The sequence below is a fragment of the Sphingobium sp. genome (assembly GCF_049304695.1).
GTDB lineage: Bacteria > Pseudomonadota > Alphaproteobacteria > Sphingomonadales > Sphingomonadaceae > Sphingobium.
Genome location: NZ_JBAQOK010000077.1, coordinates 1 through 57671 on the forward strand (window position 1 = coordinate 1; position 57671 = coordinate 57671).

General features: G+C 62.8%; 55 protein-coding genes, 1 tRNA gene and 1 pseudogene (1 of these 57 running past the window's edge). 22 read left to right on the forward strand and 35 right to left on the reverse strand.

All coding sequences use genetic code 11. The features are described from left to right. Window positions 1–825 (forward strand): IS5 family transposase (locus tag WA070_RS13085; RefSeq protein ID WP_422634370.1); only part of this gene is annotated, 825 nt, incomplete at its 5' end. Window positions 826–1641: 816 nt separating this feature from the next. On the opposite strand, the gene WA070_RS13090 is transcribed toward WA070_RS13085, so the two are convergent. Continuing rightward, on the reverse strand, window positions 1642–2394 hold the full coding sequence (locus tag WA070_RS13090) for a sulfite exporter TauE/SafE family protein (protein WP_422634371.1): 753 nt from the start codon (window positions 2392–2394) through the stop codon (window positions 1642–1644). A 179-nt stretch (window positions 2395–2573) separates the two neighbouring features. Here WA070_RS13090 and purS point away from each other — a divergent pair, with 179 nt between their 5' ends. Together purS and purQ are read left to right on the forward strand one after the other, a co-directional pair. Then, complete coding sequence (gene purS, locus WA070_RS13095; RefSeq protein ID WP_422634372.1) at window positions 2574–2807, forward strand: phosphoribosylformylglycinamidine synthase subunit PurS; 234 nt, start codon at window positions 2574–2576, stop codon at window positions 2805–2807. A gap of 3 nt (window positions 2808–2810) precedes the next feature. Continuing rightward, window positions 2811–3485: a phosphoribosylformylglycinamidine synthase subunit PurQ gene (purQ, locus tag WA070_RS13100; protein WP_422634373.1), complete on the forward strand. Its 675-nt coding sequence runs from the start codon at window positions 2811–2813 to the stop codon at window positions 3483–3485. A 312-nt stretch (window positions 3486–3797) separates the two neighbouring features. Here purQ and WA070_RS13105 read toward each other — a convergent pair whose 3' ends face one another. From WA070_RS13105 to wecB, 6 genes are all read right to left on the reverse strand, one after another. After that, window positions 3798–5912, reverse strand: coding sequence for a GumC family protein (locus WA070_RS13105; protein WP_422634374.1), 2115 nt, complete (start codon window positions 5910–5912; stop codon window positions 3798–3800). Continuing rightward, entirely contained in the window at window positions 5912–6613 is a 702-nt protein-coding gene (locus WA070_RS13110; RefSeq protein ID WP_422634375.1) for a polysaccharide biosynthesis/export family protein, read from the reverse strand. Before WA070_RS13110 ends, WA070_RS13105 begins: the two co-directional genes overlap by 1 nt. Window positions 6614–6736: 123 nt before the next feature. Next, window positions 6737–8032, reverse strand: coding sequence for a UDP-N-acetyl-D-mannosamine dehydrogenase (gene wecC, locus WA070_RS13115; RefSeq protein WP_422634376.1), 1296 nt, complete (start codon window positions 8030–8032; stop codon window positions 6737–6739). A 119-nt stretch (window positions 8033–8151) separates the two neighbouring features. Beyond that, complete coding sequence (locus WA070_RS13120) at window positions 8152–8388, reverse strand: hypothetical protein (protein ID WP_422634377.1); 237 nt, start codon at window positions 8386–8388, stop codon at window positions 8152–8154. A gap of 202 nt (window positions 8389–8590) precedes the next feature. Next, window positions 8591–8923 carry a hypothetical protein gene (locus tag WA070_RS13125; protein WP_422634378.1) on the reverse strand — a complete coding sequence of 111 codons (333 nt, stop codon included), beginning with the start codon at window positions 8921–8923 and terminating at the stop codon, window positions 8591–8593. A gap of 15 nt (window positions 8924–8938) precedes the next feature. After that, complete coding sequence (gene wecB / locus WA070_RS13130) at window positions 8939–10048, reverse strand: non-hydrolyzing UDP-N-acetylglucosamine 2-epimerase (RefSeq protein ID WP_422634379.1); 1110 nt, start codon at window positions 10046–10048, stop codon at window positions 8939–8941. A gap of 155 nt (window positions 10049–10203) precedes the next feature. On the opposite strand from wecB, the gene WA070_RS13135 reads away from it, so the two are divergent. Next, on the forward strand, window positions 10204–10344 hold the full coding sequence (locus WA070_RS13135) for a hypothetical protein (protein WP_422634380.1): 141 nt from the start codon (window positions 10204–10206) through the stop codon (window positions 10342–10344). Here the strand turns inward: WA070_RS13135 and WA070_RS13140 are convergent. Continuing rightward, window positions 10341–11192: an ABC transporter permease gene (locus tag WA070_RS13140; RefSeq protein ID WP_422634381.1), complete on the reverse strand. Its 852-nt coding sequence runs from the start codon at window positions 11190–11192 to the stop codon at window positions 10341–10343. The two genes, WA070_RS13135 and WA070_RS13140, sit on opposite strands and share 4 nt — an antisense overlap. Window positions 11193–11307: 115 nt before the next feature. Here WA070_RS13140 and WA070_RS13145 point away from each other — a divergent pair, with 115 nt between their 5' ends. Beyond that, entirely contained in the window at window positions 11308–12030 is a 723-nt protein-coding gene (locus WA070_RS13145; RefSeq protein WP_422634382.1) for a GcrA family cell cycle regulator, read from the forward strand. A gap of 127 nt (window positions 12031–12157) precedes the next feature. Here WA070_RS13145 and WA070_RS13150 read toward each other — a convergent pair whose 3' ends face one another. Beyond that, window positions 12158–12997, reverse strand: a complete 840-nt coding sequence (locus tag WA070_RS13150; RefSeq protein ID WP_422634383.1) for an outer membrane protein — start codon at window positions 12995–12997, stop codon at window positions 12158–12160. A gap of 177 nt (window positions 12998–13174) precedes the next feature. Here WA070_RS13150 and parE point away from each other — a divergent pair, with 177 nt between their 5' ends. Together parE and WA070_RS13160 are read left to right on the forward strand one after the other, a co-directional pair. Then, window positions 13175–15151: a DNA topoisomerase IV subunit B gene (parE, locus tag WA070_RS13155; RefSeq protein WP_422634384.1), complete on the forward strand. Its 1977-nt coding sequence runs from the start codon at window positions 13175–13177 to the stop codon at window positions 15149–15151. A 9-nt stretch (window positions 15152–15160) separates the two neighbouring features. After that, the gene (locus WA070_RS13160; RefSeq protein WP_422634385.1) at window positions 15161–16450 is read left to right on the forward strand and encodes a serine hydrolase; all 1290 of its coding nucleotides are present in this window, start codon (window positions 15161–15163) and stop codon (window positions 16448–16450) included. A gap of 6 nt (window positions 16451–16456) precedes the next feature. Here WA070_RS13160 and WA070_RS13165 read toward each other — a convergent pair whose 3' ends face one another. After that, on the reverse strand, window positions 16457–18754 hold the full coding sequence (locus tag WA070_RS13165; RefSeq protein ID WP_422634386.1) for a TonB-dependent siderophore receptor: 2298 nt from the start codon (window positions 18752–18754) through the stop codon (window positions 16457–16459). Window positions 18755–18850: 96 nt separating this feature from the next. Between WA070_RS13165 and WA070_RS13170 the strand changes: the two genes are divergently transcribed. The 4 genes from WA070_RS13170 to trmB are packed head-to-tail and all read left to right on the forward strand — an operon-like array spanning window position 18851 to window position 21828. Continuing rightward, on the forward strand, window positions 18851–19171 hold the full coding sequence (locus tag WA070_RS13170) for a hypothetical protein (protein ID WP_422634387.1): 321 nt from the start codon (window positions 18851–18853) through the stop codon (window positions 19169–19171). Next, entirely contained in the window at window positions 19168–20772 is a 1605-nt protein-coding gene (locus tag WA070_RS13175; RefSeq protein ID WP_422634388.1) for a PepSY-associated TM helix domain-containing protein, read from the forward strand. Before WA070_RS13170 ends, WA070_RS13175 begins: the two co-directional genes overlap by 4 nt. After that, window positions 20762–21079 (forward strand): DUF3325 domain-containing protein, encoded by a 318-nt coding sequence (locus tag WA070_RS13180; RefSeq protein ID WP_422634389.1) that lies wholly within the window; start codon window positions 20762–20764, stop codon window positions 21077–21079. Before WA070_RS13175 ends, WA070_RS13180 begins: the two co-directional genes overlap by 11 nt. Window positions 21080–21132: 53 nt before the next feature. Continuing rightward, entirely contained in the window at window positions 21133–21828 is a 696-nt protein-coding gene (gene trmB, locus WA070_RS13185) for a tRNA (guanine(46)-N(7))-methyltransferase TrmB (RefSeq protein ID WP_422634390.1), read from the forward strand. Window positions 21829–21851: 23 nt separating this feature from the next. Here trmB and WA070_RS13190 read toward each other — a convergent pair whose 3' ends face one another. Further along, on the reverse strand, window positions 21852–22226 hold the full coding sequence (locus tag WA070_RS13190) for a hypothetical protein (protein WP_422634391.1): 375 nt from the start codon (window positions 22224–22226) through the stop codon (window positions 21852–21854). A gap of 124 nt (window positions 22227–22350) precedes the next feature. On the opposite strand from WA070_RS13190, the gene WA070_RS13195 reads away from it, so the two are divergent. From WA070_RS13195 to WA070_RS13215, 5 genes are all read left to right on the forward strand, one after another. Further along, window positions 22351–22839 (forward strand): helix-turn-helix domain-containing protein, encoded by a 489-nt coding sequence (locus WA070_RS13195; protein ID WP_422634392.1) that lies wholly within the window; start codon window positions 22351–22353, stop codon window positions 22837–22839. A 164-nt stretch (window positions 22840–23003) separates the two neighbouring features. Beyond that, window positions 23004–24212, forward strand: a complete 1209-nt coding sequence (locus WA070_RS13200) for an MFS transporter (protein ID WP_422634393.1) — start codon at window positions 23004–23006, stop codon at window positions 24210–24212. A 40-nt stretch (window positions 24213–24252) separates the two neighbouring features. Continuing rightward, on the forward strand, window positions 24253–25407 hold the full coding sequence (locus WA070_RS13205; protein WP_422634394.1) for an aspartyl/asparaginyl beta-hydroxylase domain-containing protein: 1155 nt from the start codon (window positions 24253–24255) through the stop codon (window positions 25405–25407). An 87-nt stretch (window positions 25408–25494) separates the two neighbouring features. Beyond that, the gene (locus WA070_RS13210) at window positions 25495–26124 is read left to right on the forward strand and encodes a YitT family protein (RefSeq protein ID WP_422634395.1); all 630 of its coding nucleotides are present in this window, start codon (window positions 25495–25497) and stop codon (window positions 26122–26124) included. A 245-nt stretch (window positions 26125–26369) separates the two neighbouring features. Further along, window positions 26370–28154, forward strand: a complete 1785-nt coding sequence (locus tag WA070_RS13215; protein WP_422634396.1) for a cation:proton antiporter — start codon at window positions 26370–26372, stop codon at window positions 28152–28154. Between the two features lie 114 nt (window positions 28155–28268). On the opposite strand, the gene WA070_RS13220 is transcribed toward WA070_RS13215, so the two are convergent. From WA070_RS13220 to uvrC, 10 genes are all read right to left on the reverse strand, one after another. After that, the gene (locus tag WA070_RS13220; protein ID WP_422634397.1) at window positions 28269–29060 is read right to left on the reverse strand and encodes a LysR family transcriptional regulator; all 792 of its coding nucleotides are present in this window, start codon (window positions 29058–29060) and stop codon (window positions 28269–28271) included. Continuing rightward, a complete protein-coding gene (gene apaG, locus WA070_RS13225; RefSeq protein WP_422634398.1) occupies window positions 29057–29455 on the reverse strand; it encodes a Co2+/Mg2+ efflux protein ApaG in 399 nt (132 codons plus the stop codon). The genes WA070_RS13220 and apaG overlap by 4 nt, the downstream gene beginning before the upstream one ends. A 33-nt stretch (window positions 29456–29488) precedes the next feature. Then, window positions 29489–30697: a trans-sulfuration enzyme family protein gene (locus tag WA070_RS13230; RefSeq protein WP_422634399.1), complete on the reverse strand. Its 1209-nt coding sequence runs from the start codon at window positions 30695–30697 to the stop codon at window positions 29489–29491. After that, window positions 30694–31692 carry a threonine dehydratase gene (locus WA070_RS13235; protein ID WP_422634400.1) on the reverse strand — a complete coding sequence of 333 codons (999 nt, stop codon included), beginning with the start codon at window positions 31690–31692 and terminating at the stop codon, window positions 30694–30696. The genes WA070_RS13230 and WA070_RS13235 overlap by 4 nt, the downstream gene beginning before the upstream one ends. 42 nt (window positions 31693–31734) lie before the next feature. After that, complete coding sequence (locus WA070_RS13240) at window positions 31735–32172, reverse strand: hypothetical protein (RefSeq protein ID WP_422634401.1); 438 nt, start codon at window positions 32170–32172, stop codon at window positions 31735–31737. A 59-nt stretch (window positions 32173–32231) separates the two neighbouring features. Then, on the reverse strand, window positions 32232–33275 hold the full coding sequence (gene leuB, locus WA070_RS13245; RefSeq protein ID WP_422634402.1) for a 3-isopropylmalate dehydrogenase: 1044 nt from the start codon (window positions 33273–33275) through the stop codon (window positions 32232–32234). A 50-nt stretch (window positions 33276–33325) separates the two neighbouring features. Further along, complete coding sequence (recO, locus tag WA070_RS13250; RefSeq protein ID WP_422634403.1) at window positions 33326–34060, reverse strand: DNA repair protein RecO; 735 nt, start codon at window positions 34058–34060, stop codon at window positions 33326–33328. A gap of 49 nt (window positions 34061–34109) precedes the next feature. Next, window positions 34110–35636 (reverse strand): methyl-accepting chemotaxis protein, encoded by a 1527-nt coding sequence (locus tag WA070_RS13255; protein WP_422634404.1) that lies wholly within the window; start codon window positions 35634–35636, stop codon window positions 34110–34112. Further along, window positions 35633–35941: a hypothetical protein gene (locus WA070_RS13260; RefSeq protein ID WP_422634405.1), complete on the reverse strand. Its 309-nt coding sequence runs from the start codon at window positions 35939–35941 to the stop codon at window positions 35633–35635. The genes WA070_RS13255 and WA070_RS13260 overlap by 4 nt, the downstream gene beginning before the upstream one ends. A gap of 144 nt (window positions 35942–36085) precedes the next feature. Continuing rightward, a complete protein-coding gene (uvrC, locus tag WA070_RS13265; RefSeq protein WP_422634406.1) occupies window positions 36086–37999 on the reverse strand; it encodes an excinuclease ABC subunit UvrC in 1914 nt (637 codons plus the stop codon). A gap of 121 nt (window positions 38000–38120) precedes the next feature. On the opposite strand from uvrC, the pseudogene WA070_RS13270 reads away from it, so the two are divergent. After that, window positions 38121–39175, forward strand: a pseudogene (locus tag WA070_RS13270) (NAD(P)-dependent alcohol dehydrogenase). 321 nt (window positions 39176–39496) lie between these two features. Here the strand turns inward: WA070_RS13270 and WA070_RS13275 are convergent. The 8 genes from WA070_RS13275 to WA070_RS13310 form a co-directional block, all read right to left on the reverse strand. Continuing rightward, entirely contained in the window at window positions 39497–40111 is a 615-nt protein-coding gene (locus tag WA070_RS13275) for a F0F1 ATP synthase subunit B (protein ID WP_422634407.1), read from the reverse strand. After that, window positions 40104–40598: an ATPase gene (locus WA070_RS13280; protein WP_422634408.1), complete on the reverse strand. Its 495-nt coding sequence runs from the start codon at window positions 40596–40598 to the stop codon at window positions 40104–40106. The genes WA070_RS13275 and WA070_RS13280 overlap by 8 nt, the downstream gene beginning before the upstream one ends. A gap of 101 nt (window positions 40599–40699) precedes the next feature. Continuing rightward, entirely contained in the window at window positions 40700–40927 is a 228-nt protein-coding gene (locus tag WA070_RS13285) for a F0F1 ATP synthase subunit C (protein ID WP_006961951.1), read from the reverse strand. Between the two features lie 53 nt (window positions 40928–40980). Continuing rightward, complete coding sequence (locus WA070_RS13290; protein WP_422634409.1) at window positions 40981–41766, reverse strand: F0F1 ATP synthase subunit A; 786 nt, start codon at window positions 41764–41766, stop codon at window positions 40981–40983. A 48-nt stretch (window positions 41767–41814) separates the two neighbouring features. After that, window positions 41815–42138 (reverse strand): AtpZ/AtpI family protein, encoded by a 324-nt coding sequence (locus WA070_RS13295; RefSeq protein WP_422634410.1) that lies wholly within the window; start codon window positions 42136–42138, stop codon window positions 41815–41817. A gap of 173 nt (window positions 42139–42311) precedes the next feature. After that, window positions 42312–42710 carry a YdbL family protein gene (locus tag WA070_RS13300; RefSeq protein WP_422634411.1) on the reverse strand — a complete coding sequence of 133 codons (399 nt, stop codon included), beginning with the start codon at window positions 42708–42710 and terminating at the stop codon, window positions 42312–42314. After that, a complete protein-coding gene (locus WA070_RS13305) occupies window positions 42707–42895 on the reverse strand; it encodes a YnbE family lipoprotein (RefSeq protein ID WP_422634412.1) in 189 nt (62 codons plus the stop codon). The genes WA070_RS13300 and WA070_RS13305 overlap by 4 nt, the downstream gene beginning before the upstream one ends. Continuing rightward, on the reverse strand, window positions 42892–46119 hold the full coding sequence (locus WA070_RS13310; RefSeq protein WP_422634413.1) for an intermembrane phospholipid transport protein YdbH family protein: 3228 nt from the start codon (window positions 46117–46119) through the stop codon (window positions 42892–42894). Before WA070_RS13310 ends, WA070_RS13305 begins: the two co-directional genes overlap by 4 nt. A 150-nt stretch (window positions 46120–46269) precedes the next feature. Between WA070_RS13310 and radC the strand changes: the two genes are divergently transcribed. After that, on the forward strand, window positions 46270–46965 hold the full coding sequence (gene radC, locus WA070_RS13315; protein WP_422634414.1) for a RadC family protein: 696 nt from the start codon (window positions 46270–46272) through the stop codon (window positions 46963–46965). A gap of 105 nt (window positions 46966–47070) precedes the next feature. On the opposite strand, the gene WA070_RS13320 is transcribed toward radC, so the two are convergent. Both WA070_RS13320 and WA070_RS13325 read right to left on the reverse strand, forming a co-directional pair. Beyond that, window positions 47071–48597, reverse strand: coding sequence for a DEAD/DEAH box helicase (locus tag WA070_RS13320; protein WP_422634415.1), 1527 nt, complete (start codon window positions 48595–48597; stop codon window positions 47071–47073). A 133-nt stretch (window positions 48598–48730) separates the two neighbouring features. Next, window positions 48731–49177, reverse strand: coding sequence for a hypothetical protein (locus tag WA070_RS13325; RefSeq protein WP_422634416.1), 447 nt, complete (start codon window positions 49175–49177; stop codon window positions 48731–48733). Between the two features lie 77 nt (window positions 49178–49254). Here WA070_RS13325 and WA070_RS13330 point away from each other — a divergent pair, with 77 nt between their 5' ends. The 3 genes from WA070_RS13330 to WA070_RS13340 all read left to right on the forward strand — a co-directional run bounded on the left by WA070_RS13330 (window position 49255) and on the right by WA070_RS13340 (window position 52000). Next, a complete protein-coding gene (locus WA070_RS13330) occupies window positions 49255–50694 on the forward strand; it encodes an FAD-binding oxidoreductase (protein ID WP_422634417.1) in 1440 nt (479 codons plus the stop codon). 138 nt (window positions 50695–50832) lie between these two features. Then, window positions 50833–51633 carry a SapC family protein gene (locus tag WA070_RS13335; RefSeq protein ID WP_422634418.1) on the forward strand — a complete coding sequence of 267 codons (801 nt, stop codon included), beginning with the start codon at window positions 50833–50835 and terminating at the stop codon, window positions 51631–51633. A 292-nt stretch (window positions 51634–51925) separates the two neighbouring features. After that, window positions 51926–52000 (forward strand) — tRNA-Glu (locus WA070_RS13340). Between the two features lie 20 nt (window positions 52001–52020). Here WA070_RS13340 and WA070_RS13345 read toward each other — a convergent pair. The 4 genes from WA070_RS13345 to WA070_RS13360 all read right to left on the reverse strand — a co-directional run bounded on the left by WA070_RS13345 (window position 52021) and on the right by WA070_RS13360 (window position 56915). After that, window positions 52021–52209, reverse strand: coding sequence for a hypothetical protein (locus WA070_RS13345; protein ID WP_422634419.1), 189 nt, complete (start codon window positions 52207–52209; stop codon window positions 52021–52023). Window positions 52210–52215: 6 nt separating this feature from the next. Continuing rightward, the gene (locus tag WA070_RS13350; RefSeq protein WP_422634420.1) at window positions 52216–52971 is read right to left on the reverse strand and encodes a FadR/GntR family transcriptional regulator; all 756 of its coding nucleotides are present in this window, start codon (window positions 52969–52971) and stop codon (window positions 52216–52218) included. A gap of 174 nt (window positions 52972–53145) precedes the next feature. Then, window positions 53146–55842: a glycoside hydrolase family 2 TIM barrel-domain containing protein gene (locus WA070_RS13355; RefSeq protein WP_422634421.1), complete on the reverse strand. Its 2697-nt coding sequence runs from the start codon at window positions 55840–55842 to the stop codon at window positions 53146–53148. Between the two features lie 161 nt (window positions 55843–56003). Continuing rightward, window positions 56004–56915 (reverse strand): LysR family transcriptional regulator, encoded by a 912-nt coding sequence (locus WA070_RS13360; RefSeq protein ID WP_422634422.1) that lies wholly within the window; start codon window positions 56913–56915, stop codon window positions 56004–56006. Window positions 56916–57019: 104 nt separating this feature from the next. Between WA070_RS13360 and WA070_RS13365 the strand changes: the two genes are divergently transcribed. Beyond that, a protein-coding gene (locus WA070_RS13365; RefSeq protein WP_422634423.1) for a TonB-dependent receptor crosses the window boundary here: on the forward strand, window positions 57020–57671 show its beginning. The gene runs 1640 nt beyond the window's last position; 652 of the gene's 2292 nt are visible here — the first part of the coding sequence; it begins with the start codon at window positions 57020–57022; its stop codon lies off the right edge, out of view.

A 57671-nucleotide genomic window follows, 5' to 3' on the forward strand; every position in this document is an offset into this window, starting at 1 on the left:
CGGCAGTATGCCAGAGCCGAACTGCTTTTGCCAAGTGATCTGACTGACGCGGAATGGGCGATTTTGGAACCGCTGCTCCCACCGCGTTCGAAGCTCGGTCGTCCGCCAGTTTGGGATTACCGGCAGATTGTCGAGGCGATCCTTTATCTGCTTCGGGGCGGACTGCCGTGGCGGATGCTGCCGCCAGGGCTATTTCCGCCCATGACCACTGTACAGCATTATTTCTACCGATGGAGCGCAATGGGTGTGTGGAAATCGATCAACCACGCCCTGCTGCTAATGGCACGTGAAGCGATGGGTCGGGAAGCTTCTCCCAGCGCGGGTGTCATCGATAGCCAAAGTGTGAAAACGACAGAAAGTGGCGGCCCACGGGGCTTTGACGCGGGCAAGAAGATCAAGGGTCGCAAACGGCACATCGTCACAGACACGCAGGGCCTGCTGGTCGGTGCCATCGTTCACACCGCCGATATCCAGGATCGCGACGGTGCGCCTGACGTCCTTGCCAGCATCCGCCAAACCTTCCCGTGGTTGCGTCACGTCTTCGCCGATGGGGGATATGCCGGGGACAAACTGCGCACCGCGCTCACCAAAATCGGCACATGGACCTTGGACATAATTAAGCGCTCCGACGCCGCCAAGGGCTTCAAGCTTCTGCCACGCCGCTGGGTAGTCGAGCGGACAATCGCATGGCTGAACCGCAACCGCCGCCTCGCCAAGGACTTCGAGCGAACCATCGAAAGCGCCACCACCTGGCTTTTCATCGCATCCGTCAACCAAATCATCCGCAGAATCGCACGCGACTGTAATCAAACCGCTTCTTTATGAGTCAGCCTCTCAGAGCGGCTGCCGAGCGGGAAAAGAAAGCAACATTGTCGAGCAGATGGGAACCCTTGCCCTACCCTGCTCCCAAAGCGCGCGAAGATGCAATGCGCCAACGAACAATATTCAATCGGATTCCGATAACGATCGGCATGATTGAGATGCTATGGTAAAACGGAAGTATTGCATTATCAGTCTAAGGCAGATTTACCATGGGAGAGAGCAGCGTAATCCGAGATCTGGGTAGAACTTCGTTCATCGTGGTGGATGATGCGATCTGCTTTTACGAGCCTTGGCTAGGTAGCGCAGTTCGGATCATACCGCCCTACGGGACCGAAGTCGAAGTTTTGGAGCAGGATGGTAATTGGGTTCGTATCAAATGGGTCGGGAAGGAGGCATGGTCTGTAAGAGGACACCTCGACCATGAAGTGGCTGTTAGAAAGATAAATTTGATCGATCAAAGTATTCTCCGGCGACGAAATTCGACAGTAAGTAGTGGAATAGTTGTCACTTCCGGTGTGGAATACGGCCCAAGGGGTGGGAGGTTTACACGCACAAATTCTGGATTTCGTCGGTATTTCTAAGCTCCTACTATGTTCATTTTTGAGAAGCGTTAATCAGGTCCATCGCATCAATGGATGGTCCTTGTATCCTATGCAGGATGATCGTTCGGGCGCTCTATGGTCGTTAGGTGTCTCCAGCCATCGTCATCCCGGACTTGATCCGGGATCCCGCTTCTCTCGCCGCGATGTAAGTCAGGCAGCGAGACCCCGGATCAAGTCCGGGGTGACGATGGAGGTGAGATCGGCCTTATTCTTTCCCTTACCCCAGCATCGCATCCGCCACCAATTTCGCGCCCAGCAGCACCATTAGCGCGTAGATGAGTGTGTAGAAGCGCGCTGGGTCCACCCGCCGGACCAGCGCTACGCCTGCGAAGGTGGAGACGATCGCGACCGGGACCAGCATGGCCGTCGCCATCAGGTTGGCGTGGGTGAATTGGCCGAGCGCGGCATAGGCGGGGAGTTTCATCCAGTTCATCGCGGCGAAGGCGAGTGCGGTGGTGCCGACCAGCATGTCGCGGGGCAGGCGTTTGGGGAGTACCCACATCTGGAACGGGGGTGATCCGGCATGGGCGATCTGGCTGGTGAAGCCGCTGGCGATGCCGAATATCATGCCGACCCAGCCGGGCGAATCCGATGGCAGGAGCGCTGTCTTGTTTCGTTCCAGCCACAATCTTTGCAGGCCGAACAGGATGGAGATGGCGCCCAATACGCCCAGCACGGCCGTTTCGGAGACCTGCGCGGCGAACAGCCAGCCGAGCGTGATGCCAATCGCTGCGCCGGGCAGGATGACCTTGAGGATGCCCGCGTCCCAGTCGCGGCGATAGACCCAGACGCTGACCGCGTCCTGAAGGATCAATATGGGCAGCATGATCGCCGCGCCGCGCACCGGATCGACCCCGATCGCCATGATTGGCATGGCAAGTGCGCCGACGCCCGCAAAGCCGCCCTTCGCCAGCCCCGCAAGGATGACGGCGATGATGGCGCAGGCATAATAGAGATGGTCGGGGTTCATGGCTTTTGCGCTTAGGCAATCTGCGTCATGGATGCCAAATGATTTGGGGTATTTCGCGGGCGGCGGGGCGGCATAATGGCTTGCCTCCGTGCCGCGCCAGGATTAGGGGAGCGGCATTGTCGGCCCCCTGCCCCGTCGGGCAGCGCCGCACGGTCTTACGCCCAAGGAGTTCGCGTCCCATGAAAGCCCGCATCTTCGTCACCCTCAAAGGTGGTGTGCTCGATCCGCAGGGCCGCGCGATCCATCATGCGCTCGACGGACTGGGCTTTGGCGGCGTCAACGAAGTGCGCGCGGGCAAGCTGATCGAACTGGACCTGGCCGATGGCACCAGCGACGAGGATATCGACGCGATGTGCCGCAAGCTGCTGGCCAATACGGTGATCGAAAATTACCGCATCGAAAAGGTCGCCTGAGCCATGAAGAGCGCCGTCATCGTCTTTCCGGGCAGCAATTGCGACCGCGACCTGGCTGTGGCGTTCGAGGCCGCGACCGGTGCGAAGCCCGTTATGGTGTGGCACCGCGACAGCGAATTGCCTGACGACATCGACCTGATCGGCGTGCCGGGCGGGTTTTCGTACGGCGATTATCTGCGGTCGGGCGCGATGGCTGCACGATCGCCAGTGATGCAGGCCGTGGCGCGGGCCGCCGATCGTGGCGCCTATGTGCTGGGCATCTGCAACGGATTTCAGGTGCTGACCGAGGCGGGGTTGCTGCCCGGCGCGCTGCTGCGCAATGCAGGTGGGCATTTCGTGTGCCGCGACGTGGCCTTGACGGTGGAGAATGCGCAGAGTGCGTTCACCAGTCGCTATGACTCTGGCGAGCGGATTTCCTATCCTGTGGCGCATCATGACGGCAATTATTTCGCCGACACCGATACGCTGGACCGGATCGAGGGCGAAGGCCGGGTGGCGTTGCGCTATGCCGAGGACGTGAACGGATCGGCGCGGAACATCGCGGGCATATTGAACGACAAGGGCAATGTGCTGGGCATGATGCCGCATCCTGAGCGCGTGATCGAGGCGGCGCATGGCGCGACCGATGGCAAGCGGCTGTTCGATGGGCTGGTCGAAGGTTTGATGGCGCGGGCCTGAGAGCTTGAGTTGGGCTGACCCTAACAGCCATATTTAAAATCTCATCGTTATTAGGAGCGTTGCGACGCACTGGTTAAGCGTGACGATTAACCACCTCCGTTCGCTTCGAGCGAAGTCTAGAAGCAAGTAGCGCTGCGCTTGGTTTCTCGACTTCGCTCGAAACGAACGGGGGTGGGGGCAAGCTCAAGAGGCTTCGACTTCATCTTTGGTGACGTTTATCCTGAGCACCTGCCGTGGCAGACAGTCGAAGGGCCAGCCCCAACGGGATTGGGGAGCCGGTGGGATACTTACCCTCTCTACCGTCGCCGTTCGCTACCCTGCCCTATGATAGTCATAATCGACCGAGCGGCCTTGCTGCTTGGTCAGGATCGCGCCGACGATGGCGACGCCGGAGCGGCGGAGGCGGTCGACGGCGGTGCGCAGGCCGCCATGGTGGTTGCGGCCCCATTCCACGACCATCAGGCTGGCCTGCACCTTCGCCCCAAGCGCGGGCGTGTCGTCCAGGCCCAGGATCGGCGGCGCGTCGATCAACAACGTGTCATAGTCTTCGCGCAGATCGGCCAGCATGGCGTCGAAGGCGTTGGTTGAGAGAAGTTCGGCGGGATTGGGGGGGACTGCGCCGCAGGGGAGCAGCGCCACGCCCGGCACGCCGCTATCGATGATGACGTCACGCGCGCGCGCCTGTCCGGTCAGCACTTCGGATATGCCGCGACCGGCAGGCTGGCGGAACAGGCGGTGCTGGACCGGGCGGCGCATGTCGCCGTCGATCACCAGCACGCGCTTGTCGAGGCTGGCGAGCGCGAGGGCCAGCGCATGGACGGTCAGGGACTTGCCCTCCCCCTCCTGCGCGCTCGTCACCAGCAGCGATCGGGGCAGGCCATCGGCGGATGCGAGCAGCAGCGACGCGGCGATGGGAGCGAATATTTCGGGCGGCTGGGGCGCGTCGCCCGTTACGGGGACGGCGCCGATGAGTGGCAGGCCCACCCGTTCCGCCAGCGTGTCGGCCGATGTGACTGCATCATCGAACATATGGCGCGCGGCGACGAGCAGCAGGCCGATCGCGATGCCGCCCAGCGCGGCGATCAACAGCGTGACCCCGATATGGGGGGAAAAGGGATTGGCAGGCACGGCGGCCTTGTCCAGCGGCTGGATGCGACCCGCCTGAAAGCCGGCCTGCGACGCCATGTCGCGATAGCGTTGCAGCAGGCTGTCGTGCAGCATGCGGTAGGTATCGACGGAGCGTTGCATGATGCCGCGCTGGACATCGCGGCCCTGCTCCGTCTGCGCCTCCTGTTCCAGATCGGCGATTTCCGATGCGATCTGTTTTTCGCCGCGCACGGCAACCTCATATTGGTCGCGCAGGGAGGCGCGGATGGTGTTGGCGAGGCTTTGCGCCTGATCGTCCAGCACGGCGAGGCGGGCGCGGGCTTCGCGCATTTCGGGATGGCCATCCTTGCGGAATTGCCGTTCTTCTACGATCTGCGCCCGTGCCTGCGCGCGTTCGGTCATCAGCGTCTGCATCGCGCCGTTGCCCAGCACTTCGGGCAAAGTTTCGGCGCTGGCGCTGCGCGCGCTTTCCCAGCGTTTTTGCGCAGCGATGCGGTCGGCCAGCGCCTGGGCGCGGAAGGCGTTGAGTTGGGTCAGGCGCGTGGCGATGCTGCCGTCGGGCGGGGCGATGGTGGGTTTGGTTTTTGCTTTGCCGTCAAGCTGCGGATCCACGGCAGCGCCGGATCGGGCGACGTAGACGGACAGGTCGCGCTCCGCACGGGCAAGGTCGCCGCGTGCGCCGTCCAGTTCGCCCAGCAGGAAGCGGCGCGCCTGCACGCCTGATTCAAAGCCGCGTTTCAGGTCTGCGCGGATCAGATTGTCGGCATAGCTGTTGGCCACGCGAGCGGACAGGACCGGGTCGGCGCTGACGAAGCTGATACGCAGGACGCGGGACTTGCCGGGCAGTTCGACTTCCAGATTGTCGCGCAACAGGCCGACCGTCTGTTCATATTCGATCTGGCGCTGGGTCAGGGCACCCTTCCCCTCCGTCGGGCGCCTGCGGCCCATGCCGTCGAAGAAGGTGGCGTTGCCGACGAGCGCGAGGTCGTGGATGACCTGCTGCGCCAGCGCCCGGCTGCGCAATACTTCCAGTTCGGTCTGCATCAGCGATTCGGTATCTTCGGCGCTGGGTCGTCCACTGGCCCCCGCCCCGGCTGCGCCGGCCGGAATATCCTGCACCTCGACCGATGCGGTGGCGCGATAGTCGGGGGTGGACATGAGGATGACGAGCAGCCCCGCCATCAGGCTGAGCGCCATGGTGACGAACAGGATGACGCGGTGCCGCCGCAGGATCAGCCAGCTTTTGCGCGCGGTGGCGACGAAGCGACCGGTCTGATCGGACGGTGGCGGCAGATGATCGGATGCGAGCGAGGCGGCCATCAGCGGTTCCCATCCAGCGCGATGAACCCGGTGGCGAGTGCCGGGATGGCAAGCAGGCTGCCGCCCAATATCGCCTTCGCCCGCGACAGGCCGACGATCACGGTGTCGCCGGGCAGGATTTCGGGATCGGGCGCTTGCCCTTTACGAATGGCGGACAGGTCGAACATGGCGGCCTGCCGCTGGCCATCGGACTGGCGCACAACGACGATCTGCGCGAGGCTGGCGAGGCGGGTTGGCCCCTTGGCCAACGCGACCGCCTGCGACAGGGTGAGGCGGGCGTCGAGCGGGAAGAGGCCGGGTTCGCGCACTTCGCCATCGACGGTGATGCGGCGGCCGACGGCCTTTTTGACGAAGACGCTGACTTGGGGGGAGACGAGTATGTGGCGGCTATATTGACCCGCGATCACGTCGCCCGCTTCGGTGGCGGAAAGGCCCGCAACCGATACGTCGCCGATCAGGGGCATGCGTATCATGCCTGCGGCTGTGACCTGCGCATCTTCCAGCGAGAGGTCGGGTTCGTGATATATCCGAATACGGATAATATCGTCCGGGGCGATGTGATAGTCCACGCCAACGGCGGGCGGTGCGGGCATCACCGCATAGGCGGCGTCACCGCGCGGCGCATCCTCTACGGTCGCGCAGCCACCCAGCAGCATCAGCAATAGAAGGCCGGTCGCCGGCCAGCGCGCGTCGCCTATCATGCGGCATAGTCCCCCTTGCTGGCTGATGCCGGACGCGCAAAAGCGCCGTGAGCCTGTGCAGTTAGCGGGGGGGCGGGACGATGGCAACCATGTGCGCGACGGGCTGCGGCGGATGGGCGATGCCTAGACCGCGATGCGGCCCGGTGTCGGATCGAAGGCGCGGCGCGGCTGGTCCGGCCAGATGCCGCGTGTGTCGTAGACCAGCTTGTCGGCGCGTTCGTCGACGGGGACCGATTTGAACATGTCATGATCGACAAGAATGACGAACAGGCCGCATTGTTCCAGAGCCGTATCGAGATCGATCAGCTCCGCGCCGGTTCCGGCGAACTCCATCGGCAGCGCCTGCGCATAGGGTTCGACCAGTTTGACGCGGCGGCCATAGCGGCGGGCGAGGCGCGCGGCGACCTTGACCGCAGGGCTTTCGCGGAAGTCGTCGATGTTCGCCTTGAACGCGAGTCCCAGGCAGGCGATGTCCTCTCCGGGGGCGTTGTCGATCATGTCGGATGCTTTGGCCACGACATGATCGGTCTTGGCGTCGTTCACTTCGCGCGCGGTGCGGATGATGCGGGCGTTTTCGGGGTCGCCATGGACGATGAACCACGGATCGACCGCGATGCAGTGGCCGCCGACGCCGGGACCGGGCGACAGGATGTTGACGCGCGGATGGCGGTTGGCCAGCCGGATCACTTCCCACACGTCGATGTCCATATTTTCCGCGATCACCGACAATTCGTTGGCGAAGGCGATGTTGACGTCGCGGAAGCTGTTTTCGACCAGCTTGACCATTTCGGCGGCGCGGGCGGTGGTGGTGATGCATGCGCCGCGCACGAACTGGCGATAGAAGCCCAGCGCCTTGCGCGCGCAACGGGGCGTGATGCCGCCGATGCAGCGATCATTATCGATCAGTTCCACGAGGATGCGGCCGGGCAGCACCCGTTCGGGGCAATAGGCGATGGCGATGTCGCCCGCCGTGCCGAGACCGGGCATTTTCAGGTCCGGGCGCATCGTGCCGATCACGTCGCGCATCGCTTCGGTCGTGCCGACGGGCGATGTGGATTCGAGGATCACCGTGTCGCCGTTTTTCAGCACCGGGGCGATGGTGCGGGCGGCTTTCAGAACATAGGAGATGTCGGGGGCGCGGTCTTCGGACACGGGCGTTGGGACCGCGATGATGAAGACGTCGCTGTCCTCCACCGTCAGCGATGCGCGTAGATTGCCGCGCGCGACGACGCCCTGCACCAGACCGTCGAGATCGACTTCCTCGATATGAACGCGGCCGGAGTTGACGGTTTCCACGACATGGGCGGACACATCCACGCCCACCACCTGAGCGCCCCCGCGGGCAATCAGCGCAGCGGTCGGCAGGCCGATATAGCCAAGGCCAATGACGGACACTTTTTGTTTGGCGTCGACAGGCATGGAACGGGGCAATCCTTCAGACGATGATCCTGTCTGTGGCTTGCCCGGAAATGCTGAAGATTTTGGTAATATTGGGACCGCACGCCGAACGAAAAATGCGCGGCGTGCGGATTATCGCCCTATCTGTAGCGTGGAAGCGGCTGGCGCGCCATGTGGAGCGGCGAGCGCACGATGGGGTCTGTAATGAGCTTTTTGGCCAGCAGTTCGCGGATGCGATCGGCGCCGATGGGGTTTAGCAGGACGACGCGCGTGCCGCCCGACGCCAGCGGCTCGATGGTGGAAATGGCGATGGCATGCTTGGCACACAGCGCGGTCACATCGGCGACCTGCGCATTGACGTTGACGGCGCGGCTCATATGCGCGCCTCCATCGGGGCGGATGATGCGAGAATGAAAGAGTGGGACATGAAAACGCGCCTTGCCTGGCAAGCGGGAGCGCGAATGTGTCTCTCGGTCGGTGCGAATGCTTGCGGGCAGGGTTTCGCGGCGATGGGGTCGCCCTAGCAGGTCGAGGTCGCTGCGTCGCTGCCTTTATACCACATATATCAACCCGCCGCGATCACCCCGCGAAACCATCGACTATCCTGATGCCCATCACACAGGCTGACGGGAGCGCAACCATAATAAAACGGGCCGTCGATGCGCGCGAGAAAAGCAAGGCAAAGCCGGACAACATAGAAAGTATCAGCAGGATTGGAGAAAAAGCTAATGCCGCTGCGAGCCAAGCCTGCTCCGTCGTGCAGCGCGTCTCACACATTATGAAACTGCCGAAGAGAAAATATCCGCTGAGCAATATCAGCGAAAATAATGAATGTATGGCGATAGCCGTACCGATTATCTTGAGGATAACCCCGGTCCGCGTCAGAATGCGATATTGGTCATAGATCGCCATGTTATATGAAACACCTTATCCCGCGATGATCGCCGCGATGCGCTGCGCTGCCTTGCCATCGCCGAAGGGATTGTGGGCGCGGGCCATGGCGTCATAGGCGACGTCATCGTCCAGCAGAGCCAGCGTTTCACGCACGATCCGGTCGCGGTCTGCGCCGACCAGTCGGGCGGTGCCAGCCTCTACGCCTTCGGGCCGTTCGGTGGTTTCGCGCATGACGAGGACAGGCTTGCCGAGCGAGGGCGCTTCTTCCTGCACGCCGCCGCTATCTGTCAGGACCAGATGGCACAGGTCGAGCAGGCGGACGAAATGGGGATAGTCGAGCGGGTCGATCATCGCGACATTGGGCAGGCCGCCCAGCACCGCGTCCATGACCGGGCGGACGTTGGGATTGGGGTGGACGGGGAAGATAACCGCCACGTCGGGACGCGCGGCGATGGCGGCGATGGCCTGTGCGATGGCATCCATGCCACCGCCGAAGTTTTCGCGCCGGTGGCTGGTGACGGCGATGATGCGTTTGTCGGCAAAGCGCGCGGCCAGTTCATCCAGTCCTGCCGCCATGGATGGCTGCGCACGCACCCGTTCGCGCGTGGCTAGCAGCGCGTCGATGACGGTGTTACCGGTGATGTGGATGCCCGCCGCATCCCGGCTTTCGCGATGAAGCGCGTCTGCGGCGGCTTGTGTAGGCGCAAAGTTCATGTCGGCGATGCAGGCGACGACGCGGCGGTTCACTTCCTCCGGCCACGGGTGATGGATGTCGCCGCTGCGCAGGCCCGCTTCGACATGGGCAACCGGAATCTTGCGATAATAGGCCGCGAGGCTGGCGACCATGGTGGTGAGCGTATCACCATGCACGACGACGCGGTCAGGCTTTTCGGCGTCGAACGCCTTGCCCAGTTCCACGATCAGCGTGGCGGTGAGGCCATCGAGCGTCTGATTGGGGGTCATGACGTTGAGGTCGACGTCGGGGACGATCCCGGCGATTTCCAGTACCTGATCGAGCAGACCGCGATGCTGCGCGGTCACGATGACGCGCGTTTCGACGCCCGGTTGCGCGCGCAGGGCGTGGACGACGGGAAACATCTTGATCGCTTCGGGGCGTGTCCCGAATACCAGAGCAACCTTCACGCAACATCCTTCGTCATGGGGCCGATGGTGTCGCTATGGCAGAAGAATGTAACGATTGGCTGAACGTGTGGGTACGATGTGGCTTTATGCGGACGTGTTTCTTATATCGTCATTGCGAGCGGATTAAGATGTGACGAGTAAAAAGGAAAAGCCGCGTGAAACCAGACGACGGATGGCCATGGCCGTGGATGGAACAGGGGGATGACGCCCTGCCCCGCTGGTATCACTGGCTGATCGCGGCGGTGTTTCTGGTCGCGCTGATGGTTATCGGACCAGTCTTTGCAGCCTTTGCCTAAGCCTTGATCTTCCAGCCGCGCTTGAGCAGCGTGTAGCAGGCAGTGCCCAGTATCAGGTTGAGCGCGAGCAGGATGCTGCTGCCCACCACGACATTGGTGTCCGCCGCCGCTACGAAGCCGTAGCGGAAGCCGGAGATGATGTAAAAGAAGGGGTTGGCGTGGCTGATCCCCTGAAAGAAGGGCGGCAGCCGGTCGATCGAATAGAAAGTGCCCGACAGCAAGGCGAGCGGGCCAATGACGAAGTTGGTGATCGCTGCGCCATGATCGAACTTGTCGGCCCAGATCGACGTCAGCACGCCCAGAAAGGCGATGAAGCTGGTGCCGAGCAGGCCGAACCACAGCACCGCCCACAGATGCGCGGGCGTGACATGAACGCCCGGCCACAGGGCCATGGCGGCCCACAGCGCGCAGCCGACCATCAGTGCGCGCGTGACCGACGAAGCAACGAGCGCGAACAGCAATTCGCCCACGCCAATGGGCGGCATCAGATAATCGACCAGAGTCCCCTGCACTTTGCCGACCATCAGCGCGAAGCTGGCGTTGGCGAAGCAGGCGTTGATCATGCCCATGATGATGAGGCCGGGGGCAACGAAATCGGCGAACGGCACCAATTGTCCACGCAGGGCCACCGTGCGACCGGCTCCGCCGAGCGCGACGATGAAGATAACCAGAAACAACAAGGTCGTGATGGCGGGCGCCCAGACGGTCTGAAGCTGGACCTTCATGAAGCGATGCACTTCTTTTCGGTACAGCGCCCATGTGCCGGTCCAGTTGATGTTGCGAATCTGCGGCACGCCCGGTTCGGGAAATGGTGCTGATACGGCGGCAATTTTGGGCTGGTCGTTCATGATGGGATCGACTATCGGCTGGGACGTTGTGCTGCAAGCGCGCAGTTTACACATTTGAACATGCGCGCCCGCTTCCCATATAGGAAGCCAAGCCTGTTTTGTGAGGAGTTTTTCATTGTCCTGGACCGATGAACGGATCGACCAGCTCAAAGCGATGTGGGAGCGCGGTCTGACCGCCAGCCAGATCGCCGAGGAGTTGGGCGGGGTTAGCCGCAATGCGGTGATCGGCAAGGCGCATCGCCTGGGCCTGCAATCACGCCCTTCGCCGGTTAAGGCGAACGACGCGCCCAAGAAGGCCGCGCCAGTGCCGCCGCGCAAGGTCGTGCCAGTCGCTGCGCCTGCCGCCGAAGCACCCCGCGCTGCTGCGCCCGTGTCGTCCGCGCCGGAACCGGTGCGGGCCGCTGCGACGGCTCCCGCGCCGACGCCAGCCCCGGCTGCACCTGCTGCTGCTGCTCCGGCGGCACCGGCCGCTGCGACTGACGCACCGCCTCCCCCGCCACAGCCCCGGATCGTTTCGGTCGGCCCCGGCGGGTTCCTGCGTCAAGGCCCAGGCGATCAGCAAGCGCCGATCCCGCCAGCCCCGCCGCGCCGTCTGGTCCCGGCCAAGCCAAGCGCCGAGATCGCTGCAAAGACGTCGCTGCTCGACCTGACCGAGCGGATCTGCAAATGGCCGATGGGGCATCCGGGCGAGCCGGATTTCCATTTCTGTGGTGAGCAGGTGAACCCCGGCTTCCCCTATTGCGTCGAACATTGCGGTCGCGCCTATCAGGCACAATTGCCGCGCGGCACGCGCCGCCCGCCCCCGCCGCTGCCATTTGGTGGCCCACGGGTTCGCTGATTTCATACGGTTCGCCGAGATATTAAAAAGGGCCGGTTCCTGTTGAGGAACCGGCCCTTTTTCATTGGGCTTCAGTTCTGGAGCGGGTGATCCGATTGCGTCGGATCACCCGCTCCAGAACTGTGGATCAGAAGCGGAAGCTCGTCGTGACCATCACGCTCTGCGTGTCGAACTTGTCGCCACGGTTGATGCTTGCGCCACCCGAGGGGGTCAGGCGGAAAGGATTGCTCGCAGGAGCCGTGCCAGCACCGACATCGACGTTATAGTCGCCGGTGTTATAGCGGGTCCACAGATAGCGGGCACCGATCGAGAAGTTCGGCGCAACCTTCGCTTCGATACCGCCACCCATGGTGTAGCCCCAGGCGTCTTCCTTGGAGTCGTTCGCGGTGAAGCTGTTAGCGCCGTTGCTGGTCGCAAAGCTGTTCTTCACCTTGGCATAAGCCAGACCGCCAGTGATGTAGGGCATGATGCCGCCGGGCGTGGTATAGCCCAGACGCGCACGCAGGTTACCGTTATAATCGATCCGGCGCGTCATCGTGTAGAAGGCGGGCGTGGTCGAATATTCGGTTACGCTGTCGCTGATATAGGCCTTGCCGCCTTCAGCGACGACGCCAGCAACGAGGCTGCCGAACTGCATGTCATAACCGACATGGCCCATCCAGCTGATCGCGTCCTTGTCGTCATTGCATCCGGCCGCCGGAGTTGCGCCACGCGCCGAACCACCGCAGGTGCCCGGCGAAAAGGCATTTGCGCCGGTGGACGTACGGATCGTGTCGTCGTAGCTGCCGTCATTATTGGCGTCGAAACGCAGATGTTCGTTATTGTCGTTCTTCTGGAAGGTGTAGCCGAACGATCCACCGACATAGGGACCGGTCCAATCGACCGCGCCGCTATCCTGTGCGAGCGCCGGCGCTGCAAAAGCCAGAGCCAGGGTGACGCCCAGCGGCGCGATAAACTTGGTATTCATAGAAATAATCTCCTCGCCTGATCGGTCTCTTCGACCAACCTGCGTCCCGCTAACGAGCCGTTTGCAGATTTGGTTTCACTGAAAAATGTAAGTTTTTGTGAACGTTGCCTTCTTGCCACAGGTTAAGCTGTGGACGCTGGACTTGCGCACGGCGTTGGCCCGCCTATAGCTTGGCATATGCCTGATGATCTGTTCGCCGCCAACGCATCCGCCGCCCAGCAATATGATGCATCCGCCATCGAAGTGCTCGAAGGGCTGGAGCCGGTGCGGCGTCGGCCCGGCATGTATATCGGCGGAACGGACGAACGCGCGCTGCATCATCTGGCCAGCGAAGTGCTGGACAATAGCATGGATGAGGCAGTGGCGGGCCATGCCACGCGGATCGAAATCACGCTGGAGGTCGGCAACCGCCTGACCATCAGCGACAATGGGCGCGGCATCCCGGTCGACCCGCATCCCAAATTTCCCGGCAAGTCAGCGCTGGAAGTCATCATGACGACGCTCCATTCGGGCGGCAAGTTCACGGACAAGGCCTATGCCACGTCGGGCGGCCTGCATGGCGTGGGCATATCGGTGGTCAACGCGCTGTCGATCAGCACCGTGGTAGAGGTTGCACGCAACAAGGAACTGTTTCGCCAGAGCTTTTCGCAAGGCCTGCCACAAGGGACGTTGCACAAGGTCGGGGCGGCACCCAACCGGCGCGGCACGTCGGTTACGTTCGTGCCGGACATGGAGATTTTCGGCGAGCAGAAGTTCAAGCCTGCCCGGCTGCACCGGCTGGCGCGGTCGAAAGCCTATCTGTTCGCCGGGGTCGAAATCCGTTGGAAATGCGCGCCGGAGCTAATCAGCGACGATACGCCGGTCGAAGCGATATTTCAGTTTCCCGGCGGGCTGGCCGATCATCTGAAGGAACAGGTCGCCGACCGCGAATGTGCGACCAGCCAGTTTTTCACGGGCAATCAGGATTTCCCCGGCACGGCGGGCCGCGTCGAATGGGCGGTCGCATGGCCATTATGGTCGGACGGCAGCTATAGCTGGTATTGCAACACGATCCCGACGCCCGATGGCGGCACGCATGAAGCGGGGCTGCGCAGCGCGCTGGTTAAGGGCATTCGCGCCTTTGCCGATCTTGTCGGGCAGAAGAAGGCGAAGGACATCACCGCCGACGACGTCATGACGTCATCGGAAATCATGCTGTCCGTCTTCATCCGCGATCCGCAGTTTCAGAGCCAGACCAAGGACCGGCTGACCAGCCCGGATGCGGCGCGGCTGGTGGAAAATGCGGTGCGCGACCATTTCGACCATTTCCTGTCCAATCATATGGACCGGGGCAAGGCGCTGCTCGCCTATGTGATCGACCGCATGGACGAGCGTCTGAAGCGCAAGCAGGAGAAGGAGGTCAAGCGCAAGACTGCGACCAATTCGCGCAAACTGCGCCTGCCCGGCAAGTTGACGGACTGTTCCAATGACGATCCCGAAGGCGCTGAAATCTTTCTGGTCGAGGGCGACTCTGCAGGCGGTTCGGCCAAGCAGGCGCGCGATCGCAAGACGCAGGCGATCCTGCCCCTGCGCGGCAAGATATTGAACGTGGCGTCGGCTAATAATGCGAAAATCCTGGCCAATCAGGAAATTGCGGACATGATACTGGCGCTGGGATGCGGGACGCGCAAGGACTGCAACCCCGACCATCTGCGCTACGAACGCATCGTCATCATGACCGACGCAGACGTGGACGGGGCGCATATCGCCACGTTGCTGATGACATTCTTCTTTCAGGAAATGCCCGAACTGGTGCGGCGCGGGCATCTCTATCTGGCGCAGCCGCCGCTCTATCGCATCGTGGCGGGGGGCAAGAGCCTCTATGCCAAGGACGACGCGCATCGCGACGCGCTGATGAAGAAAGAGTTCAAGGGCAAGAAGGTCGAGACCAGCCGGTTCAAGGGGCTGGGCGAAATGAACCCGATGCAACTGCGTGAAACGACCATGGACCCCAAGACACGCAGCCTGATCCGCATCACGCTGCCCACCGACATTGAGGACCGGCAGCAGGTGCGCGATCTGGTCGACCGGTTGATGGGCACCAATCCCGCGCACCGCTTCGCCTTCATTCAGGAAAATGCGGCGGCGGTGGACGAGGAAGCGATCGATGCCTGAGCATGGGGCGTGAAGGCTCTGGCGGCGTTGCTGGCGCTTTTATCGCTGGCGCTGTCGCCCGCCTATGCGGCTCCCGCTATGATTGAGACGCCTGCCTATCAGGCGCGCGCGGCGCAGTTGCTGCCACTGCTAGCTGGGCCGGGGGACGAGGCGGACTATTTTTCCACGCTCTTTCTGGACGCAGTGCCGATCGACCGGTGGAGGGCGATCACGGCGGATCTGCGCGCGAGCCATGGCAAGCCAGTCGCGCTGGGCGCGGTGCGGCAGGAAAGCGCGACCGCTGGGCAGGTCGAGATACGTTATGAACGGGCGACGGTCGGCTTTACGCTGGTGGTTGCGCCGCAGGCACCCCATCGCGTCGTTGGCCTGCATATCGTGGGCGCAAAGGCGATTAACGACAGCATGGACAAGGTGGTGGCGGAAATTGCCGCCCTGCCCGGCCGCACGGGTTTTGCTATCGCGGAACTGGGCGCGGAGGCACCGACATGGCGCACGATGCTGCATGATCGGGACAGGCTGGCGACTGGATCGACGTTCAAACTCTATATTCTTGCCGAACTGGCGCGGGCGGTGGCGGCGGGCGAGCGGCGATGGAGCGATGTCGTGCCGCTTGGGCCGGTCAGCTTTTCAGGGCGGTTGAAAGATTGGCCCGCTGGTGCGCCAATGACGCTGCACAGCTTGGCGACGGCGATGATCGCCGAGAGCGACAATAGCGCCGCCGATACGCTGCTGCTGGCGCTGGGCCGGGCGAAGGTGGATGCGATGGTGGAGCGCAGCGGCCATGCCGACGCGGATCGCACGTTACCGCTACTGACCACGGCAGAGGCTTTTGCGTTGAAGATGCCGGAGCGGGCGGATCTGGCCAAGCGATATGCGGCAGCATCGCCTGATGAGCGGCGAGCGATCCTGCTGGCGCAGGCGCGCGACCTGACGGCTGCGTCGGTCGATGTCGGCAGCGTGGCGGAAACGCCCACGGCGATCGAGAGTATCGAATGGTTCGCGTCGCCCCATGACATGGCGATGCTGATGGACTGGTTGCGGCGGCAGGGTGGCGATGCGCTTTCGATCATGGCAGTCAATCCCGGCATCGCACCCGCCGACGCCAAGCGCTGGCGCTATCTGGGCTATAAGGGCGGGTCGGAACCCGGCGTGATCGCCATGACGTTTCTGGCGCAACGGCAGGACGGCCAGTGGTTCGCGATCACGGGCGGATGGAATAATCCCGCCGCCCGCGTCGATGAGGCGCGCTTCGTGGCATTGATGACGCGGGCGCTGAACCTGATCGCGCCCGCGCCCTGACACACCTTACCAGTTGAGGCGCAGCGACCCCATGACCGTGCGCGGCGCGCCATAATAGCAGCTGTTGTTGAAGGGACAGGCGGAGATGTGCGTCTTGTCGAACAGGTTGGCAGCGTTGACCGCGATGCTCCAGCCGTTCAGCCCGGCCTTCGACAGATCATAGCCGATCAGCGCATCGACCAGAATGAAGCCGTCGGTGTGGAAGCGACGGAAGGTCGTGACATTGTTGATAACCGCATAATTGGTCGTCCCATCCGATCCGCCGACATAGCGCACCCCCGCCCCAAGGCTGAGGCCCGCCAAGGCACCGCCTGTCTTGGCGCCATTGGCAAAATCATAGGACAGGAAGGTGGATGCAGCCCATTCCGGCGTGCCGAGCTGGCGCGTGCCTGTGGTCTTCGGCGTACCGCTGGTGGTGGCGGTTGGCGCGACGGCCCGCACGCCCTGCGTGATGATGGCGTCGGTGTAGCTGGCGGCCGCCACGATATCGAAGCCGGGTGTGATTTCACCACGCGCTTCGAACTCCAGCCCGCGCACCTTGACCTCGCCGATCTGGATCTGCGCGGTGCTGGGGATACCGGCGGTGCCGGCCTGCGGATGGCCGACCAGCACATTCTGGCGGCGCAGGTCATAGGCCGACAGGGTGAAGATGGCGCTGGTGCCGCTGGGCTGATATTTCAGGCCCGCCTCATATTGGTGGCCGGTCACTGGCGTCGCGGGATCGTTTTGCGTGGGCGAAACATAGACGAGCCCCGCCTGCGGCTCGAAGGATTCGGCGTAGCTGACATAAGGCGAGAGGCCGAACGCAAATTCGTAGAGCGCACCCAGCCGCATGGTGAACGCCTTTTGCGCCAGGCGGGTCACGCTGTTGTTGCGCTTGTTGAGCGAGACCTGATCATACCAGTCCTGCCGCCCGCTGGCGATCAGTTGCAGGCGACCGATGCTCATCTGATCCTGCACATAGACGCCGGTCTGGTCCCGCTGGCTGTAGCCATTGGTATAGGCGGACGATAGCTGGGTCAGGTCGAAGCTGGGCAACGTGCCGCCATAGGTCGGCGCGAACAGGTTGAGATTGGGGATGCTGGTCAGCGGGTTCGCCGTTTGGCCGGTGTTGAACTGCTGCACATTCTCGCCCGTGATCCGCTGATAATCGACGCCGATCAGGATATTATGGTCGATGAAGCCAGTCGCGAATTTGGCGTTCAGGCCGTTGTCGATCGTCAGCGTGTCGAAATCTTCGTCCGCCCCGCCGCCGCCACGAATGATCGTGCGAAAATCGCTATTGCGGTTTGCGCCAGTGCCGGTGGTCGTGAAGCCCGCGACATAGAGCTGGCGGTAAGACAGTTTGTTATTCTGATAGCGCATGTTCGACCGGACGGTCAGGTGCGGATTGAAATCGTGCCGGAAAAAGGCCGCGATCGACTTGGCCTTGTGGTTGTAGCGCTCATAGCCCGGATCGCCGGTGTTGATGTTGCGCGGCAGTTCGCCAAGCCCGCCATTGTCCAGCACCGTGCCATAGGCAGGCACACCGGAATAGCCGCCGCCGCTGGGCGAATGCTGGTATGCGCCCACCAGCGTGAAGCTGGTCGCCGCGTCGGGGGCGAAGGTCAGCATCGGGCTGATATGATAGCGTTCGCTGAAGGTGCCGTCGGTCAGGCCATCGGATTTCTGCCATCCGCCGACCACGCGGGCGATCAATCGTCCATCCGCATCGAGCGGCTGATTGACGTCGGCGGCAACGCGGTAGCTGTCATAATTGCCCAGTTGCGCTTCAAACCGGCCCGACGCGGTGGCTTCGGGCATCTTGCTGGTCAGGTTGATAAGCCCGCCGGGGGTGGAATTGCCGTACAGGACGGACGCTGGCCCCTTTACCACGTCGATATGATCGACCCGGTTGAAGTCGATCTGAGGCGTGGAATAAGGCCCGGCGATCAGTCGCATCCCGTCGAGGAACACGCCCGGCGCAAAGCCGCGCAGGATCAGTTGGTCATAGCGCGTGACCATCGCGCCGCGCTGATTGGGCGACACGCCAGCGACATAGCCAAGCGCCTGATTGATCGACAGCGCGTTGCGGCGTGTCATTTCGTCATTGTCGATGATGGTGATGCTCTGCGGCGTGGCCATGAGCGGCGTGTCCGTCTTCGTCCCCGATCCGGTCTGATTATCCTTCAGCCCGGTGACGACGATCGTGTCGGCATTGCCATCCGCCGCATCGTCGGCGCGGGCTAGGCCGGGCGCGATCGCCTGCGCCATGGCCGTGGCGGCCAAAAGAAGTCGCGCATGGCGGACGGAAAAACGGATCATGAACACCCCCAATAGGCTTGCGAATAAGAACGATTCGCAATTGCACCTAATCGCGGGAAGCGTTAGAGGCAAGCTACCGAGCATCAGGATAGTGCGTTGAAGACACAGACCCAGACCCGACCCATTTTCCTGCGATGGCGCGCGCATCGTCGTGCCTGGTCGATGGTGCGCCGATGCGTCACCGCTCTGATCGGCGGCTATGCGGCGGCGGCTGGACTGGCGTCTCTGCTGGCGCGGCTGTTGCCGATCGCGGCGGTCGAGGCGACGGCTTGGGGGATGATCGCGTCCTTCCTGATCTACGCGCTGCTGGCGCTGTGGGCTTTTCATGAACAGCGTATCGGGCGGGTTGCGCTGCTGATCTGGGGCTGCGCGCTAGTGTCCATTGCGCTGGTATGGATGATGGGGCCGCGCGCATGAGCGGCAACGCGGCCATAGCCAGAGGCCTGCGCCGGTCGATGGCGTGGATCCACACATGGCTGGGGCTTTTGGCAGGATGGCTGCTGTTCGCCATGTTCCTGACCGGGACGGCGAGCTATTTCCGGCCGGAGATCACGCAATGGATGCAGCCTGAGTTGCGGCTGGCGCCGGTGACGCCGGAGCGCGCGGCGGAGACCGCCATCGCCCATATGCAGGCGACGTCGCCCAGCGACGAACAATGGTATATCTACCTGCCCAACGATCGCACGCCGATCACCCGCATCTTTGCCATTCCCGATCCAAAGGCCCCCCCCGCCGCCGTGCCGCGCGGCGAGATCCAGCTTGATCCGGCCACCGGCGCGCCGATCAAGGCGCGGGAAACGCGCGGGGGCGAGCATTTCTATCGCTTCCATTTCCAGTTGCAATTGCCCCATCCATGGGGCCGGTGGCTGGCGGGGGTATGTGCCATCTTCATGCTGGCGGCGATCATATCGGGCGTCGTCACCCACAAGCGTATCTTCATCGATTTCTACACGCTGCGCTGGAACAAGGGGCAGCGTAGCTGGCTGGACGCGCATAATGTGTCTGCAGTGCTGGCCCTGCCCTATCATGCGATGATTACCTATACCGGGCTTATCACGCTGGTGCTGATGTATATGCCCTGGCCGATCCTTGCCAATTACAAGCAACCCACGGTTTTTGCGACGGAGGCTTATGGCGCGGATGCCGATGGCAAGGCGTCGGGGCAGGCCGTGCCGCTCAAGCCCATCGCCCCGATGGTCGCGGCGGCGGCGCGCGAATGGCATGGCGGGCGGCCCGGCACGCTGATCGTGCGCAATCCCAATGATGCGGCGGCAACGGTCACTATCTTACGCAGCGGGGCCGACACGCTGAATGCGCGGGCGGCGTCCGTCACCTATTCCGGCGCGACCGGACAGCGCCTGTCCGGTTCGGCTACGCCGGGTGCGGCCATTACGACTGCGGGCGTGATGCTGGGTCTGCATATCGGGCAATTTGCCGGGCCTGCGATGCGATGGACCTATTTCCTGCTGGGCATGACGGGCGCGGCGATGGTGGGATCGGGCCTGCTGCTGTGGACCGCCAAGCGACGCAAGCCGGAGGCCAAGCCGTTCTTTGGATTTAGGCTGGTGGAGCGGTTGAATATCGCGGCGGTCGCATGCCTGCCTGCGGGGATGGCCGCATACCTGCTGGCCAACCGCCTGATCCCGGCCGGACTGCCCGGACGCGAAGGGATGGAAGTGTCCGCGATGTTCTGGACGTGGTTTGGCCTTGCCATAGTATCACTGGCGCGCCCCGTGCGGCGGGCATGGCCTGAATTGTTCGCGATCGCCGCCTGCGCCTTTGTCGCAATACCTTTGGTCAATATGGCAACGACGGATCGGGGATTGTTCGCCAGCGTGGCGCGCGGCGACTGGCTGTTCGTCGGGTTCGATGGTGCGATGCTGGCGATCGGGGCGATGCTGGGCTTTGGCGCATGGCGGGCCAACCGGGTGAAGGCCGCGCCTGCGCCGCGTCGCCGCGCACAGCCAGCACCCGCGCCTGCTCATGCCATAGTGCGGGAGTCCGTCAATGCTATTTGAAGCGGGTTTGATCGGCTATGCCGGATTTGCCAGCCTGACGCTGGGCATGAACAAGCATCGGCCAAATAAGCCCCTTTCGCTGATGCCGTCACGGTTTACCGCGCAGGTGTTGGGATGGGCGTTACTGGCGTGCGCCGGGGTAGTCGCGGTAATCCAACTGGGCGTGGCGCAGGGGATTATTGCGTGGATAGGGCAGATCTGCCTGGGCGGCGTGATGATGGTGTTGCTGTTGTCGTGGCGACCGCGACTGGCATTGCAGCTCGCGCCCGTGGCCCTGATCGTGGGATTGATCGGCGTCATTGCCTGAGCCACGCCTTCGATACTTGCTCCCGGCCGCCTCCCCCGCTATCGGCGCTGCCCATGACAGCGCATAAATCCGGCGATCCCACGACGCTCAACCGACTCTATGGCCGCCAGTCGGGTCACAAGCTGCGCCATGGCCAGCAGGAACTGGTCGACAGCCTGCTGCCCGCCATTTCGGTGCTGGAGGAAGGCGCGATCACCGCCGCCGACCTGTTCGGCTATGATCGTCCGCTGCATTTCGAGATCGGTTTTGGCGGCGGCGAGCATATGGCCTATCGCGCCGACATGCTGCCCGATCATGGCTTTATCGGGTGCGAACCTTTTCTGAACGGCGTCGTCACCGCGCTGGCCCATGTGCGCGACCGGAAGCTGGGCAATGTGCGCATGCATATGGGGGACGCGCTGTCGGTATTAAGCCGCATCCCCGACGGATCGCTCAGCTTCGTCTATCTGCTGCACCCCGACCCATGGCCCAAGGCGCGTCATGCCAAGCGGCGGATGATGAACCCCGGCCCGGTCGCGATGATCGCGCGCAAGCTGAAACCGGGCGGCGAGTTCCGCTTCGGCACCGACCATCCGGTCTATCTGCGCTGGGCGTTGATGGTGATGAACGGCCATCCCGATTTCGAATGGCTGGCGAGCAGCCCTGAGGATTTCTTGACGCGGCCGGGCGGCTGGCCGGAGACGCGCTATGAAGCGAAGGCGCGGCGACAGGGGCATGAGGTCTGGTACTTCCGCTACCGGCGGCGGTGATCGGTCAGCGCCGTTCGATCATTTTACGTCAATATAATATAGGCTGTCAGGCCGATTAACGTCCAGATCATGACGGAAAGGCAGATGGCGATTAAAAATCCTCGTCCAAAACTCTCACCCTCAGCCGTGCTGACGATGGAATGCTGCACAGGCTTTGGCTTGATCGGGGCGGACGGCACGCGATAACCGGGGTTGCAGGCTCTGCGAAATCTGGACGCAAATCCCGATTTGGGGGCGGTGATGATATCTGCGGAACTGCATTCCTGATCGCTCACACCCATCCCTTTCGTGCATGTTGTCGGGATTTTTACGACTTGTGAGGCGGGCATGGCTCTGGCATGATTGCCAACGCCACGGTATGCACGCTCGATCAGCGTAAAATCCGCCTTTCTGGTCAAAAGGACGGCCCGCTTGTATTTTCGAACTCGAGTAACTGCTCACGCGCCTGCGCGTTTATCATCTATGGCGGGCGTACGACTGTGCAGTGTTCCGGAGAAATGCTTTCATCGATGCAGAATATAAATGCCTAAATCTCATGCTTCCCATGATCAGACCAATAGTTCCAACATTGGGACAAAGCAATCCTTTGCTAAAAAAAATGAAGAGAAGGCTGGGTTTTCTGAAAGATTAGCGTTTTTAATCAAAAGGTTAAATCTTAGCGACGCGGAGTTTTCAAGGCGTAGCGGCTTACCCAAAAATACGATCAGCCGGTATCGCAACGCCGAATCGCTACCCGAAGTTCGTCACCTGTTCACGATCGCAGAGACGTTGGAAGTCGATCCCGAATGGCTGCTCATAGGAACTGGCCACCCAATACGCATGAATAAGGCATCTGGCCCGCATCAGGACAAGTTGATCGATCTATTCACTGCCTTGGACGACGAAGCCAAGCAGTTCCTCTTGCGCACGGCTACACTGCTTTGGTCGCGGCCCATGCCCGAAACGAACAGTGTAATATCCGACAGCATCGTTCATGACGTCCTGACTGAATATCGTGGCGAGAAAAACTAATCGCTTTATTGAGTTCAATCGGACGTCGTCAGCCGTACCGACATGTTGCGTATAATGGCCGTGCAGATGCAATAAACGCAAAGTCTGGTGCCTTGACCAATTGCCTGTTCGCGACCATCTAAACCCCTTCTTTCCACATTGCATTGCAGCATGGAGCTTTGGCCGTGAGCGCTTCCCCGCATCAGGCGCATCCCGCGCTCGTCCTGTTCGCGTTGTCCGTCGGCGCATTCGCCATCGGCACGACCGAATTTGCAGCGATGAGCCTGCTGCCTTTCTTCGCGCGCGACCTGGGCGTCGATGCGCCGACCGCTGGTCATGCGATCAGCGCCTATGCGCTGGGGGTGGTGGCGGGTGCGCCGGTGATCGCCGCGTTCGGCGCGCGCCTGCCCCGTCGCACATTGCTCATCGGGTTGATGGCGATGTTCGCGATCGGCAACGGCCTGTCGGCCATCTCTCCCAGCTATGGCTGGATGCTCGTGTTTCGGTTCCTGAGCGGGCTGCCCCATGGTGCCTATTTCGGCGTCGCGGCACTGGTCGCGGCCAGCCAAGTGCCCGTGGAAAAGCGCACGCAGGCGATTGCGCGGGTCATGTCGGGCCTGACCATCGCCACCGTCATCGGCGTGCCGGTCGCCAACTGGATGGGGCAAGCGCTGGGCTGGCGATCGGGTTTCTTCGTCGTCGCGGCGCTGGCCGTGGCTACGATCACGCTGGTGGCATTCTATGCTCCACGCGATGCGGGCGATCCGCAGGCCAGCCCGATGCGTGAGCTAACGGCTCTGGGCAAGCCGCAGGTCTGGCTGACGCTACTGACCGGAGCGGTTGGTTTTGGTGGCCTGTTTGCCGTCTATACCTATGTCGCGTCGACCATGATCGACGTCACCCATGTGTCCGAACGGATCGTACCGGTCGTGCTGATGATTTTTGGTATTGGCCTGACGCTGGGCAATCTGGCGGCGGCATGGGCGGCGGATCGGGCCGACAGCCGCGCGCTGGACCGCACCGTCATCGGCGTGCTGTTGTGGAGCGCCGTCGCGCTGGCGCTGTTTCCGTTGATGGCCGGCAATATCTGGACGCTCTCGCTCGACATATTCCTGATCGGCATCGGCGGCGGGCTGGGCACGCCATTGCAGGCGCGGCTGATGGACGTATCGGGCGACGCGCAGACGCTGGCGGCCGCACTGCACCATAGCGCATTTAACGTCGCCAATGCGCTTGGGCCATGGCTGGGTGGCCTCGCCATCGCCGCAGGTTATGGCCTGACATCGACCGGGTGGATTGGTGCGCTGCTGGCGCTGGCGGGACTGGCCATTTATCTGGGCGCGATCGCGCTGGAAAGACGAGGACGTGCGTTGGTGCCGATGGCCTGCAAATAAGCGCCTTCCCCGCTGGCACGCTCCAGATTAAGACCGGGGCATGACTGATACGCCTGCCGACATGATGGTACGAGAGACGCAACTGCGCGATACGGCGATCGCTGCCCTGCGGCGGGGCGATATGGCGTTGGCGCGCGCAAGCCTGGACGCGATGGGCGATCCGCCCGCGATGCTGGTGGCGCAGATATGTGCCCGCGCGGGTGACCTGGATGGCGAAGCGGCGGCGCTGCAACGCATATTGGACGCCCATCATCGCGACATTCCCGCGCTGCTGGCGATGGGGCAGAACGCCCTGCGGCGGGGCGACGAGCGGGCGGCATCGACATGGTGCCGCGCCGCACTGGCGCAGGCCGCTGCGACAGGTGCGCCGGCGCAATTGCAATCGGTGCTGGCCCGCGCGCAGGCTATCGTCGCGCAGGCCAGCGGGCGGTTCGAGGATCATCTGAGCGCTGCCATCGCCGACTTGCCCGCCTTGCCACGCATCGCCCATGCGACCGACCTGCTGCTGGGCAAGAGCGAGGTCTTTCTGCAGCAACCCAGCATGTTCTATTTTCCAGGGCTGCCGCAGCGGGCTTTCTACGAACGGGATGAATTCGACTGGATTGAACCTATGGAGGCGATGACCGGCGCAATCGTCGAGGAGTTGGCCGATGTGCGCGCGGGTGCGCCTGACTTCGCGCCTTATGTTCAGACTACGCCGGGTCGCCCGTCGCCGAATAATCCCTTGCGCGACGACCCAAGCTGGGGCGCTTATTATTTCTGGCAGGGCGGCGCGCCGGTGGCCGATCATGCAGCGCGATGCCCGGCGGTCATGGCGGCGCTGGCCCATGCGCCGATGCCAGTGATCGAGGGACGATCCCCCATGGCGCTGTGGTCGCTGCTGCATCCCGGCACGCATATCCAGCCGCATCATGGTTTGCTCAACACTCGGCTAATCTGCCACCTGCCGCTGGTCGTGCCGGATGGCTGCGCAATGCGTGTCGGTGCGGAAACGCGCGCGTGGCGGCCGGGCGAGATGCTGATTTTTGACGATAGTATCGAACATGAGGCGTGGAACCGGGGCGCGGACACCCGCGTCATCCTGTTGTTCGAGATATGGCGGCCCGAGATCGATGCAGAAGAGCGGGAGGCGCTGACACGATTGTTCCAGGCGATCGATCTGTTCGGCGGGGGACAGGTCGATACGGGCGGCTGACGATAAGGTTTGCAGCGCAGCGCCGCCACTGTATGAGCGGCGCGGGGATGAGGATGACCGGGCATAACGCCTTGCCGGAATCCCGCCATGCCCATCCCGTCCGCACACAGTCCGCTGCCGCCGCCGCGTCCGCACAATCTGGCCGAAGATGGCTATGCCATCGCCATTGGCTGCGCCTTCATCGCCATGGGGCTGTTGCTGTTACGCGCGGCCAATCTGGTGACCGGTGGCATGGCCGGCATCGCGTTGCTGCTGTCCTATCTGATTCACTGGTCGCCAGCGACCTTGTTTCTGCTGATCAACATCCCCTTCTTTCTGTTCGCGGGACGACAGATGGGACTGTCTTTCTTCCTCAAGACGCTGTTCGTGAATGTCGCGATCCTGGGGATAGGCGTCGCGATGCCCCATGTCCTGACGATCGCGCGTGTGTCGCCCCTGTTCGCGTCGCTGTTCGGCGGGTCGATCATCGGCTTTGGCATTCTTGCCATCGCGCGCCATGGAGCGGGCGTCGGCGGGCTGGGCGTCGTCGCGCTGATCCTGCAAAAACGGCGCGGCTGGAATGCGGGGCGCACGCAGATGATGGGCGACATCGTCATCCTGCTCGCGTCGCTACCGGTGTTGAGCGTCGAGCGATTCGGTCTGTCGATCCTGTCTGCGGCGGCGATCAACGCCGTGCTGTTCGTCAATCACCGACCGGGACGATATGTCGGGCATTAGGAGACCAGTGCGTGAAAGGGTGCAGGCAGCGGCTTTGATTGCTGATTCTACACGCTTTTCCGAAGAGGGGATCAGGACGTGGCACATCGTTCGATTGGTCGGAGCGGTTCAACTTTGCTGGGCGTACATCTCTCCTGAAGCCAAAGTCATCCTGTCATTAAAAGGCGGACAGCCTGCCTCTGGCGATCATCACATTTTCTACCAAAAGACTGGATATTCCGTTGGCTTGCCGCAATGATGCAAGCATGGCCGGTGTGATTGATCCCAATAGTTTTAGCGACTCCCTCGTCATTCTGGGCGCGGCGGGGCTGGTTATTCCCGGTTTTGCGCGGTTTCGGATCAGTCCGGTCATCGGGTTCATCCTGGTGGGGCTGGCCGTCGGGCCTGCGGGACTGGGCGCGCTGGTGGGGCAATATCCCTGGCTTTACCATGTCACCATATCCAACCGCGAAGCGATCGAGCCGTTTGCGGAACTGGGCGTCATCCTGCTGCTGTTTTCGATCGGGCTGGAACTGAGTTTTCGCCGGTTGTGGACGATGCGCACGCAGGTATTCGGGCTGGGTGCGGCGGAATTGCTGGGCAGCGCGGCGCTGATCGCCATGGGGCTGTATCTGCTGGGGCAGCCGTCGTCGGGCGCGATCGGGCTGGGCCTCGCGCTCGCGCTGTCGTCCACCGCCGTGGTGTTGCCGATGGTCGGCACGCAAAGCCCGGTCGGGCGCGCGGCCTTTTCCATGCTGCTGTTCGAGGATCTGGCGCTCGTCCCGATCATCTTCATGCTGGGCGCGCTGGCGCCATCCGTCGCGGCCAGCCCCGATGGCGCATGGGGCGCGATGACGGCCACCCTGTTACGCGGGGGCATCACGATCGTCATCATGCTGGTGCTGGGCCGATTTTTCCTGCCGCATATTTTCAGTCAGGCGGCACGGACGAAAAGCCCCGAAGTGTTTCTGGCCGCCAGCCTGCTCGTCGTCATCGTGTCGAGCCTTGCGACGTCCATCGCTGGCCTGTCCCCCATCGTGGGCGCGTTGCTCGCGGGATTGATGATCGCGGAAACCGAATATCATGGCGAGGTGGAAGTGATGACCGCGCCGTTCAAAGGGCTGGCGCTGGGCGTCTTCCTGATTACCGTCGGCATGAGCCTGGACGTCCGGGTCATCCTGGCCAACTGGCCCAGTCTCGTCTTGGCGGTCGCGGGCGTCGTGCTGGCCAAGACGCTGGTGACGGCGGCGCTGCTCTACTTCTCCGGCACGCGCAAAGGCGTGGCGCTGGAAGTGGGCGTGTTGATGTCCAGCCCGTCCGAAACGACGCTGATCGTGCTGTCCACGGCGGCGGCGGCACAATTGATCCTGCCATCGACCGCCGCATTCTGGCAGATCGTCACTGCCATCGGCCTGACCATCACCCCCCTGCTCGCCCGGATTGGGCATGACGTTGCCCGTCGGCTGGAAATGGCGCTCGGCGAGGAGACGGTTGACCCCAGCGGAGAGCAAACCGAAGCCGCCACCGTCGTCATAGGATTTGGCCGGGTCGGCCGGTTGGTGTGCGACCTGCTCAAGACGCATAAACAGCCCTTTATCGTCGTGGAGTCCGACCCCGACATCGTCGCGGATGCGCGCAAGGCTGGCTACCCGATCCTGTTCGGAGACGTCGCCCGTGTGGAGATGCTCGACAGGATGCGGCTGGGTCATGCCCGCGCGCTCATTCTGACGATGGACGATCCGGTCCTGTCGGTCCGTCTCACCAAACGCGTGCGAGGATGGGTGCCGGACCTGCCGATCATTGCCCGCGCCCGCGATACCGACCATGCCGCGCAACTCTATAAGGCGGGCGCGAGCGATGCGGTGCCGGAAACGTTGGAAAGTTCGCTGCAACTGGCCGAAACGGCGCTGGTGGACCTGGGCGTCGCCATGGGTCCGGTGATCGCGTCGATCCACCAGATGCGCGAGGATTTGCGCGTCGGGATCAAGGAAGCAGCGCAAATGGAGGTCGCGCCTAAATTGCGGCGATTGCGGCCTGATGAGGTGGGTTAGGGATTAGGCTGCGATCCGTGCTATTCGCGCAGGCTCGGCTTGCCTCGCCCCCTCTCCAGTTGGAGAGAATTAGGCTTAGTCCCTCTGCCTTGAACCGGTCGTGTGCATCGACCCCTAAGCGATCAGCGCTTCGACCAGCGCCTTGACCTTTTTCTGTCGCCATTGTGGCAGGGGGGCGATCAGCCAGTAGGATAGCGTGGTGGGGATGACTTCGCCCACCTGACGCACGCGGCCAGTTGCGATGTCCGCCTGCGCCAGCAGGGATGGGACGATCGCGCGGCCAAAGCCATTGGCCGCCGCTTCGATAGCAAGACCGGCATCAGCGACGCGGATGATTGCCGGTTCATCCTCATTCGGGCAGCCGGGCCATGCGATCCGTTGATCGGGTCCGCCATTGGCCGCTTCCACCGTGACGAAAGTCGCCTCCCCCAGTTTCAGCCCTTCATTGTCGCCCAGCGTGTCGGACAGGCGCAGCGCAAGGTCGAGATTGGCTTCGGTGAAATCGAGCGCTTCGTCAGCGGCGACCAGCAGGAATTTGAGGTCGGACTGGCTGGCGGCATAGGCGGCCAGACGCGGCTGGAGCCATTTGGCGGTGATGTCACGCGGCGCGGCGATGGTCAGCGCGCTGCTGGACTGGCCAGCCTGCATGGCGCGCACCGCTTCCTCAAATTCCAGAAAGCCCGCCCGCAACGCGTGGAGGCCCGCTTCCGTTTCCGGCGTCAGTTCCAGCCCCTTGGGCGTGCGGCGGAACAGGACGACGCCGAGCAGGTCTTCGAGCGCGCGGATTTGCTGGCCGACGGCGGCGGGCGTCACTGCCAGTTCGTCCGCCGCGCGGGTGAAGGACAGGTGCCGGGCGGCGGCATCCAGCACGCGCAGGCCGTTGAGCGGCAGATGCGTGCGCTTCATTCCGCCACCGCCGACGCGATCAGGGCGAAGGCAGGAATGGTCACGTCGAACAACTCCCCCGCCGCGCCGATCATCTGATAGCTGCCGGTCATCGATCCCGTCGGCGTGTTGAGCGGGCAACCCGACACATAGTCATAGCTTTTGCCCGGCTGCACCACTGGCTGTTCGCCCACCACGCCATCGCCATCGACGCGATGCTGGTTGCCGCGACCATCGGTGATGACCCAGTGGCGGGTCAGCAACTGCACCGGCTGATCCCCCTGATTTTCGATACGGATATGATAGGCCCAGAACCAGCGGCCCCGATCCGGCTCCGACTGTTCGGGCAGGAAAGTGACGGCGGCGTGGACGATAATGTCGCGCGTCGTCGCGTGCAGGGGAAACAAAGCGTTCATGAGGGGAGAGATGCGCCTGCCGGATGGCTTACGTCAACGCCCTATCGACGTCAGTGCGCGATCGAGATCGGCGATGACATCATCGGCATCCTCCAGACCCACGTTCAGGCGCAACATATCCTCGGTAATGCCGACCTCCAGCCGGGCTTCTTCTGCCATGCCGAAGTGGGTGGTCGATGCCGGATGCGTCATCAATGATCGGGAATCGCCGATATTATTGCTGATATCGACCAGTTCCAGACCGTTAAGCAGTCCGTGCGCCTCCGCCCGGCCACCGCCGACATAGAGGGCGAAGATCGGTCCGGCCATCTCCATTTGTTGCATGGCCAGCGCGTACTGGGGATGGCTGGGGAGGCCCGGACACAGGACTTTTGCCACGCGTCCTTCCAGAAACTGCGCCACCCTGATCGCATTTTCGCTCTGGCGGCGGATGCGCAGGTCGAGCGTTTCCAGACCCTTGAGCACAACCCAGGCGTTGAACGCGCTTAGCGTCGGGCCGGTGTTGCGGTGAAACGGCAGCAGGACGTTATCGATCCAGTCGCGCGTGCCGCAAATCGCGCCCGCGAGCACACGCCCCTGCCCGTCCATCATCTTGGTCGCGCTATAGGCCACGACGTCCGCGCCGAACTCCATCGGCCGTTGCAGCGCGGGGGAGGCGAAGGCGTTGTCTACGACGCTGGTGATGCCATGCGCTTTCGCGATGGCGCACACCGCCGCCAGATCCACGATGTCCATCGTCGGATTGGCGGGGGTTTCGAAGAAGAAGACTTTGGTATTGGGGCGAATGGCCGCTTCCCATGCAGCATTGTCGCGCGCGTCGATGGTCGTGGTTTCGATGCCGAATTTGGGGAGCAGCGTGTCGGTCAGCCAGCGGCAGGAACCGAACGCCGCCTTGGCCGCGACGACATGATCGCCCGCCGACAACTGGCACAGCAAGGCGGCGGTCATCGCCGCCATGCCGGTGGCGGTCGCGCGGCAGGCTTCTGCCCCCTCCAACAGGGCGATGCGCTGTTCCAGCATCTCAACGGTCGGGTTTTGCAGGCGCGAATAGGTCATGCCCTGCTGATCGCCCGCGAAGCGCGCGGCGGCGTCTTCGGCCCGGTCGTAGCTGTAGCCGCTGGTCAGGAACAGGGCTTCGGACGTTTCGCCCCATTCGCTGCGCGCGGTGCCACCACGGATGGCCAGCGTCGCAGGCTTCCAGTTTTTGGTGATCTCAGGGTTCTGGCCGCTTTTCCGCTTCATATCGCTTTCCGCATATCCTGATTTACGTGCGGCGTCGCGCCGCTCAATATCTCCGCCATCTGGCTCATATCGCCATTACCGCCCGACAGGATAACCGCAACCTTCTTGCCCGCCATGGCGTCCTTTTCCTGCATCAGGGCAGCGAGCGCCACCGCCCCCGCCCCTTCGGCCAGATTATGCGTGTCCTGCCAGTAGATGCGGATCGCCTGGGCTACTTCGTCATCGGTGACGGCCACGAAGCGGTCGGCGCGGGGGCCGAAATAGTCGAGTGCGGCCTGAACGGGGGTGCAGACGGCGACGCCATCGGCAAAGGTGAAGGCGGTGGGCGACGCGATCAGCCTGCCCGCCTCGAACGATAATTTGGCAGCGTCCACATGGGCAGACACGACGCCAACGACCTTGGTCGCAAGGCCCAGCGCATCGCGCGCTGCGATGGTGCCGCACAGGCCCGATCCGCAGCCGACAGGGACATAGACGGTGTCGAGGTCGGGCACAGCGTCGAACAGTTCCAGACCATAGCTGGCGACGCCGCGCACCAGTTCGTCATGATAGGCCGGGACCATGAACAGCCCCTGCGCCTGCGCCAGCCGGATCGCTTCTGCCTTGGCGCTGTCGAAATCATGGCCATGTTCGATCAACGTCGCGCCGAACGCGCGCATCGCCGCGTTCTTTTCCAGCGCATTGCCGTGCGGCACGACGATGGTGGCTTTCAGCCCCGCCGCAGTGGCTGCGCGCACCTGCGCCTGACCATGATTACCGCGCGTGGCGGTGATGATGCCAGTGACGTGCGGATGGGTGCGCCGCAACCAGTCGATATAGGTGATCGCCCCGCGCGCCTTGAACGCGCCGGTGGGTGTGTGGTTCTCATGCTTGACCCAGGTTTCACAACCCGTTCGCCGGGACAGCAGCGGCCAGGCATATTGGGCGGTAGGAGGGACATGCGCATGAACCATGGCGGCGGCGGAACGCAGGGAAGCGAGGGAGAAATCAGTCATCCCATGCCCCTACCGCGTCGGCCATCCCGCTGACAGAACCGTTTATGCGTAACTGGACCGGTCAGGCCGCGCGGTGATATGGGCGATCGAAAGAGGATGGAGATGTTCTTCCTCCCACTCCATGCGTTCGTATAAGCCGTCCTGCAGGGCCAGCACCGCGTCGCGATAACCCGGCCAGTCCCGCCCGATCTGCGCCGGGGTCCAATATTTGATATGGTCGCTATACCGCAGGAACAGGGCGACGATAGCCCGGCTATGTTCGCGCAATATGGCGTCGGCCTGCGGCGTCAGAGGGCCACGGCGCAATGCTTCTATGATGGCGTTTTCCTGACCCATATGGTCGCTGAACAAGCGCGAAAATGCGATGCGCAGACGCGCAATAACGGGCATATCAGCCATGGATGCAGTCTGCATGACATGGGCGAAATCCCGCATCGACACGCGCAGGTCGTCATGACCCTGCGTTAAATTTCCGTACATATGTGCGCCCCTGTTTTATGCCTTGATAACGACATGGGCGCGCAATGATTAAATGGCGGTTACAGCACCGCCAGCACGGCGTCGCCCATCTCCACCGTGGTCATCGCGCCGCCAAGGTCTGGCGACCGCGCGCCATTGGCCAGCGCCTTTGCCACTGCGGTTTCGATCCGGTCGGCCTGATCGGGCAGGTTCAGCGAGTAGCGCAGCATCATCGCGGCGGACAAAATAGTCGCCAGCGGATTGGCCTTGCCCGTGCCGGCAATGTCCGGGGCGGAACCGTGGATCGGTTCATACAGCCCCTGCCCGCTGCCGTTCAGCGTTGCGGACGCCAGCATGCCGATGGAGCCGACGCACATGCTCGCCTGATCGGACAATATGTCGCCGAACAGGTTGCCGGTTACGATGACGTCGAACTGGCCCGGATTGCGCACCAGTTGCATCGCCGCATTGTCGACATACATGTGGGTCAGCGCGACGTCGGGATAGTCGGCGGACACTTCGATCACAACATCGCGCCACAACTGGCTGGTTTCCAGCACATTGGCCTTGTCCACCGAGCAGAGCTTGCCCCGGCGGGCGCGCGCCGCCTGAAAACCGGCATGGGCGATGCGGCGCACTTCGGCTTCGTTATAGGACATGACGTCATAGCCTTCGCGCAGGCCGTCGGCAGTCGTGCGAAAGCCCTTTACGCCGAAATAGACGTCGCCATTGGTTTCGCGCACGATCAGCAGGTCGATCGAACCAGCGACTTCTGGTTTGAGCGCGGATTCATGGGCGAGTTCGGGAAAGACCTTGGCCGGACGCAGGTTGGAGAACAGACCCAATTCCTTGCGCAGACCCAGGATTGCCTGTTCCGGGCGCAGATGGCGTTCGAGCGCGTCGCAATCGGGATCACCCACCGCGCCGAACAGGATGGCGTCGGCACGCCTGGCGAGGTCCAGCGTTTCAGGCGGCAGCGGATGGCCCACCGCCTTGTAAGCCGCGCCGCCGACCAGCCCGTCCGCATAGGTCAGGCCGTCGATCGCCAACGCGTCGAGCACGCGGATCGCCTGCGCGACGATTTCGGGACCGATACCGTCACCGGGGAATAGGGCCACCAACATGCGTCATCTCCTGCTCAATGCGTCGCCGCGCCTTATGGCGACGGAGCCGTTCAGGCAACCGCCCTTTTGAGCCTTTCCACCAGCCGTTCGCGCGCGGCGAGTATGTCGGCCAGCCGATCCGTCAGGACCGATCGTTTGAGGAAGAAGCCGGTCAGGCGCAGTCCGTCGAGTATCTGACCCCAATCGCCCATGCCCCCTTCCAGCAGGAAGGGCGGCAGGGGCAGCAGGCGGCTTTCATAGCCTATCGCTGCGGCACGGCTGACGGCGGCGGCGCTGCGCGGGCTGACGAAAGCCAGATCGTCCGGAGCGCCCATCACCGCGCAGCGCGTCAGATCCAGCCCGAAGCCCAGTTCAGCGAGCAGCAGCAGTTCATAGCGCACCAGCGCCGCCGCCCATCCGCGTGCGGCAGGCGCTGCCTCCACGGCGGACAGAACGCCATCGAGCGCGTCGTGGAGCGTAGGGAAAGGCGTGCCTTCCGAAAGAGTTACGGCGGTCAGCGCGCAGCTCCACTCGATCGCGGCGGACGGCAGCGGTTCGGCATGGAGCGGCGCGCGACTATGCGCCAGTTCGACCGTCAGCCCGGCCAGCTGATCGTCCGTCCGGGCGCGAAATTCGGCCATGACGCTGTTGCCCGCCAGCAGCACGGGCCGCATCGTGCGTGATCGCCCGCCGCGCACATAGCCCGCGATCATGCCATGGGCGGGCGTCAACAACCGTGCGATAACGCCATGTTCGCCATGGGCGCGCAGGGAACAGACAAGGGCAGGCGTGATGAGCGTGGGCACGCAGCCCTCTTAACCCCGCATCCGCCTAACAGCTACCGCCGTTCGCCCGTCAGGCTACGCGTAATTCCTGCAGCACGCTGCGCACGGTTTCCTGCAACGCCTCCGACCGGCTGGCCAGAGCGCTGGCCACGGAGTCGGTTTGATCCATCGCCCCCTGCGCCTCGACCAGCGCGGCGCTCAGGGCGTCGGCCTGCGCGGCGGCATTGGCGATGTGGCAAGCCATTTCTTCCGTCGCGGCGGCTATCTCCCCGGTCGCCCGAATCTGGTCGGCCACTTCATCCGCGATGGCGGCAGCCGAAAAGTCGATCGTCTCCGCCGATCGCGCGGCGATCTCGATCGCGCTCGATACACTGGCGGCCGCCCGACGAATATCATCCAGATAGCGATCGATCTGCCGCGTAGCGTCGGCAGTCTGCGTTGAGAGGCTTTTCATTTCGGACGCGACGACCGCGAAGCCGCGCGCATCGCCCTGCGAACGGGCCGCCTCTATCCCGGCGTTGAAGGACAGGGTGCGGCTTTGCCCGGCGATCTGCGAAATGAGCGCGACGATGGTGCTGGCAGCGTCGACGGTCGTGGCGAGCGCCTGTACTTCGGGGGTCAGCGCACGAGTCGCCTCCGCCCCCTGATGCGCGCTCTGCCGGGTGCGGCCGGCACTGCTGCCCACCTCCCCGATCGAGGTTGCGAGCCGTTCAGTGTCCTGCGCCACCGCCCGCACGTCGCCCCTCGCCCGGACATGCGCCGCGCGCAGCTCGTCGGATCGGGCCGTAGTACGATCCAGCAGGTCGAACAGCCATTGTTTGCTGGTGGACAATTGGCGGGCCAGTTGGCCCAGATCGCTGACGACGGCGCCAAGCCGCGCTTCAAGCGCATCGGCGACAAGGCGGCGACGGTCGGTGGCTTCCTCCGCCCGGCGCGCCGCTTCCTCCACGACGCGTTGGCGGTCGGCCACGACCTGCGCCTTTTCCAGCGCGACCAGTGCAGCCTCGGCCCGCCCCTTGGCTTCATCGGCCACCACGCGCAGGGCGTCGCTGCATGCCTTTTCCGCTGCCTGCGCACGGATCATCTGGTCGAGCCGCGCCACGATCCATAGCAGCGTTGCCGTCTGCAAGATCAGGATCGTCGCGTGGAACAGGACGCGCGGCAAGTCGCCGCCGCTGGGAAAGACCCATTCTGGATGCGCATAATTGAGGATGAGGTGATGCACCGCCGTAACCGCCGCCGCCGCCAGCAGCGCCGGCCGGTCCAGCAACGCCGTCAGCGCGGCCAGCGCCGCGAAGAAGGCCATGTGCATGTCCATCTGCCACGGATGATCGCGCAACAGGAATATGTAGAGCGCGGGGAAAGCCATCGTCGTGACGGCCAACGCCATGCGCGCGGGGGCAGTGACGTCATGACGCAGCACCGATAGCGTCGGCAGCAGCGCTAATGCGGCGGCAAACAATGTTGCGAGCAGCGCATCGGGCGATCCGATCAGCGTCGCCGTCACGAACAGCGCTGGTACGTTGAGCCAGAAAACCAGCATCAGCATCCGGGCGCCGGACAGGCGAATGGCTTGCAAGGGATCCGGGGTGGTCATGCTTCACCTGCAGGTTCGGAACCACAAAAGCCTGTGGAGGCAGCGAGCGGAATGATGGCATGAGGCAGCATGGCCTGAAGCAGGCGCGCCCGTTCGCCCTGTACGATCAGCGCGCCGTTGGCGGAACGTCCGACCAGCACCGCCCCGGCGGCGATGGCGATGGCCGCGACGCCCTTTCCATTCTGACTTCCAATGGGCCATAACAGCATCGTCCCCCGCTGGGACGGCATGACTGTAAGCAGGACCAGTAAAATTATCACGCCCAGCATCTGCGCGATTGAGCGAAAATACGTCCTGGTTCCCATAGACCCCGCCTCCCCCCGTTGCCGAGCAATATGTCCAATAGGGAAGGTTACAGGAATATCTTAACAGGGCATTATGATCAGTCCGGATCGCATTTATTTACGCAGAGTATTCGCAGGGCGAGGAAGTCAGCCGCTGACAAAAGGTCAGCCGTGGAAATAATCATAGACCTGCTGAGCCACCGCCTTTGACACGCCGGGCGCGCGGGCCAGATCCTCCAGCGCGGCGTCGCGCACCGCGCGGGCCGTGCCGAAATGCATCAGCAAAGCCTTTTTGCGCGCTGGGCCGATGCCGGGCACTTCGTCAAGCGAACTGACAGTGATCGCCTTGCTGCGCTTCGCCCGGTGCGCGCCGATGGCGAAACGGTGCGCTTCGTCGCGCAGGCGTTGCAGGTAGAACAGCACTGGATGATTCACCGGAAAGCTGATTTCCCGCCCGTCGAGCATGTGAAAGACCTCGCGACCGTCGCGGCCATGATGCGGCCCCTTGGCAACGCCGATCATGCAGACATCCTCTATGCCCATTTCCTCCAGCATGGCGCGGGCGGCGGATAGCTGCCCCTTGCCGCCGTCAATCAGCACCAGATCGGGCCATTCGCCGCTGTCGCGATCGGGGTCTTCCTTCTGCGCCCGACCAAAGCGCCGCTCGAACATTTCGCGCATCATCGCGAAATCGTCGTTAGAGATCACCGGGTCTTTCATGTTGAACTTGCGATAGGCGTTCTTGCGGAACCCCTCCGGCCCAGCGACTACCATCGCGCCCAAAGCGTGCGCGCCCTGTATATGGCTGTTGTCGTAGATTTCGATCCGGTCCGGCACGCCGTCCAGCCCGAAAGCCTCGACCATATCATCCAATATGCGGCCCTGGCTCGTGGTTTCTGCCAGACGGCGGTCGAGCGCCTCGACCGCGTTGCGTTGCGCCTGCTTTATCAAGCGGGTGCGGTCGCCGCGCTGGGGGATTTCGATCTTCACCCTGAAACCTGCTCGTTCGCTGAGCGCCTGCATCATCAACTCGCATTCGGCGGGCTGGCGGTCGGCCAGGATCAGGCGGGGCGGCGGCACTTCTTCATAAAATTGCGCCATGAAACTTTCCAGCACCTCATCCTCTGCCACATCGGCGGTGTGGACGGGGAAGAAGCTGCGATGGCCCCAATTCTGACCACCGCGAATGAAGAAGGCCTGGATGCACATGGCTCCACCCTTCGATGCCAGCGCGAAAATGTCGGCGTCGCCCAGCCCTTCGGCATTGATCGCCTGACTGCCCTGAATGAAGGTCAGCGCTTTCAACCGGTCGCGAATCACCGCCGCCTGCTCGAAATCGAGGGACTCGGCGGCCTGTTCCATCGCCGCGCCCAGCTTCTTTTGGACAGCCGTCGATTTGCCGCCCAGAAAATCCTGCGCATCCTGTACCAGTTCGGCATAGCCCGCCGGGTCAATGCGATCGACGCAGGGCGCCGAGCAGCGGCGGATTTGATAGAGCAGGCACGGCCGCGATCGGTTGGCGAAGAAACTGTCGGTGCAGGATCGCAGCAGGAACAGCTTTTGCAGCGCGTTGATCGTTCGCGTCACAGAACCCGCGCTGGCGAAGGGACCATAATAGCGCCCCTTATATTTACGCGCACCGCGATGTTTCTGGACGCGGGGGAAGCTGTGGTCGTCACGCAGCAGGATGAAGGGGAAACTTTTATCGTCACGCAGCAGGACGTTATAGGGCGGGCGGTAACGCTTGATGAGTTGCGCCTCCAGCAACAGCGCCTCGGCCTCGCTATTGGTGGTGACGATGGTCATGCTGCGCGTCTGGGCGACCATGCGCTGAAGCCGCCGGGGCAGGCGATCGACCTGGGTATAGTTGGCGACGCGATTTTTCAGCGCGCGGGCCTTGCCCACATAGAGCACGTCGCCGCGCGCGTCATGCATGCGATAGACGCCGGGGCGGATCGGAAGCGTCTTGAGCGTGGTGCGGATCGCCTCCACCCCAGCATCAATGTCCGGCTGGCTGCCGGTAATGGTGAAACTCGCCTTGTCTTCGTTGAAGCGATCGGGGGACTGTGGGCCGGACATGGGGCAGAGATAGCGTCGCGCGCGCCTTTCGCAATGGCGCAGGTTGATCGCGGCATCCTCAATCCTATCTATGGCCCACGCTGCCGGTCCCGGCGGCATTCCATCATTAAGGACATCAACCATGAGCGTAAAAGCCTATGGCGCCCACGCAGCCGACAAGGCGCTGGAGCCGATTACGATCGAGCGGCGCAGCGTCGGCGCGCACGACGTGCAAATCGCCATCGCCTATTGCGGCGTTTGCCATTCCGACCTGCATCAGGTGCGTTCAGAATGGGACGGGACGCTTTTCCCCTGCGTACCGGGCCATGAAATCGTCGGCCATGTGACGGCGATCGGCGATCAGGTCGATGGCTTCCAGGTCGGAGATACCGTCGGCGTCGGCTGCATGGTCGATAGTTGCCAGTCCTGCGCGTCCTGCGACGAAGGGCTGGAGCAATATTGCGAAACGACCGGCTTTGTCGGCACGTATAACGGCCCGACCAATGACGCGCCCGGTCACACGCTGGGCGGCTATTCGCAGAGCATCGTGGTCAAGGACCATTCGTGCTGAAGGTCAGCCATGCGGCGGACCAGCTTGCCGCCGTCGCCCCACTGCTGTGCGCCGGCATCACGACATGGTCGCCGCTGCGCCACTGGAATGTCGGGCCTGGGCAAAAGGTCGGCGTCGTCGGCATCGGCGGCCTTGGCCATATGGGCGTGAAGCTGGCCCACGCGCTTGGCGCGCATGTCGTGGCGTTCACCACGTCGGAATCCAAGCGGCAGGATGCACTGGATCTGGGCGCGGACGAAGTCGTCGTGTCGCGCAACCCCGATGAAATGGCGGCGCATGCCAACAGCTTCGATTTCATCCTGAACACCGTCGCGGCCAGCCATAATCTGGACGCTTTCACCATGTTGTTGAAGCGCGATGGGACGATGACCGTGGTGGGTGTACCGGAACATCCGCATCCTTCGCCCAATGTCGGCGTGCTGATATTCGGTCGCAAGGCGATTGCCGGATCGCTGATCGGCGGCATTGCCGAAACGCAGGAAATGCTCGATTTCTGTGCGGAAAAGGGCATCGTTGCCGACATTGAACTGATCGCCATGCAGGACATCGAAACCGCCTATGCGCGGATGGGAAAGAGCGACGTCAAATATCGCTTCGTCATCGACAACGCTACTTTGGCGGGCTGACAGAACGGGCGGGTGCCTTTTGGGGCGCTCGCCATTTTCCGCGATGGTGGGTCAGCAGAAAAACCCCCTCGACCTCTCGACCTGATCTGCTCCGAAATAGAAATATAATTTCACGTCCGTTCGGGCTGAGCTTGTCGAAGCCTCGTCCTTCTCTTTGAGAGGGGAAGCAAAGCCCTTCGACGGGCTCAGGGCGAACGGACGTGGTGTTCTGTTCAAAACGGGGCGTGAATGGCCGCGCTGTTTGGAAGCGTTCGGGGCCACAAACAAAAAGGGCCGGTGCGACGATGCGCACCGGCCCATTTTGTTTGCAATATCTTGCGATCAGTTAATCGTGCCGAGGCGTCCTATCGCATGATCGACCAGTTCCTTGTCCGCCGAAGCGTCATGGCCCTGTGCGATCAGCGTCGCGGCGGCGGCGGTCGCGGCGTTGACGGCGCGGGTGCGGATCGCGGCGACGGCGGTGCGCTCGGCCGCGCCGATCTTGTCCTCGGCCATTTTCTGGCGGCGGACGACCAGCGCTTCGGCGTTGACCTTCGCATCAGCGATCAGCGTTTCAGCTTCATGCTCTGCGGACTTGCGCATCGCTTCGGCTTCACCGGTCGCAGCGGCAAGCTTCGCCTCATATTCGGCTTTCAGCGCATCGGCTTCCGCGCGCAGACGCGATGCTTCGGCAAGCTGTTCCTTGATCTGCGCGATCCGGCCGTCCAGCGCGCCACCGATCAGGGCAGGCACTTTTTTGAACAAAAGGATGCCGATGAAGACGGCCATGGCCAAGCTGACCCATGCGGTGGCGTCCATGCCGACTGCCTGAGGATCAGTATGCGGCGCGACACCTTCGTGCGCGACGGTGCCGACCGGTTCCATGCCTTCGGAATGAATGGCTTGATCCAGTGAAGGGGCGGTATCGCCCTGATGCTGTGCTGCTGCCTCAGCCATGCGCCAATGCCGCCTTTACTGCGTTGCGGGCCGCTTCGTCCGACGCTTCCACGCCGGCAATACGTGCCACCATGTCGCGCGCCGCTTCGGCTGCGACGGTTTCGATCTGGGTCAGGGCAGCATCGCTTGCTGCCTTGATCCGGGCTTCCGCCGCATTGATCTTCGTGGAGACCTCCGCATCGGCGGCTGCGAGTTGCACTTCGGAAGCCTTGGCGGTTTCGCTCTTGGCCTTGGCCAGCGTCGCCTGAGCCGCGGTGCGGCTTTGTGCGTCACGGACGCGATAGTCAGCTTCCGCTTCGTCGGCGCGCGCGAAGGCCGCCTTCGCTGCATCCAGATCGCCGGTGATCTTCGCATCGCGCGCATCCGCCGTGCCCTGCACCTTGGGCACCATGCCGAGGCCGATGACAAAGAAGACGAAGCCGAACGTCAACAGCAGCCAGAATATCTGACTGGAGTAAGTGTCGGCGATTTGCGCGATTTGAGGCATGTTTTTCCGTCCGATCAGGGCGCGGGTATCAAGTGGGTGCGGATAACGGGCGGGGGCAGGACAGCGCTATCGCGCCACCCTGCCCCCGCCGTAAGCCGTTGTCAGGCCACGAACACCAGGATCATGGCGATAACGAACGCCAGCAGACCCAGAAGTTCCGCCGCAGCGAAACCGATGAACAGACGACCCTGCTGGCCGTCGGCAGCGCCAGGATTGCGCAGCGCGCCTTCCAGGAATGCGCTGAACACGTTGCCCACACCCAGGGCAGCGATGCCTGCACCAATTGCGGCCAGGCCAGCACCGAGCAGCTTTGCGGCTTCTGCGTCCATGTCGTAAACTCCTTCTTTAAAATACAATATTTGTTGACGAAATCAGATGAAACTCAGTGCAGATTTTCGGCATCGTTGAGATAGACCGAAGTCAGCAGCGCGAACACATAAGCCTGGATCACCGCGACCAGCATTTCCAGCGCGCTGATGCCGACCATCAGGATGAAGCTGGCTGTGCCGACGGTCAGGCCCAGCGCTGGCGAAGCGTTGGCGCTGTTGATGACGAACCCGGCCAAAACCTTCAGCAGGACGTGGCCAGCGGTCATCGCGACGAACAGTCGCAGGCCCAGGCTGAATGGACGCACCATGAAGGAGACGAGTTCGATAAAGAAGAGCGGCACCACCATCAAAGCGGGCGTGCCATGCGGGATGAACAGCGAGAAGAAGTGGAAGCCATGCTTCCAGAAGCCAACGATCAGGACGATCGAAAAGCTCATGATCGCCAGCACGCCGGTGGCCGTAAAGTGGCTGGTGAAGGTGAAGGGGTGAAGCCCGACCAGACCCAGCGGCAGCAGACCCAGAAGGTTGGCCAGCAGGATGAACATGAACAGCGAGAAGACGTAAGGAATATATTTCTTGCCGCCCTCACCCACGTTGGAAATCAGCAGGTTCTTGATGAAGCCGGTCATATATTCGACCGCCATCTGCCAGCGACCGGGCACCAGTTCGCGCTTCATGCCGCCGACCACGAAGATCCACAACACAATGGCAGCCAGCACCATATAGAGCGCGCTGTTGGTGAAAGCGATGTTGAAGCCGCCGAGCGACAGGTGATCCGTACCGAACAGGGGTTCGATCGCAAACTGATGCATCGGATCGATTTTGCCGGATTCTGCCACGCTGGACCCCTGTTACGTCGTCTATTCGGACTAAAACTAAAGCGTCCCTTATTCCGGGGGACGCTTTGTCGTCGTCAATCTGATGATGTTCCTGAACGCCGCCACGATCCCCAGACCGAGGAAGGCGAGCAGGAGCCACGGGGATGTGCCAAGCAGCCGGTCAAGAACCCAGCCGATCAACGCACCACCGACAAGACCACCGATCAGTTCCGCAAGAACCCTGTTGCCGAGGCGAGACCCATCGTCCGCCGCTTGCTCAGTAGCCCCCTGCCTGACCTTTTCGACATGTTCGGCGCGTGCGATCCGCTCTTCCAACGAAGCGATCCGCACGTCCTCCCCCGCCGGGTCCTGTCCGGGTCCATCCGCAACCATGTTCATCCTCCATCCGGGTTTGACCCCTTATGGCAGGCGACATGGCAGCTTGCGGCTGCACCCGTCAAGGCGCGGTCCGTTTAGAAAGGGGATTGCGGATAGTCAACCATGGTTAGGGCAGAGAATAGCCTGCCCGAACGAAGGAAGCACAAAAGTCCGCCAGAGCGGATTATTCAGCCCGCCGTCGCGCAATAGGCAGGCAGCGCGATCGCCCCGCTTTTGGTTTGCCATGCGCCTGAGCCGATCCGGTAGGCCTGACCGGGCTTCACCCGGCTGCTGAGCGTCTGGCAACCCGTGGCCGCTGCGACATCCTGCACCGTTACGCCGCGCTGGCCCGCCAGTTGCGTATAAGCGGCGCGGCGCTTGATGTTGATCGATTCGACCTCGGCTCGGACATCTGCACCGACTGAACCGACGATCCCCAGATAACCGTCGGCCTGTTCGCCCACCGTCCCCGCAGCCATGGCGGCTGCCACGGTGCCCGACTGGGCACGCGCGGGCGCGGTCAGGGCAAAACCGGACACCAGCGCAACGGCGGCGCCGGCCGCGATCATGAGTATCTTGCGTGTCATTGCGGGAACAACTCCGGGTTATTCTGGATCAGATCCTGGGCATCGCGTTGCAGGCGGACAACGACCTCCTGCTGGACTTTCACGTTCAGATTGATTTCGATCGGTTTGTCGGGCGCCTTCACCTGGATGCATCCACCCAGAGTCAGAATGCCCAAACCGGCGATCATGATGCTTCTTGTCGTCATTGCTGCCCCTTGGTTACGCTCTTGTCGCTTTCCGCAGGCTGAACCGCAAGCCCCTGCACAGCTTGCGCCCGCATCTTTTCCTGCGCCTGCTTGCCGATTTCGTCGCGGATGGTCTGGGTCGGGTCGATGAAAGACTGCGCCGTGCCCAGCAAACCACGGAATGGGGCGGAAATGCGGACGTTGAAGATGAAGGGCAGGCCAATGAAGCTGCGCGCAATCCCGCCCGGCGCATCGCCCAGCTTGCCACGATTGACGCCGTTGAACACGACGTTTGTCACCATCTCACCATCCAGCGCGCCGTCCATCAAAATGGTCAGGCATTTATACTGGAGATTCTTGAGCGCATCGAAGGCCATCTTGCCCATCACGCCCAATTGTTCGTTCGACACCGGCCCGACATAGGACAGCACGCCCGACTGGCGTGCAGGATCGCAGGGAATCGTCGGCAGCACGCCTTCGGGCATGATGAGCGGCGGCAAGCCCTGTTGCCGCGCGACCAGCACGCCGCCCGCGACACGCCCACCCTGCGCGTTGAAGATCAGCGGCATGATGCCGTCGAACGTGCCGGTGGCGGAGATATTGTCCAGCTCCATTGCCTGAATGAACGCGCCCGCGTCCAGCCCGACAACGCGGAACGTCATGTAGCGATCGACGTCAGCGCTGAAGTCCATGGTGGTCGGCAACAGGTCGAGTTGGCCGCCGGAGAAGGGCCAGCCGCCGCCTTCGATCCGCACTTTCTGCCCCGCTTCCAGCCGATAGCGCACTGTGCCATCGCGCACTTCGACGCCCGGATTGACCGATTTGATGTGGGCCACCTGCCCCGGCGCGGTGACGATTCCGATCAGGTCGGTGAAGTGGATTTCGCCCGAAAGCCCCTCGACTGGACCAAAAGCGGCAGCGAGTTTGGCGTCGTCGGTGCGGAAAGTGCCAGTGCTGGTCACGGTCGATCCGGTCCAGTCGATCCGCCCCTGCCCCGTCACATTGGCCACCACATTGGCGACGACGCCGCGCGCGAGCAGGGTGACGTCTTCGGGTTGGAGCGTCGATCCGAAGGCGAGACCGGGCACGGACAGGTCGGCATGGCCACGACCGCTGCCAAGGTCATGGGCGATGACGGTCTTTGCCACCATTGCCTTGTTGCGGGGGGCGGTCAGCGTGCCTGTGGCGGCGATGCGGCCATCCTTCAACGTCAGCGCGAAATCGGGGACCGACAGCGGGTTGAAGCGCGCGGACGGCTGCGAATCATGCACGGTCATCGCGGCGTGCAGGGCCAGCGCGCCCTTGACGAAGGACCAGTCGCCCGCGCCCTTTTCCACGATCAGCGGCACCGTGCCGATTTGCCCGCCTGCGTCAGCGAGCGTTCCGGCAAAGCCCTGCGGCGTTGTGTGGCCTTGCAGCGTGGCGGCGGACAGACGAACAGGCGCGTCGTTCGGGCCGATGGAAAAGATGGCGTTGGCCAGAGCAAATCCGGTCTGGCCCAATGCCACGCGGGCATGATCGGCAGTCAGTTGCATCGGGCTGTCACCGCTACGCCCGTTCAGGGCCAGCTTGCGAATCTCCGCCCCGCCGCGCATGCCGCCGGGACCGGAGGCGAACAATGCGGCGTTGCCGATGGGGCAGAGTGTCTGGCGCGTTTGCCCGACCGCGAAACTGCCATAGCGCGCTTCGACCAGCGACACCGGCACGCAGCGACGATTGACGCTGATCGCGCCATTGGCGGCTACATCGCCTTCGATCGGGATGGTCAGGCCGCGCAGCCGTCCGTCCGGCAACGGGCCGTCAAGGCGCATGGCGGTGGCAAAGCGAGTCGCGCCGTTGGCGTCGGCGGTGAAGCGCACCGGTTCCAGTGCGATCCGGGCATCGCCCTGCGCATAGGGATCAACGAACAATTGACCGCCAAAGCCACCACCCGAACGCCGTGCCAGCCGCAATGCCGCCTGCGGCAGGCCGCCGCCCTGCATGGTGATCGCCCCGTCGAGCGCCCAGTCGACCGCCGCCCCGGCGCGGCCGGGCCAGCGCAGGGTCAGCCGTCCGTCGGGTGCCAAGCCGGCCTGTGCGGCACTGCGCGACTGGAAGCGGCTATCCGTCAGGACGAGGGCGCCTGTGCCTGCGCGCTGCACGAGCGCGACATGCGTGTCTATGCGGTTATCGTCCCCGGCCCGTTTGACGGCGTCGGCCAGTCGCATGGCGAGCGGCCCTACCGGCGTGCCGTCGGTTGATCGGCGCAACGACGCCAGCGGATCGCGTTCGGCCATGCGCACATTGCGCCCTGCCAGTCGCCCGTCGAATCGTGCCTCGCCTGTCTTGATCGACCATTGACCCGACAGGTCCGCCTGTTGCAAACGTGCGCCCCCGCCCGACAAAGCCTGTGCCGCGACACGCGCCTTGCCGCTCGTGCCATCCTTGCCGCCGTCAAAGTCGATCCGGCCTGATGGCGATGCCAGCACGACGCCGCTGCTTTTAAGCGCTGCGCCCGACAGGTCGGCATGGCCGCTCCACCGGTCGAGCGCCGCGCTCAGCGTCAGATCGATCGTCGCGGCAGGACTGGCGATCGCCGTGCCTGCGCAGGCGATGGCGGCGGCACGCGTGGGCCCGATCAGGTGGGGTCGGCCCTGCTCCATGACGACGTTGAGTTGTGCGGTTGCCTGCGTCGCGCTGCATCCGGCAAGTGTCGCGCGCGGCATCGCGGCGACGACTTTACCGTCGAAGCCCGAACGCAAATTGCCCGATCCATCGATCTGCATCCCCACCCCGCCCGCGTCGGTCGCAAGGGTCAGGCGCGCGTCCGCAAGCGAGAGCAGGATGTCGGGCAGGCTGAAGGGCGCGGTCGATTGCGAGTCGCGGAATTTGTCGAGTTCGCCAAGGTCCAGCACACCGTCATGCAGTGAGCCACGCAGCCGCACGCCCCCTGCCCGCACGGCAGCAACATGCGGGGTGATGCCACTGAACGCGATGTCTATTTCCACCCAACTGGCGGTCAGGTCAGGTCGTGCGGGATCGCCAAGGACGATATTTTCGATCCGCTGCGTCCGCAGGCCTAAGTCTATCAGGTCATAATTGGCGCGAACGTCCAGCGCATTGAGTTCGCGCCCAATGAAATTTTCCGCGATCGGCGCACGTTGCGTCCACAATCCAGCCAGCACGAGCACCAGCGATCCAGTGCCCACTCCCAACCAGCGCAGCCAGCCCCGGCGAACCGCCTCTTCGCCGTCCTGATCTTCCATCTTGTTCGCCAACCCCGGCTTTCATGCGACGCTAATGGTCCGTAACGGGTCCATAACGTCCGGGCGAGGGGAAATATCCTTGCCCGGAAAATGCGCACCTTATAGCGTCGGGCGTGTTACGGAAGGGCCAGCAGCAAGGGGGCGCGATCTTTGGCCGATCAGGATGCGACAATCGCGCATGACGGCGCCGGGCATCGGTCGCGTCTGCGCGCCAAACTGGCTGAGACTGGCGGCGACACGCTGCACGATCATGAACTGATCGAATATCTCCTCGCGCTGGCCATTCCCCGTCGCGACACCAAGCCGCTGGCCAAGGCTTTGTTGCGGGAGTTTGGCGGCATCGGCGGATTGATGACCGCCGACTGGCAGGCGATCGCGCGCGTGCCGGGCATGGGCGACACAAGCATCGCAGCGATCAAGGTCGTGCAGGCGACGATGCTGCGGATGCTGCGCAACGAAGTCGCCGCCCGGCCAGTGTTGGCCAGTTGGCAGGCACTGCTCGACTATCTGCGCGCTGACATGGCATTTCTGGGCGTGGAGCGCGTGCGGGTATTGCATCTGAACGCACGCAATATGCTGATCCGTGACGAAAATATGGGCGACGGGTCGATCGATCAGGCGGCTATCTATGTCCGTGAGGTTATTCGTCGTGCGATCGATCTGGGGTCGGCGGCGATCATCCTGGTGCATAATCACCCGAGCGGATCGCCCGAACCAAGCCGACAGGATGTCGACGTCACGCGGCAGATCATCGAAGCGGGCAAGCGGCTGAACATCGCCGTTCACGATCATATCATCATCGGCGCGCAGGGGCATGTGAGCATGCGCGCCAAGGGATTGTTGTAAAGAACGTACGGGGCGAACCGTTCACGTTCCCCGGCGCAGGCCAGGGAACGGAATGTTGGTAAGGCTGCCTATCTTTCCCCCATGAGGGAGAAGACAGGTTCGCGCTTATTCCGTGAAGCCGAAGTTCAGGAATTCCGGCACCGGGCCGTTCCAGCCATCGTCCGGGCCGTCATTGGCCTGCTCATTGCGGCGCGACTGGCGCTGTTGGGCGACGGGTGCGGGCGCCCGGTCGGGGCGAGGCTGGCGACGGGGTTCCTGTTCACGGACGGGTTCTTCGCGCGCAGGTTCCGCCATGGGTGCCTGAACTGCTGGCGCAGGCTCTTGCTCTGGGACTGGTGCTGCAACCTTGGGCGCGCGGGTGCGCGGCTTTTTCGCTTCGGGCGCTGCCGCAGCTTCAGATGCAGGAGCCGCACGCCCATTGCGCTTTTCACCACCGACGCGGCGACGGTCGGACTTGGGCGCAGCCTTGGCGCCGTCGGCCGTATCCTCGCGCGTCGAATCTGACCGCTCCGATTCGCCCGGCAGCGCTTCGTAGGAAATCTTCGTGCCGATCAGCTTCTGGATATTGTCGATCGCCTCGGCATCCGCTTCAGTGACGAAAGTATAGGCGACGCCGGTTGCGCCCGCGCGGCCGGTGCGGCCGATGCGGTGAACATAATCGTCCGGGTGCCAGGGCGCGTCATAGTTGAACACATGGCTGACGCCCTTGATGTCCAGCCCGCGCGCAGCGACGTCCGACGCGACGAGGATGTTGACAGTGCCGGCACGAAACCGCTCCAGTTCCGCGATGCGCGATCCCTGGTCGATGTCGCCATGGATTTCGCCCGACTTGAAACCGGCGCGTTGCAGGCTCTTGTTCAGGTCGCGCACGGTGGTCTTGCGGTTGCAGAAGATGACCGCGCTGGTGACGTTCTGCGCCTCCAGCATATGGGCAAGCAGGTCGCGCTTCTTGCGCGACTCGACCTTCACCAACCGCTGCGTGATGTTGGTCGATGCGCTGGCGGGGCGCGCGACTTCGATGGATTTCGGGTTGGACAGAAATTTGTCGGCCAGTTTCTTGATGACCGGCGGCATCGTCGCGGAAAACAGCAATGTCTGGCGCTGCGCGGGCAGCTTTGTGCAGATTTCCTCGATGTCGGGGATGAAGCCCATGTCGAGCATGCGGTCGGCTTCGTCGATGACCAGCAGCGAACAGCCGTTCAGCATGATCTTGCCCCGACCGAACAGATCCATCAACCGGCCCGGCGTCGCGATCAGCACGTCCACGCCCTTTTCCAGCGCGGCCAACTGGTCGCCCATCGACACGCCGCCGATCAGCAGGGCCATGGAAAGTTTGTGATATTTCCCGTATTTTTCGAAATTCTCGGCGACCTGTGCGGCCAGTTCGCGCGTCGGCTCCAAAATCAGGCTGCGCGGCATGCGCGCGCGGCTGCGGCCATGGGCCAATATGTCGATCATCGGGAGCACGAAGCTGGCCGTCTTGCCTGTCCCCGTCTGGGCAATGCCGATAATGTCCCGCATCATCAGGACGGACGGAATCGCCTGCTCCTGAATAGGAGTCGGCGTGTCGTAACCGGATTCGGTTACGGCCCTGAGCAATTCGTCGGAAAGGCCGAGATCGGCAAAAGTCATTCAATGGTCCGGAACAGGAGGCTTATCCGGCCTGCGCGAATGCGGGACGGAAATCGGGCGCGCATTGCGGAAATATCAGCCGCTTGTCAAGGAAATCGCACTTTTCAGGCGTACCAATAGCGCTGTCAGGGCATCAATCGTCCGGTTCGGCGGCAATCAGTCGTTTGAAACTCTCTATGCTGCAACTCATGCCACCGCGCGCCTGCAATTCGTCGCGTCCTGAACAGAGCGATCCGTCCGCATCCGGTTCGACATAGAAGCCGGAATAGAATCGAGCGGCGTCGCATCCTTTGCCAAGCCGTGCGCGGTAACGATGGTCGTCGGTCAGGATCAGATCGACACCGTTGCGCACCGCGATATGAGCCGCGCGAATCGAGCGCAGCGCCACGCATCGCGGCCCCTTTTTCTCATCCCACGAATCGCGCGAATCCGGCGTGATCCGCACGGGAGATTTGCCCTTCTTGGCCAACGGCACGCGGATGATCACACGTTGCTGAATCGACAACTGCGCCCATTGCACGGAATCGGCGGCGGACGCGGCGAGCAGGGATATGGGCAACAACAGGACGGATTGGAACAAGACGAACCCCTTTGGAACCATGGTGCTAGCGCGTTGTGGTTGAACCGTCGATGAATTCCGGGGCATAGGCCTGTTTCATGATCGCACAGACCATCATCGACCGCTTCATCGCCCTGCTGGGGCCAAAGGGCGTCACCACCGACCCCGACGATATCGCACCATGGGCCAGCGACTGGCGCGGGCGCTATCATGGCAGGGCAGCAGCGATCCTGTCGCCTGTATCGACGCAGGAGGTTGCAGCGGTCGTGACGCTGGCGCGAGAACTGGGCGTCGCATTGGTGCCGCAGGGGGGCAATACGTCGATGGTCGGTGGAGCAACGCCGCCCGCTGACGGTTCCGCTCTCATCCTGTCGCTGCGCCGCATGAATGCTATCCGCAGCCTGTCCGCGCAGGACAATCTGGCCGTGTGCGAGGCGGGTGTGATCCTGAGCAATCTGCACGACGCGGCGACGGCTGCGGGGCGGCGGTTTCCCCTGAGCCTGGGCGCGAAGGGATCCGCCACGATCGGCGGACTGGTATCGACCAATGCCGGCGGAACGCAGGTTTTGCGCCACGGCACAATGCGCGCGCTGGTCGAGGGGGTGGAGGCTGTGCTGCCCGATGGCAGTATCTTCGAAGGGCTGGACGCGCTGAAGAAAGACAATCGCGGCTATGACATCAAGCAATTGCTGATCGGCGCGGAAGGCACGCTGGGCATCGTCACGGCGGCGGCGCTGCGGCTAGCGCCTGCCATCGCGGCGCGCGCGGTAGGCTGGGTCGGGGTCGCCTCCCCCGCCGATGCGCTTGCCCTTTTGCGGCTGACGGAACGCGAACTGGGCGACAGCGTCGAGGGCTTCGAGGTGATCGCCGACGAAACGCTGGGCTTCGTGCTGGGACACATCCCCGGCACCCGGTCGCCGATCGAGACCCGCACGCCATGGCATGTGCTGATTGAGGTCGATCATGCGACCGCCGCCGATCCCGGCCCCTCCGAACGGCTGGAACAGGCGCTTGGTGCCGCCATGGAGCAAGGCATCGTGATCGACGCCGCGATCGCCGCGAGCGAGGCGCAGGCTGAAGCCTTCTGGCGCATCCGCGAATCGCTATCCGAATCTGAAAAGGCGCAGGGTCCCGCGTTGCAATATGACATCAGCGTACCGGTGGCGCGGATGCCCGCTTTCATGATCGACGCTGCCGATGCCGCGCAGGCGCATTTTCCCGGCACCACCGCATCATCCTTCGGCCATCTTGGCGACGGCAACGTCCATTTCCACGTCCGTGCGCCACGCGGCACGACCGACGGCCGGGCATGGATCGCGGAGCAAGGACAGGCGATCAACGCTTTCGTCCATGATGCGGTGGTCGCAGCGGGCGGCTCGATTTCCGCCGAACATGGCATCGGCCAGATGAAGCGCGCGGAACTGGGGCGGCTGGCCAGTCCCGCGCGGATCGGCGCATTGCGCGCGATCAAGGCCGCGTTCGATCCCGACGGCCTGTTCAACCCCGGCAAGCTCATCCCCCTGCCCGACGAAGGATAACCGACCCGAAATCGCAAATGAGGCGGCGAAGGAAAGCAATTGCCTCCCGCCGCCTAGGTCTTTATCGCCCTCACCCAGATTTACGCCCGGCGGCGCATCCCATTGCGTTGCTTCACTGACAGAAATGGACACCGGATCATGGCCAGCGCGCCCGCCAATACTCTGCCGATTTTCTACAACGACCTGATCCCGCTCAGCAGCCAGGACCATGTCGATTTTCGCAGCAAAGCCGTCGATGCCGCGCCGTTCCTGACGACCCAGCACGCCATTCCCCTGACCATCGACGAATTCGTCTCCGCCCAGCGTTTCGTGCCGATCATCTTTTCGGCGGGCGCGGATTCGGTTCCCCTGGCACTGATGGGCCTCAATGAAGGCGTAAACATCTTCGTAGATGACGAAGGCAAGCTGCGCGGCCCGGCCTATGTTCCTGCATATGTCCGCCGCTATCCCTGGATGCTGGCCAAACTGCGCCCCGACGTCGATGAACTCTCGCTCTGCTTCGACCCGACCAGCGCTGCGATTGGTATGTTCGAGGATGGCCAGGCGCTGTTCGAAGATGGCAAGCCCAGCGAGCTGACGCAGGGCGTGCTGAAATTCTGCGAGGATTTCGAGCAGGCGGCGGCCCGCACCGGCCAGTTCGTGCGCGAGCTTCAGGAAATGGACCTGCTGATGGAAGGCGAAGTGACGATCCAGACGCCGCTGGCGCAGGAGCCCTTCATCTATCGCGGATTCCGCATGATTAACGAGGAAAAGCTACGCGACTTGCGTGGCGATCAGCTACGCAAGATCAACCAGAGCGGGATGCTGCCGCTGATCTACGCTCACCTCTTCTCGCTTCAACTGATGCGCGACATTTTCGAGGCACAGGTTGCACAGGGCAAGGGGCCGATCGCCATGCCCGCGCTAGCACAGGAAAATGCCGAACCAGCTTCGGCCTGAACGGCAAGTTAACCCGAAGCGGTTATAATCTTTACAAGAAAAGTCGCTTCGCCCCCTTGAAAGGCGAAGCGACCTGGCCTACTTACTGAACATGCGATGCACCTGCCCCCCTTTCGGGTGTATCGTATGGGCGCTTCCCCCTTTGGAGGCGTCTCCTCCCTGAACCTTGGCCACCCCATGCTTGCATGGGGTGGTTTTTTATGGAGCGGCGTTGATCCGGCGCAGTTTCCCTTGACGAAAAGCAGGACGCTGCATAGACGCACCCTCCTGCCGACCGCCTGGCGCGGTCCATGGCCCCTTCGTCTAGCGGTTAGGACGCGGCCCTCTCACGGCTGAAACACGGGTTCGATTCCCGTAGGGGTCACCAAAATACTCTCCCATAGGGTTTCAGGAAGTGCCGAGAACGGCGGATTTCTGCGGTTTTTCATGATAGTTTGCCGCGATTTTGGCCACCTCTAACCGCTTCAAGGCCGTGGCCAACGAATGGCTGGTGAAAGTCGAGCGCGAAGGTCGCTCCGCCGTCACGATGAAGAAACTGCGCTGGCCGCTCGACTTCATCAATGCGGCGTTGGGCAAGGGCCGCTACAGACTGCTGGCCTTCCCATTTGCCAGCCGACGCCTTTTATGGCCGATTTCTTTTTTGGCGTTCTCGATCATTTCCAGTTCGGTGACGGCCAGCAAATCTTCTGACACGCGGGTGAGATGGTCCCGCATGGCGGCGCGGGCCATGTCGCTGTTGCGCGCGACGAGTGCGTCATAAATGCGACGATGTTCGTCGGGTCGTGGATTAATGCCACCTTGCCGGGCCTGCTCGAACATATGTCGGCAAAGGGGGGAGGATTCCCGCAAGTCCCACAGATGTTCGATAGTCTGCTCGATCAGGCTGTTTTTCGTACCCTGCGCAATGGCAAGATGAAACGCCCGATCCAGCGAGAGTTCGACGCTCGATGCAGGATTTGCAACTTCCATCCGGCCTAATATCGCCTTGAGTTGCTTCAGTTCATCGTCGGTCATGACCGCGCTCGCCAATGCTGCGGCCTCTCCTTCGAACATCAGGCGGGCTTCGATCAGTTCGAACGCGCCCACATTCAATTCCGCAGCCGCGCCGCCATTGTCTGGCGGGACGACGACATAGACGCCCGATCCGTGCCGAACTTCGACAAGTTCGCGAATTTCCAGTGCGATGATCGCTTCCCGAACCGTAGGGCGGCTGACGCTGAACTGCTCGGCCAGATCGCGTTCGGGCGGCAGCCGGGATCCTGGCAGATGCAGGCCGTCCCGGATGCCACGCTCGATTTCAAGCGCCACGCGCTGATACAGTTTCGTCCGTTCTGCCATGCCGCTGGCATGTCACAAGGCCTGAACCTTCGCAAGTCATCTTACCAATCGCAATAATGCGGTTTACCACATCCGCATCATGTCGCCGACAAGGCTGGATAGTTGAAGGTTGCGCCTATCAGGCTAATGATCCTCCTACGCAACGACGGATCGGTCCCTTGCCCGATCGCGTCATCACTGACGCGCTGCGGCGACCGGGACGATCTCCAGCGCGGACACGATGGCTTGCCCGACCTTGGGCTTGAAAGCGATCATGATGCCCTCCTTCCCGGCGATCGCGGGCAGGCTGCGCGTGATCGCCTTCAGCGTGCCGCCAGCGGTAGCCGCGACGTCGAATCCAGCCAGTACCGTTTTGCCGTTGATCGCCACGTCGAAGACGCGCTTGCTGCGCTCCGCCGATGGCTCCACGAAGTGGAGGACCACGGTGTAGCGACCGGGCCGGGCCGGAATGCGGTAGGCAAAATCGCCAGATCGGTATGTCGCGGCCTGATCCCGATTAGCCGTGCCAGTGATCGCAGCGGACTGGAACGGGGCATAACGATTTTTGCGCGTGTCTGCGGTGCCCGGCGTGCCACCTTCGAAAAAGGCGTCGGAACCGAAGCGATGCGTCGCATCGGGCGCCGCCAAAATGGCGCCACTGTCGATACGGAATGTATCCGCTGCGTCGCGTCCTGCCGTCCAGTCCGCGCTGTCGCTCTGCATTCCGTTGGTGAAGCGCGCACGCGCCTCGATCCGGTTCTGGCCTTCGCTCAAACGGACACCGGGCCAGACACAGGTCGCAAAGGCGCAGGCGCGCATCGTGCCGATGGATGTGCCGTTGACCAGCAATTCGGTTTCCGGCGCATTGCTGTAAACCTTGATGTCGGTGACGCCATAGGCGCGATCGACATAGCGTTTGCCCGCAATCTGCACCGCCGGACGGGCCGACCAATTGACGCGATAATACCACCAGGCGTCCTTGCGGATCGCGCCGTCATAGGTCGCCAGACCCTTGGTATTGATGTCGATGGAATCGCCTTCCTTGCGGACCTTGGTCGCAAAGTCGAAGCTGTTCCATAGCCAGCTGCCCCACAGATAGGACTTCGCCTTCACCTGCGGCCAGACGCGTTCATGCAGCCAGGCCTGATATTCTTCCGGCTGGTCGCGACCCGACGCATTGATCGGTCCGCCCTCGGGATCGTCGCTATGCTGCGACGTTGCGCCGCCCGCCCCATATTCGGTCAGGGCCAGCGGCTGCCCGGCATGTTTCCGGTGCAGGTCGTCCAGCACCGACGAGAAGTCGTCCGCCTTGCCATAATACCAGCCCATATAGCGATTGACGCCCAGCCCGTCGGTAATCCCCGACACGTCGGGCACGCCCGGCATCCCGTTATTCTCGCAACAATTGGCGAGCACGGTCGGACGGATCCTGTCTTCCGCCTTGGCCAGCGCGTTGAGATCGGTCAGCAGGCCGCGCGGATCAGGAACCTCGCTCACCGCCTTGCCAATGAAGTCGGGCCGGTTCGGGCCGAAATCCACTTCGTTGGCGATCCCCCACACCGCCACGGACGGATGGTTATAATTCTGCCGGATCATCTCGACCAGTTGCTGACGCGCATTATCGACCACGGCTTTGGGTGCCTCGGTTTCATCCGGCGACAATGTCCATGCCGTCACCAGCGGTATTTCGTCCCACAGGATCAGGCCCAGCCTGTCCGCCAATGCATGCACGACCGGCCCATGTTGATAGTGGGTCAGGCGGATCGTGTTGGCGCCCATTTCATGGATCGTGGACACCATGGCTTCAATGTCGCCTTCGCTCAGCGCCCATCCGTCCTTGCCGCTGTCCTGATGCAGCCCCACGCCGTGCAGGGCCAGGACATTGCCATTCAACAGAAAGCCGCGATCGGGATCGAGCGCCATGGTGCGGACGCCGAAGGGCTGACTGACGCTGTCCAGCAATGCGCCCTTTGCATCGCGAAATTCCGCGACCATCGTGTAAAGATAGGGATCGGCCGTGCCCTGCCACAAATGCGCCTTGTCGATGGTCAGGTCGATGCGTGCTTCCCCGTCGGCCCGCGCGCCCATGTGAATGGGGCTGACCTGCCGGGCGACGTCCTTGCCATCCTTGTCGACGAAGCGGATGATCACTGCACCGCGCACAGCCCGTTTGGCGTCATTGCGAATGCGCGACATGATGGAAATCGCGGCTCTGCCATTGTCTATCGCGCGCGTCTGCGCATAGACGCCGCTGCCGCCATGATCGAGCATCGCGAAATGCGCCGCCTGCGTCACGATCATCTTCACCGGGCGATAGAGACCGCCATGCACGAAGAAGTCGCCTGCCAGTGGCAATGTCGGCTGCACGCCCTTCGTCTCAGGCGAGCGGTTATCGACCTTCACCAGCAGGATGTTGCTGCCGCCCGGCCGGTAAGCCGACGTCGCATCGAAACGAAAGGCCGAAAAGCCGCCCGCATGACTGCCCAGCCTTTGCCCGTTAAGCCACACTTCCGCCGTCCGGCTCGCCGCTTCGAACTCCAGCCACAGGCGCTGCGACCCTGACATGTTCGCTGCGGGCAGGGTCAGCTTGTACCAGCCGATGCCCTGTGTCTGGTCGATCGGGCGGTTGAGCGTCGTGGCGGCCGGACTGCCCGGCAAATAGGAGCCTATCCGGTTCCAGCTATGCGGAACCTCCACCGGTTGCCATGTCGAATTACCCTGGGGCGGCCCAGCCGAATCCCCCATTTGGAAACCCCAGCCGGACGTCAGGGCGACACTCTGCCTTATATCCTGAGCAGCCGCAGCAGCGACAGGCTGCGCAAGAAGGACGGTCGGTGTGGCGACCGAACATAGCAGCGCCGCCGACAGCATGGATAACCGGTGGGGGATCAAGGCGCTCTCCTGGAATAGCTCAAATAACGACGAATGGTATGACCACTCTGTCGTCGAGACGAATTATTGTCAATCCAATTGGCCAACGCTCTGCGCCAGACATCCGAGCAGGCCGTAATGCCAACCTTGTCGCTGCGATGATGGCTATGGGGAAAGGCGCGTCAGCCTATCCCATCATCCATGGCGTCGCGTAACTGCTCGCGAAACCATGTCAGCCCGGTATCTGCCGACCGCGCATGATGATATTGCAGCATTTCACGCATGACCGGCAGGTCGATAGGCGCATCCACGATCCGCAAGGGCAGTCGTGACGCCATGACCTTCGCCAGACGCTCGTGCATCAGGGCCAGCCTCGTCGTTCCGGGCAACATCCAGGCGACCTGACTGAAAGCCGCGCAAATAATCTCGATCCGGCGGCGATCGCCATGTTCACGCAAATGATTTTCGATGAACGTTCCGTCCCGCGACACGCTGACGGCGACATGGCCAGCGTTGTAGTAAAGCTCTTCCGTCAACGGCTGCTGCATGACGGGATTGCCGGACCATCCCACCACCACATGGCGTTCCTCGAACAACAGTTCGCGCGGATGCGGCCCTTCCAAAAAACGTTCGGGTGCGACGATGAAGTCGAGTTCGCCATCCTCCAGCCGCGCGTGAATGTCGTTACGCGGCAGCGTGATCTCGATCCGCACTCCCGGAGCCGACTGCTGCATGCGCTCCAGCATCGGGCCGATCAGCACCGTCGTGACATAATCGGACGCGACGATGCGAAAAATGCGCTGGCTATGCGCCGGGTCGAACGACAGTCCGCGCGCGATGATGCCGCGCAGGTCCGCCACGACTGCGGAAATTTCCGGCGCAAGGGAAAGCGCGGCGGCGGTGGGGATCATCTTTTTCCCGTGCTGCACCAGAATTTCGTCAGCAAATGCGTCACGCAACCGGCGCAGCGCAGCGCTCATCGCGGACTGCGTCAGATTGAGCCGCTTGGCCGCGCGCGTGACGTTTCGCTCCTCCACCAATATGTCGAACGCCACCAGAAGGTTGAGATCGAACCGATCAAGCCGCATAACCATCAATCCTATTGCTGAATTACAACATATATCATCCATTTTACTGCTTTTTGAAAGCATGTCACTCATCTTCCACCCCGCAAAGACCGGGCGATGAGGGAGGATATATGAAAAAGATTTTATGGGGCGCGACGATGCTCAGCGGCGCAATCGTGCCGCACATGGGGTTCGCGCAGGATAATCAGGCGCAGCTTTCCGATGGTGGACTGGAAGAAATCATCGTGACCGCGCAGCGACGCGAGGAAAGCCTCCAGCGCGCGGCCATCGCCGTCACCGCCGTCACTGGCGACGATCTCACCCGATCGGGCATCACGGAAACCTCCAACCTTGGCAAGCTGGTGCCAGCGCTGGTCGTCCAGCCAACAGGGGGAACGACCAGCTTCTTCCTGCGCGGCGTGGGCACCAATTCGCAGAACAGCTTTTCCGAAAACGCCATCGCCTTCAACTTCAACGGCGTTTATGTCGGCCGCCCGACCGCACCGGCAGGCGTCTTCTACGATCTGGAGCGGGTCGAAGTGGTCAAGGGACCGCAGGGTACGCTCTACGGTCGCAACGCGACGGGCGGCGCGATCAACGTCCTGCCCAAAAAGCCTGTTCTGGGTAAATTCGGCGTCGAAGGACTGGCCGAATATGGCAATTACGACAGCAAGAAGGGCTTTCTGGCGGTCAACATTCCGTTCGGCGAGACAGCAGCCCTGCGCGTAGCGGGTCAGGTGGTCGATCGCGACGGCTATATTTCCGACGGCTATGACGATGACA

Coding starts and splice junctions, on each gene's coding strand:
- WA070_RS13205 (WP_422634394.1), top strand. CDS start 24,253: ATGACTGATACGCCTGCCGACATGATGGTACGAGAGACGCAACTGCGC.
- WA070_RS13150 (WP_422634383.1), bottom strand. CDS start 12,997: ATGAATACCAAGTTTATCGCGCCGCTGGGCGTCACCCTGGCTCTGGCT.
- WA070_RS13260 (WP_422634405.1), bottom strand. CDS start 35,941: ATGGGAACCAGGACGTATTTTCGCTCAATCGCGCAGATGCTGGGCGTG.
- WA070_RS13220 (WP_422634397.1), bottom strand. CDS start 29,060: ATGAAGCGCACGCATCTGCCGCTCAACGGCCTGCGCGTGCTGGATGCC.
- WA070_RS13120 (WP_422634377.1), bottom strand. CDS start 8,388: ATGAGCCGCGCCGTCAACGTCAATGCGCAGGTCGCCGATGTGACCGCG.
- uvrC (WP_422634406.1), bottom strand. CDS start 37,999: ATGTCCGGCCCACAGTCCCCCGATCGCTTCAACGAAGACAAGGCGAGT.
- WA070_RS13360 (WP_422634422.1), bottom strand. CDS start 56,915: ATGGTTATGCGGCTTGATCGGTTCGATCTCAACCTTCTGGTGGCGTTC.
- wecC (WP_422634376.1), bottom strand. CDS start 8,032: ATGCCTGTCGACGCCAAACAAAAAGTGTCCGTCATTGGCCTTGGCTAT.
- purS (WP_422634372.1), top strand. CDS start 2,574: ATGAAAGCCCGCATCTTCGTCACCCTCAAAGGTGGTGTGCTCGATCCG.
- WA070_RS13165 (WP_422634386.1), bottom strand. CDS start 18,754: ATGATCCGTTTTTCCGTCCGCCATGCGCGACTTCTTTTGGCCGCCACG.
- WA070_RS13180 (WP_422634389.1), top strand. CDS start 20,762: ATGCTATTTGAAGCGGGTTTGATCGGCTATGCCGGATTTGCCAGCCTG.
- WA070_RS13125 (WP_422634378.1), bottom strand. CDS start 8,923: ATGGCGATCTATGACCAATATCGCATTCTGACGCGGACCGGGGTTATC.
- WA070_RS13330 (WP_422634417.1), top strand. CDS start 49,255: ATGATCGCACAGACCATCATCGACCGCTTCATCGCCCTGCTGGGGCCA.
- parE (WP_422634384.1), top strand. CDS start 13,175: ATGCCTGATGATCTGTTCGCCGCCAACGCATCCGCCGCCCAGCAATAT.
- apaG (WP_422634398.1), bottom strand. CDS start 29,455: ATGAACGCTTTGTTTCCCCTGCACGCGACGACGCGCGACATTATCGTC.
- WA070_RS13230 (WP_422634399.1), bottom strand. CDS start 30,697: ATGAAGCGGAAAAGCGGCCAGAACCCTGAGATCACCAAAAACTGGAAG.
- WA070_RS13310 (WP_422634413.1), bottom strand. CDS start 46,119: ATGGAAGATCAGGACGGCGAAGAGGCGGTTCGCCGGGGCTGGCTGCGC.
- WA070_RS13215 (WP_422634396.1), top strand. CDS start 26,370: ATGGCCGGTGTGATTGATCCCAATAGTTTTAGCGACTCCCTCGTCATT.
- WA070_RS13305 (WP_422634412.1), bottom strand. CDS start 42,895: ATGACGACAAGAAGCATCATGATCGCCGGTTTGGGCATTCTGACTCTG.
- WA070_RS13335 (WP_422634418.1), top strand. CDS start 50,833: ATGGCCAGCGCGCCCGCCAATACTCTGCCGATTTTCTACAACGACCTG.
- WA070_RS13175 (WP_422634388.1), top strand. CDS start 19,168: ATGAGCGGCAACGCGGCCATAGCCAGAGGCCTGCGCCGGTCGATGGCG.
- WA070_RS13320 (WP_422634415.1), bottom strand. CDS start 48,597: ATGACTTTTGCCGATCTCGGCCTTTCCGACGAATTGCTCAGGGCCGTA.
- WA070_RS13350 (WP_422634420.1), bottom strand. CDS start 52,971: ATGGCAGAACGGACGAAACTGTATCAGCGCGTGGCGCTTGAAATCGAG.
- WA070_RS13295 (WP_422634410.1), bottom strand. CDS start 42,138: ATGGTTGCGGATGGACCCGGACAGGACCCGGCGGGGGAGGACGTGCGG.
- purQ (WP_422634373.1), top strand. CDS start 2,811: ATGAAGAGCGCCGTCATCGTCTTTCCGGGCAGCAATTGCGACCGCGAC.
- WA070_RS13140 (WP_422634381.1), bottom strand. CDS start 11,192: ATGAACGACCAGCCCAAAATTGCCGCCGTATCAGCACCATTTCCCGAA.
- WA070_RS13195 (WP_422634392.1), top strand. CDS start 22,351: ATGCCTAAATCTCATGCTTCCCATGATCAGACCAATAGTTCCAACATT.
- leuB (WP_422634402.1), bottom strand. CDS start 33,275: ATGTTGGTGGCCCTATTCCCCGGTGACGGTATCGGTCCCGAAATCGTC.
- WA070_RS13300 (WP_422634411.1), bottom strand. CDS start 42,710: ATGACACGCAAGATACTCATGATCGCGGCCGGCGCCGCCGTTGCGCTG.
- trmB (WP_422634390.1), top strand. CDS start 21,133: ATGACAGCGCATAAATCCGGCGATCCCACGACGCTCAACCGACTCTAT.
- WA070_RS13235 (WP_422634400.1), bottom strand. CDS start 31,692: ATGACTGATTTCTCCCTCGCTTCCCTGCGTTCCGCCGCCGCCATGGTT.
- WA070_RS13280 (WP_422634408.1), bottom strand. CDS start 40,598: ATGCCTCAAATCGCGCAAATCGCCGACACTTACTCCAGTCAGATATTC.
- WA070_RS13255 (WP_422634404.1), bottom strand. CDS start 35,636: ATGACCACCCCGGATCCCTTGCAAGCCATTCGCCTGTCCGGCGCCCGG.
- WA070_RS13275 (WP_422634407.1), bottom strand. CDS start 40,111: ATGGCTGAGGCAGCAGCACAGCATCAGGGCGATACCGCCCCTTCACTG.
- WA070_RS13240 (WP_422634401.1), bottom strand. CDS start 32,172: ATGTACGGAAATTTAACGCAGGGTCATGACGACCTGCGCGTGTCGATG.
- WA070_RS13110 (WP_422634375.1), bottom strand. CDS start 6,613: ATGATAGGCGACGCGCGCTGGCCGGCGACCGGCCTTCTATTGCTGATG.
- WA070_RS13090 (WP_422634371.1), bottom strand. CDS start 2,394: ATGAACCCCGACCATCTCTATTATGCCTGCGCCATCATCGCCGTCATC.
- WA070_RS13105 (WP_422634374.1), bottom strand. CDS start 5,912: ATGGCCGCCTCGCTCGCATCCGATCATCTGCCGCCACCGTCCGATCAG.
- WA070_RS13285 (WP_006961951.1), bottom strand. CDS start 40,927: ATGGACGCAGAAGCCGCAAAGCTGCTCGGTGCTGGCCTGGCCGCAATT.
- WA070_RS13210 (WP_422634395.1), top strand. CDS start 25,495: ATGCCCATCCCGTCCGCACACAGTCCGCTGCCGCCGCCGCGTCCGCAC.